Below are 49740 nucleotides of genomic sequence, written 5' to 3' on the forward strand. Positions count from 1 at the left end.
CCGTTGCCGGGGGTGCCCTCGGGTTTCGTTTTGCCGGTGGGGGGGGCCCGCCCGGCTTTCGCGCCCGGCCCCCCCCCGGGCGCCGCCGAGCCCCGTGGGGCCCGGCCACCCGCCGGGCCCGAGGCGCCCACCACCTCTCCAGACCTCACCGAAGGACACCGCCATGGGCAGGGCCTACCAGCTCGAAGCCTGCGACCCCACCGTCACCTACTTCCTCGACCACTTCACCCACGACCGCATCCTCCGCGCCATGGACCGGTTCGGCATGATCCAGGACCTCCACGACCACCTGCTCGACCTCGCGCTCAACGCCCAGGGCAACGCCCAGGGCAACGCCCAGGCCCGAGCCGGCGGCCACCCGCCCGCGCACCCGCAGGACGCCGTCGAGGCGATGCTCCGCGGTGTCCTGACGGCCAGCATCCCCAACCCGGCCGGCATCCCCCGGTACAAGCTCGCCACGGGCGAAGGCTGGCTGGTCACCCCGGCCGAGATCACCGCCGCCCTCGCCGCCCACCAGCGCGCCTCCCGCGAAGACCGGGCCGCCGCGAGCAGCCTCATCGACGACTGGGCGCCGTGGATCGAGTTCCTTCACGTCGCCGGTGACCGCGCGGGAATCCGCAGCAACTGACCTGTCAGGCCGGGCCGCCCGCGGCGGTCGGCCCGGCCTCCCGAAACCTCGCAGGAGTCATCCATGGGCTTCGAGCTCAACATCGAGCCGGTCGACGACCACGCCGACACCCTGTCCCCCTGGTACTACACCACTACCCTGGGAATGGCCGCCATCCGTACCACCATGCGCGGGCTCGGCATGCTCACCGTCCCGCAGTCGCCGACCTTCCCTGAACTCTCCACCTTCGGCCTCACGGTCGCCGACCTCCCCGCTCCAGGGCAGGTCGTACCCGGCAAGGAAGCCAACCTCGCAGCAGCACAGGCCGCACTTGCAGAAGTGCGTGCCGCGACTGAAGGGCCCATCGTTCGAGGCATCCCGCACTACAAGTTGAACAGCAACATGGAACGTTGGCTGATCGTCCCCGCCGAGATCACCGCAGCCCTTGCCGTCTACGACGCCCGGCCCGCCAGCGAACGCGAAGACCTCGAAGCCTGCTTCGACGACTGGCGCCGCTGGATCCCCTTCCTGCGCCGCGCAGCCCAGCATCGCGGCGTCCGCGTCTACTGAGCACCCTGCAACCGTCCCGGAGTCCCCGTCATGACACTGCACTTCCGTATCGTCCAGCGCGCCGGCGAACCCGACGGCCCAGAGCACCGGTACGAGACCACCGCCCTCGGGCTTAACTCCCTGCGCGGCACCATGCGCAGGTTCGGGATGCTCACCGACTACCAGCCGCTGTTGTGGCCGGACCTCGACGGGCCGCAGCCCCACCGCCTCCTCCAGGAGGCCCCGGACAGCACCGACCCTGACCCCGGCGGCATCCCCGACAGCAAGCTGACCTGTCCCGGCCTCTGGCACATCAGCACCGCCGAGATCACCGCAGCCCTCGCCATGTACGACTCCTTGTTCGCCCTCCCGGCCCGGCTCGCTGTCGAAGACCCCGAAGACGGATACCCCGGGTGGGTGCGCTGGATCGCCTTCCTGCGCCTCGCCGCCGACCACGACGGAATCACCCGCCGGACCTGAGCACCTTCAACCCCTCAACTTGTATGGGCTCTCATTCATGAGTCCGACATCACCTCTTGGACTTCCACATGACCACCCCCGACCTCACCCCGCCTCCACCCGAGATATCCCACGCCGCCAACCACTGGCATCTCGCGATCAAGCCCTGCCCCGGGCGCCCCAGCGACGACCTCCCCGGCCCAACCTGCCCGCCCGCCCGACCCGTGGCCGACGACCCCGAGAACTGAGAGGAGCCCCCGTGTCCATCACCTTCACCGACTTCCTGTGCGGCGCCGGCGGCTCCTCGACGGGCTTGGCCGAAGCCGGACTTGAGCTCAAGTTGGGCGTCAACCACTGGAACCTGGCGCTGGCCACCCACGCCGCCAACCACAGCCGGGCCGACCACCTGTGCATCGACGTGTCCGGCATGCCGATGCGCTACCTGCCCAGAACCGACATGCTGTGGGCATCGGTGATCTGCACCGAGATCAGCCCCGCCGGCGGTCGCCGCCGAGAGACCCCGCAGCTCGACCTCCTCGACGGCGACGACGAGTTCAAGGTCCTGCCCGACGCCGCGTTCGAGAAGACCCGCGTCACAGCGTGGTGCGTCGTGCGGGCCGCCGAGGTCCACCGCTACCGGGCCATCGTGGTGGAGAACGTGCTCGAATTCGCCACCGACTGGGTCCTGTTCACGGCATGGATCGACGCGATGAAGGCGCTCGGCTACAACTACCAGATCACGTCGGTGAGTTCGGCGCACATTGGAGACGCCGACAACCTTCGGGCCCCGCAGTGGCGCGACCGCATCTACATCACGTTCACCCGCAAGGGCATGCGCAAGCCCAACCTCACCCCGTCCCCGGCCGCGTGGTGCTTCGAGTGCGGCGAGCAGGTCAACGCCGTCCAGGCCTGGCGAGACCCGAAGATCACGATCGGGAAATACGGCAAGCAGTACGACTACCGCTGCCCCAACACGCGCTGCCGCCACGCCCTCGTCGAACCGTGGGTGCGTCCGGCCAGCGCAGCCATCGACTGGACCGACCTTGGCCAGCGCATCGGCTCCCGCAGCAGGAAGCTCGCCGACACCACGATGCAGCGCATCGAAGCGGGGCGCGCGAAGTACCCGTACGAGCCGTACTCGATCACCCTCACCCACGGCAAGGACGGCGGAGACCGCGCCTACGCGGTCACGGAACGGCCGATGCCGACCCGCAGCACCAAGCAGGGCGAAGCACTGATCGTGCCGGTCGGCGGCAGCTGGAACACCGAGCCGTACCCGGCGGAGCAGCCGCTGCGGACCCGCACCACCCGCGAGTCCGAAGCCCTCATCACCGCTCCGTACATCGTGGAGTTCCGCAACCACTCCTCCACTTCCTCGGTGCACGCCCCGATCTCCACGGTCAGCGCGCAGGGCAACCACCACGGCCTCGTCATGCCGGGAGGCCGCGTCGACCCCCGCGACCGCAACACCCTGGTGGTCCCGTACCGCAAGGCCACCGCCAAGCACGCCGGCTACCCGCTCCACACCCTTTCCACCCGGGACTCGGCGGCGGTCGTCGTCACCGCGGAGAGCATCGAGGACTGCTGGTTCAGGATGCTGAAGCCCAAGGAGCAGCTGGCCGGGCAGCGGTTCCCCGGCGGCTACATCGTGCTGGGCACCGGCGCCGAACAGACGATGCAGGCCGGCAACGCCGTGTCGGTGAACGTCGCCCACTGGATCGGCCGCCAGCTGCTGGAAGTCCTGTGACCGACCCCCGGCCGCGGTGGCGCCTTCGCCTGGATCCGCCACCGCGCCGCGCACTCGTCCTCGTGCAGGCCCCCGACCCGGAATGCCGCCACTGCGAAGGCGCCGGCGGCTGGGACGGCGGCCCGCTCCACGGCCGCTACGTCACCTGCGTCTGCCACGACCCGAGCCGCCGCCTCACCCTGCTGCGCCTCCACCGGCGCCCCGCAGACCGCCCCTGAACTCCTGCCCGGCCGCCCCGCCCCCCTTCCGGGGCGGCCGGGCAGGGCGCCCACCGACAAGGACCACCAAGCCCGTGTTCACCGCCCTGCCCGACACCGACCTGTTCACCCCCGCGTGCTACCGCGACCCCCTCTTCAGCCCCGCCGAAGGCGGCTGGGCGAACAAGGACGACCTGATCGAGAAGTGCACGCCGGTCATGCCCAAGTGCGTGCCCTGCCCTCACCGGGCCATGTGCATCCGCCAGACCCGCCCCCACTCCAGCAAGTTCGACGGCGTCGCCGGCGGCCGCCTGTGGCTCGGCGGCGAAGTCATCGGCACCGTCGACGGCGTCGACGACCTCGACCTGCCCCTGCCCGGCAAGCCCCGCGACATCTGCGGCACCATCGACGGCCACGAGCGGCACCGCATCGTCGGGGAGCAGCCGTGCGAGCCCTGCCGGGCAGCCGTCGACTCCCCGCCGCAGGTCGAGCCGGAGACCGACCCGGCGCAGGAACAGCTGCTCCTCACGATCGCGGCCTGACCTGTGCCGCGATCCTCCCGTCCCCGATCCCCTGGCAGCGGCCGAACGGCCCGAAGGGGAGGGCCCGATGGCGACCAGCGGCCGCAGAGGGCGCACGGCCGAAGCCCGCCCACGCCGCGGCCAGGCCCGGCACCACCTCCAGCAAGTAGCACCGCGGCCCGGGATGGGGCCGGTCGCGGTCCAGCAGTCACCAGCAAGGAAGTACGAACCGGATGAACACCACCGACACCGCGAGCACGCCCACGGGGCCCATCCCTCTGGTCATCGGCCTCGATCTGTCCCTCACCTCCACCGGCATCGCCGGCGTCGACTGGGCCGACGCCCTGCGGCCCAGGAGCCTGCGCGGCCACCCCCGACTGGACTGGCACAAGCGGGAGATCACCGACCGGGTCCGGCTCGCGGACCTCGTCGTCATCGAAGGCGCGGCCTACGGGCACGGCGCGCAGGCCGGACACCACGAACTCGCCGGGCTGTGGTGGATGGTGACCCAGGCCCTGTGGGAGCGCGGAATCCCCTACGCCCAGGTCCCGCCGGCCTCGCTGAAGATCTACGCGTGCGGGGTCGCCAACCCCGCCAAGGACCACCCCAAGACGGTGCGCGCCAGGGTGGCAAAGGGCATGGTCCGCGACGCCGTCGCCGCCAGGTACGGCCTGGAGTGCGAGGGTCCGGGCCGGTACGACAAGGCGGACGCCAGCATCCTCGCCCACATGGGCCGCGACTGGCTCGGCCACCCCGTCGTCGCCCTGCCCGAACAGCACCGCCGCGCTCTCGCAGGCGTCGCGTGGCCACAGATGCACCGGCCGACGGCGAACAAATCAACTGGTTTGGCGTAGAGGGGAATTGCTGGGAAAAAACCCGCCCCGGAGTGGACCCCCACAAAGGAGTGAGTATAGAATATAAACACAAGGTTGGAGAAAGGACCCCGATGAGCCTGCACCGCGAGAACGTCACCTGGCAGCGAGAAGACGGCACCTGGAGCATCGGCTTCTACAAGTTCACCGAGCCGTGGAAGTACGGCGGCGACCCCGACGACTACGACCACGAGTGGGACGTCGAGTACGACCGCAACGCCTTCTGGTACCTGTCGACCGGCCACCCCACCAGCGAAGCCGCCGAGAACGAATACACCAAGACCGAGCCCAACCCTGGCGGCACGACGATCGTGCGCTGGGAGCGCCCCGAAAACCGCGAGGAGATCGCCCGCCTCGACGCCATCGCAGCCGAGCACCCCGCCCGGCTGGCAGTCGAGGCCCGCGCACGAGAGGCCGAGTTCGCGGCGATCATCGCCCAGTGGAAGTAGCGGCGCCCCGCCCCGGCCGGCACCCCGCCCACGACCAATCCGCTCACCACCCCGGGAGAGAAGCCCATGACCACCGCCGTCGAACCCGCGGACCTTCACGACCTCGCAGCACTCGGCCAACTGCACGAATGGATCAGCCGCCACCACGATCTCGCACCCGCCGAGGCCGCCGAAGCCGCAGCCATCGTCACCGACACCCTGGCTGGCACCTGGCGACAGGTCGGCGAACTCGGCGAGACCTTCGCCGAGTGGCTGAGCGCCACCAGCCCCGCCCTCGTGCAACTCCTCGCCGACACCACCGCCCAAGCCCTGCGGGACCCATGGACCGGCTCCCACCAGCTGCGCATCGCCCGCCTGGCCCTCGCCGACCTTGCCACTGACCGCCGCCTCCACCACAACTGACCGCCCAGGGCAGCTCCCGGCCAGGAGCTGCCCGAACCGAGGAAGACCATGACCACCACCCTGCAGCCCGCACTCTCCACTCTCCTTGCCGCCGACAACCGCCGCCCCCTGGCCGCGCTGCTGGTCCAGGACTACGGCCTCACCCCGCTGGGCGCCGCCTACGCCGCCGCCGTCACCGAGAGCGCCACCCACGGCGCCTGGGAGGCCGTCGGCGGCGGAGTCCCATACGCCGAATGGCTGGCAAGCCTGCCGGCCCCGATCCTCGTCGCGGCCCTGCACCTGGCGGCCGCCGCCTGCCACACCGACACCGCGCGACATGGGACCGAGGCTGGCGCGGCCGTCCTCAACTCTCTCGCCGACCACCTCGATCACTGACCCGGAGACCTCATGGACGACCGATTCGCCGTTCGTATCGCAACCGACGGAGCCACGTTCCCTGTCGGCATCTACCGCCGCTGGGCGATCCCGCCGCAGGCCCGTGCGATCCGTCTCGGCCCCCTCCTTGTCCACGCGGCCCCACAGGCGCACGACCGGACCGTCAACCGCTTCGCCAGGCACCTCTGGAGCGAGATCGCCGGAGGCGGCACCGCTCCCGTGTTCCGCGGGCCGGTCTGGGCCACCCCCCACCCGAATGCCGGCGCCCCGCTGACCCGCAACCCGTGGCACCTCGACCACGTGATCAAGGACATCCTCCGATCGACGCCCAAGACCAGGCGCCGCCGCTGGGACCTGAGCGTGGCCACCGTGCCCGGCGGCCGCCCCGACGGCTTCAGCGGCCACGGCATCGCCTGCAACACCGGCTCGGGCCGTCGCGCGGTCGCCCTGTGCGACGCCGGTACCGGGGGCCTCGCCGGGGGGTACGCTCGACGGCACGCCGCAGCCCTCGCGGCGCAAGCCGTGAGGACGGGCGACCCGCTCAGGGCCCTCCGGCGGCAACTCGATGCCGTCCGCGCGGAGCCGTACTCCTGGGGCGGCTCGCTGTCCGGCGTCATCGTCGCGACCTGGCGCGCACAGGACGCCTTCCTCCAACTGGCCTGGTCCGGCGGCATCGCGGCCTACTGCCTGCGCACTCCCGGCGACGCGTTCGGGGTGCCCGTCCGCGAGGACCACGGAACCGGCCCGGTGGGGCCGCTGACCTACCGGGAGGTCTCGATGCGTACCGTCAGCTGGCTGGCGCTGGCCACGCCCGGGGCCAACCTGCACGCGACGATCAACCGGGGGCACCTGTACGAGTCCCTGGACTACGGAGACGACCCGAAGGACGCCGCCGGGCGACTTGCCCGCGCCACGACCTCCCCGGGCGCGGAGGGAACCGTGCTGGTCGTCGACCTCCATCACGTCTACAGGAAGTCGGCGGCATAGGGGGGGAGTTGGGAAGTGTCGGTGTGGACACCGACACTGAATGAGTATAGAATTTAAACATGGGCGAGGGGGGATCCCCTCGAACCTGAGGAGACGCACATGAACTACAGCCAGCTCGCCGAGATGACCGCGAAGCGCATTCACAACCCGGGCATCAACGCCCGCCCCGTCCTCAACTCCGTGTACGTGGACGTCACCCCGGACGACGACCGCACCGTGAAGATCCAGTTCGGCCCGGGCGCCGGCCGCGGCGAGACCCGCGTCGAGATCATCCTCCTGGACGAGCGGAAGGCCGCCCTCGACACCGTCGGCGACGCCTTCGACACCAACTGGGCCGCCACCAAGGCCTACGACGCGCTGTTCGCCGCGATCGAGGTCTGGTACCCGGCCGCCGCCTGATCCGTCCTCGCCACGGGGGCCGCCGCCCGGCGGCCCCCGGCCCCACCCACACCAACACCCGGAGAGACCGTGCTTCTTCGCCTCGTGATCGCCGCCGCCCTCGTCGCACCGGCCCCGGCCGCAGCCCAGCCCACCGGATGGCGCGTCGCCATCCACGTCCACGGCCCCACGATGAGCATCGCCCGGATCATGCCCGAACCCCTGTGCGCGAGCACCAGCAACCACCTGACCGAGACCCTGCTCGAAGCCGGCTACGAGTCCTACGGCGTACTCGCCCAGAGCGGCACCGACGCGGCCAACCGGATCCGCCAGCTCTACGACACCCACGCGGAACCCGCACCGGGCGAGTACCCGCCCGCGGCCGACTGCTGAAGCGGATCCGGAGCCGAAACCCGGCCGAACCCGAAACGACGAAGGAAGACCGACATGCCCACAAGCAACGCACCGCTCACCCCCAAGCCGCACGAGCACACCGAGAGCCAGGCCAACGCCGTACTCGTCAACCCGGCCGGCGAGACCACGCCGGTGCACCTGCCGACCGGCCTCGGCGCCCGGCACGCCGCGGCCTCGCAGCACCTCGGAGGCGAAGCCGACTACACCGGCTACACCGCGACGTGCCCGCACGGCACGCCCGTCCTCTCCGCCGCCGTCGCGAAGGACGGCGACACCCTGCCGGTGAACCTGCCCGCGAGCCTCGCCCTGGACCTGCTCCGGGACGAACCCGCGCTGCTCACCCTGAACGGCCCGGTCCTCTTCCTCGGGCCCCCCGACGCCGACGGGCAGTACACCAACCTCACGGACAAGCAGGTCCAAGGCCTCGAACGGCTGCTGGCCGTGGTGCGGAGCGACCTCCGAACCCCGGTCGGGCCGTGAAGATCCGCATCGACCTGCACATCTCCCTCGACGCCGAACGCTGGGCCGCCGAAACCGGCTCGGATCCGTGGGACGCCGCACGGGACGCCTGCTGGTACGTGTCCGACGCCGGAGACTGCATCCCGCACCTCGGAGAGGACGGCTGCCCGGCGTTCATGCGTGCCGTGCCCGGCTGGACCGAGGAACAGGACCTCCTCGGCGCGGTCGAGATCCGCGCGATGTGGCTGCTGGAGTGCCCGGCAGACGACTGGATCGCCTGGCGGGAAGACCCCGGCCCGTACGGCACCGCCTACACGGTCACGCCCGGGAAGGCACGGGAGGACCTGGCCCGCACCGTCGTCGAAGGCCTCGCCAGCATGGCCCAGTTCGCCGACTCCCAGGCCGTCATGACCCTCACCCGCCCGTGGCACCAGATCTACGACACCCACTGGCGCACACACCCGGAGCAGCGGCCGGAGCGCCGACACCACACCCGCTGGTAGAGACCCCGGAAAGGGCCCGACCCTGTGCTGACCGCCCACGAGTCCATCACCTGCGCCCACTGCACGTTCATCGTCGAACCCGGAGGCCTCGTCGGCCTGGTCTTCGACGACCTGTGCTGCGAGGACTGCGTACACGCCCACGAGTGGGCCACCAACGGGCTCTGAGCCCACCAGACCAAGGAGACTTCAACCATGCCCAACAGCACCTTCGCGTTCGCCGTCGACCCCGACGGCGAGCAGGACGAGATCCCCAACCCGCCGGATTCCAGCGGCCAGTGGGAGATCCTCATCCGGAACCTCGGCACGGGCTACTCGTCGCTGCCGATCGGCCGCTACACCGTGCACTGCCGAAACCGGGAGGCGGAGGAGGAGGCCAACCGGTACGGCCAGCAGATGTGGTCCGCAATCGCGGGCGGGGGACGAGCCCCGTTCTTCCGGGGCTCGGTCCTCGTCACCGGCCGCTGGCGCCCCGACGGCACCTACATGGACCTGGCTCGGGCCGACGTCGACCGCCTGTCCAAGGCCGCGAACTCCACGCTGTGGGTACGCCCCGCAGGCCCCTCGATCGGCGGGGCGCAGCTGCGGGGCCAGCGGGACAAGCAGTGTGACGCTCTCGCCGTGCACCGTGACCGGAACACCGGGGTGTGGGCGTTCGTGGTCTGCGACGGCGTCGGGGACACCGACGACACGGCCGCGTTCGCCCGGTACGCCGCCCCGCGGCTGGCGTACCTCGCCTCGGAGCTGGGCTCCCCGGGCGACGCGATCCGGCGGGTGCGGGACGAACTGCCGGACTGGTACCTGCGAACCGGAGTCGCGGACGGGACCACCTCCACCGCGGCGCTGGCGACCTGGCACCCCGACTGGGACGAGGTGCGCATCGCGTGGGCGGGCGACTCCCGGGTCTGGGCGCTCAGCCCGTCGGGGCGCAGCGAACTGGTGACCGAGGACCACAACCTGGCCGCCGTGAAGCGGCGCCTCGGCAAGCCGGTGGGCCGGTGGGGCCACAACCAGCTGCTGGCGGAGGTCGGCTACGGAGACATCGAGGAGCGGACCGTGCGCCGGGACCTCGTCGATGCGCTGGTGCTGTGCACGGACGGCGCCTACCACCCGCTGGAGAAGAGCGGCGCCACGCGAGCGGCCATCGACCGGTACTCCTACGTGACCCTCGACCGCTCCCTGGTCAAGTCGGCCGCCGGAGACCTGGTCGCGGACGCGGTGGAGCAGGCCGTCACCGACGCCCGTATGAGTAGTGGCGGGGAGCGGGCCGACAACGCCACGACGCTCGTTGCGGCCCTTCCAGAGCTCTGACCTACGGAAATGTAGCACTGTCCACCCATTGAGAACTTCCCGGCAAGGTGGACCCTCATCATGAATGAGTATAGAATTTAAACATGAAGGGAGGGGGAGAGGCCCCCACCCGCCAGGGAGGGAACCACCGTGAACGCGCTCACCGCCGCCGCCGAAGAGGCCCGCCACTACGCCAGCCTCGCCCGCTCCCGCGCCGCCCGCGCCGAGCAGGACATCCACCGCCTCACCCTCTCCGCCGCCGCCCTCGCCCTCGACGCGGTCGCCCGACTCCTGGCCCGCCCCGACCGCGAGGACGCCGTCCTCGACACCCTCGCCCTCGCCGAGAACTACGCCACCAGCCGCGACGCCGGCCCCGGCGCCCTCCCGCGGGACTTCTCCCTCACCGTCCTCGACTACCTCACCGCCTGACCAACCCACCCGGCCCGGGGTAGCGGCCCCGGGCCAATCATCGATCGGAGAACACCATGACCCTCCTCGGAAGCATCGACTCCATGGGCTACCTCGGCACCGTCACGATGCGGGGCCCCGAGCACCACGAAGCCGCCATCCTTGACGCCATCACCTCGGCCGACTCCTTCAGTCTCCGGGCCGCCAACAAGGCATTCACCATGGTCGAGCACTCGATCACCATCGGCTGGACCGTCCGGCCCGACGCCTTCCGGGATCTGACCTTCACCCAGTTCCACGAGCTCGTCTGGAACCGCTACTACGCCGACCTGTACCGGGACTGCCTCGCGCTGGACGCCGACGCCGACCGCATCGCCGAGGTCGCCTCGGGAATCGCCGTCGCCCTGGTCGACGACCCGCAGCTCAACCCCTGACCACCCGGCCCGGCCGCCCCCGCGGCGGCCGGGCCCCGCCCACCCCTCCTCACCAGCCCCGAAAGGCCACACCGCCATGCCCGCCAGCAACACCCGAACCAGCCACAGCACCCTTGCCGAGGAACTCTGCTTCGTCCCCGAGCAGCACCTGACCGAGGTGGTGCGGACGATCGTGGGCCACGAAGTGTGCCTCGAACTCGTCATGGCCACCGGCGCGCTCCTCCAGCTGGCGACCACGGTCTCCTGGGCCCGCCGCCCCGACAATCTGCTCGCCCTCAGCATCGCCCAGTACCACGACCTCGTCGCCCACTTCCACTACCCCGACCTGTTTCACACCGCGCTGCACCACGCCGGAGACCTCCGCGACGTCGACCACATCGCCGACCTCGTCGGCGCCGAACTCGCCGACAACCCCCACCTTCACCACTGACCGGCACCACCGACGGAGCACACGATGACCGAGCCCGAACCCACCGTGGCCAGCACCCTGACCGACACCGTGCTCTCCCTCGCCGGCCTGGGCGCAATGCAGGCGGCCGTGCTGGGGGAGTCGCCCCGCCTCGACGTGATCGTCCACCGCGACGCCCTGACCGCCCGCACCGTGATCCACGGCTACCTCGACGGGAGCCTCGTGGCCCGCGCCGAGTCCCATTTCAACCCCGCCGAGCCGCGCCTGCACCTGCACGCCGTCGACTCTGGCTCGCCCAGCAGCAACCGCTCCCACGCCTGGGCGCAGACCGCCCAGGACACCCCAGGAGCCCCGGACTCCGTCGCGAACCACCTGGCCGCGCTGGTCGGCAGGTACCACCCCCGCGGACAGGGCTGCGCAGACTGTGGCGACTTCGCTCACCTGCCGGACGCGCCGAAGTGGACCGTCGTCCTCGATGGCGACATGCAGATCGACCAGGTCCGAAAAGGTGTCCTGAGCCGCCGCGAAGCCAACGCCCTCGGCCTCACCGGGCGCACCTACTTCGTCGTGACCGCCCGCTCCCTGCCCTCGGCCCACGACCGGGCCCTCGCCGTCCTCGACGACTTCCTGGAAGAAGGAGGCGACATCGCCGACCACATCCTGGTCGACGCCGAGGCCACTGAGGGGAGGGACAGCCGATGACCGGCACCGAGGAGGCCCTGCGCGCGGCGAGCACCCGGCTGGGCCTGACCCCGCAGGTCGAACGCGCCACCCGAGACGCCCTGAACGCCGTCCTCAGCAGCGGCTACGACCACCGGCCGCAGGAGGAGTCGGACCTGAGCCCGGAGCAGTACAGGGCGCAACTCGCCGATGAGGCCGTCGTGGCCGTCTACACCTACACCGCGCTGCACCTGTCCGGCCAGTACGGGCGCGCCGCCGCCCACCTGCTCCACGCCCTGAACCGTTCTACGCCGAGAAGAGCCGGGGCCCAGAGCCCCACCCATCCCCCGTCCCTCCCCAGCACGGGCAGCGACCGGACACCCGACGACACCCGGCCCGCCGCCCTCGACCAGGCCACCCGGCTCCACCTCAGGGACCTCGCGGGAATGGCCATCGCCCGGCAGGCCACATGGCGGCTCGCCGTGATCAGCGGCGACGAGCAGCGCGTCGCCGCAGCCCGCGGCAAGGCCCGGCCGGCCATCCGGCGCCTGTTCGACGCCCAGCTCGACGCCCGCCTCATCACCGCCGAACAGCACAAGCAGCGGGTCCGGGCCCTGGAGACCGACGACGGCGCCCTCGACCTGGAGTGGTGAACACCCCTCGCGCCGTCCAGGCGGAGCCCGGATCTCCCGCCGGATAGGCCCGGCGCGGGAAGGCTCCGCCGACTGAACCCCTCCCCAGCACATCCACGCGGCCCGGCCGGTCGCAGCCCACCGGCCTGGCCTTTCCATGCCCAAAAACAGAGGACAAACCGTTATGAAGCGGTCTCAGCAGCTCGACCTGTTCGCCCAGCCCGACGACGAGGAGCCCCGCCCGGCCCAGGCGCAGCCGCGGCTGCGCATCGCGGCTGCGCCCGCCGCCGACCGGCGAACCGCCCCCGCGCACCCGGCCCCCGTGGCCATCCCCGGCCTGGAAGCCGCCCCGCCGGCGCCCCCGTCCGCGCCGAAGCCGAAGCTCCGGACCTTCCCGGTGTCGTCCGGCGTCCGAGCGCACGAGGCGGCGCAGCGCATAGCCGAGGCCGCTGCCCGCGCCTGGCACAGCCACCACGGCGGAAGTCGGATGGAGATCCCCGTCGGCGTGGTCGCGGCCCTCGCCCTGTGGCCCCTCAAGGGCCCGGACGCCCCGAAGCAGGCCGACTGGATGCTCGGCCTGAGCCCCACCGACCTCGTCCGGCTGCTCCGCGAATGCTGGGCCCACTGGTGGATGCGCCGCCCCGACCTCGTCCACCGGGCCGCACCGATCGCCTCCTGGACGGAAGAGGCCCTGAGCAAGCACGAACTCGCCTGCGTACGCGCCGTCGCCCACGCCGCGATCACGAGCGGCCTGCTCACCGTCACCGGCTCCAGCGACCCCTACGACCTCGCCGAGTGCGACCTGATGTCCTGGATGGTCACCACGCTGCGCAGCAAGGGCTCCAGGGAGGGGCTGGGGGAGCACCACACCCCGCCGGAGCTCTGCGAGCTCATGGCCCGCATGCAGCTCGGCGACTGCTCCGACATCCAGCCCGGGTACAGCCTCTGCGACCCCGTGGGAGGCACCGGCGGGATGATCCGCGCCGCAGCCCAGGTCCTGCGGGAGCACCGGATCGACCCGGCCACCTGTCGCTGGCACCTGAACGACATCGACCCGATCGCCGCAGCCGGCGAGGCCGTCAACATGATCCTCTGGGGGCTCGGCCCGAACACCACCGTCTGGCGCGGGGACGTGCTCGCCGAGGGCGACACCGAGCGCCTTGCCCTGGAGGAGAAGGCCGCGCTCTTCAGGCACCGGGACAACCTGCTTGGCGGTGCGACGATGATCGCCGCCGTCGGCAGAGCAGAGGCGATGCTCGCCGGAGTCGCGGCGGACAAGGCGGCCTGACCATGGGAAAGAGGAGTGGATACCCAATGTGAATGAGTATAAAATATAAACATGAAAGAGGGGGTCCGCGGAGGGGCTCGCTCGCGACAGGAATCCAAACTTGAATCCGGCCGGGCCGGATTGGCGCGCCGATAATGCCGCCCCAATTGAGTATAAAACCTAAACACTGCGGGTTGGGTTCACCCCACCCGCGAAGGGACCACACCCCGTGCTTCTCACCGCCACCACCCTCACCACCACCTTCCAGGACCTCGCGACCCGCCTCGACGGCTACACCCCCAGCCCACGCCCCGGTGACGACCCCGACATCCAACGCCTCACCAACCACGAAGGCCGAAGCATCGGCGCCCGAATCCGACTCGACGGCGTGACCCTCCAGCTCTGGGTCACCGCCCCCGGCCGCCGCCCCAAGGAGCCCCAGCCCACCCGGCGCGGCGCCCTCCCCCCCGGCAGCAGCTACCACACCGTCATGCACCTCCACGGCCTCGACGGCGACCCGGCCGAGCTCATCCACACCACGCTCCTCCGCGACCTGCTGCCCACCTTCGACAACGCGCCCCTCTACGTCGGCCACCACCCCTGGGAAACCACCACCACCACCAACCAGCCGGACACCCCGGCACCGACCGAATCCGACCCGCACAGCCCCACGCCCCCCGACACCACCGACCCGGCCGCCCCTGCGCCGACGACCCCGGACACGAGCGAGACCGACACCCCCACCGACCCCACACCCGCACAGCCCTCCCACACCCCCAAGCCGAACGCCAAGGCCCCCCGCAAGCGCGCGGCCACCGCGCCCCGAACCCCGGCCGACAAGCCGACCCGAGCCCGCAAGACCGCCACCAAGGCCGCCGGCACCAAACCCACCGCCACCCGCAAGGCAACGACCAAGGTCACCGCCGAGAAGAAGACGACCACCCGCACCAGCACGCCCCGCACCCGCAAGACCAGCACCGCATCCACCAGCCAGAACTAACCCGCCCCCGGGAACCGGCCGCAGCCCACTGACCCGCCAACGCCACCCGCGAACCACCCCACCACCCGAACCACACCCACCCCGGGGGAGCACCCCCCACCTCCCCCGGGGCCAGCCAAGGAACCCATCGTGAACACCCTGCGCGAACTGATCACCACCGGCCTCCACCAGCACGGCATCACCACCACCTGCGACGGTCACGCCTCCTCCGACACCTCCTGGGTCGCCATCCCCCTCCCCGACAACACCGTCATCTGGACCACCGACAACCACGCCACCGTTGAACGCGACGCCGCCGGGATCGGCGGCCTCCACGCCATCCACTACCTCGGCGACCCGAACAACGCCCTCCCCCAGGAGCAGGTCACCCTCGTCGACCGTAGACTCGACCGCCGCAACAACCTGGCCAAGGCCGTCACCGAACTCGTCGACACCATCGCCACCTACGTCACCAACTGGCCCCACAGCCCGGCCGCCCGCCACCCCGAACGCCGGATCGGCGCCTACGGCGTCATGGACCTCCCCGCCCGCCTCCTGCGCCGCGGCGACGTCATCGTGCACACCGCCACCGGCCACGAGTCCGTCGTCACCAGCATCCGGCACCGAGGCCGGGGCGAATACCGACGTACCACCCGCACCGTCACCCCGCCCACCCGCGGCTCCATGACCAGCCTGCCCGACACCTGGTGGAAGTTCCCCACCACCCTGTCCCACAGCGGCAGCACCATCGTGCCCGTCATCGCCCACCGCCACGTCGACCCCAACACCCTCCCCCAAATCCCCTACCCCCAGGCGCCCGCCGCCTTCACCGACGGCGACCACGTCGTCCACGACAAGGTCATCTGGGAACGCACCAACGGCACCTGGACCAACCACACCCACACCCGCAACACCACGCCCGTCGGCGACGAAACGATCCTGCGCCTGTTCACCGAAGACGCCCGCCTCCGCCAAGGCATCCCCACCCACCAGCCCGCCGCCTGACCCCAAGGGACCCACCGATGCTCAACAAGAGCACCACCTCGCCGCCCTGATCGGCGACACCCAAGGCACCCTCCAGCACCACCCCGCACAGAGCCCCGACACACCGGACCCCTGATCGCACGCCGGGCCGGCACCCCACCGGCCCGGTCCCACCCCCAGACCAGCACCGGCCGCCACCCCACGAAGGGAACCCGCCGTGGAGATCGACCTCACCGAACTCCCCCTCGACCTCGTCACGGTCGTCATCGCCCGCACCCGCCGCGAACTCGAACAAGCAGCCCCCGCCATCCCCGAAGCGCACGCCCGCCACGCCACCCGCATCCACCACCGCAACTACGGCAACGGCTGGGCCTACGTCCGCTGGGCCAACCTCCGCCACAACGGCCACATCATCAACAACGCCCGCCACGTTCTCACCGCCGACCCCACCCACCGCTGGTGGTCCCTACCCATCCACCCCCGCAGCCCGTACCACCTCTTCGACCCCACCACCGGCCGCCCCGTCAACGGCTCCGCCCGCCCCTACCCCCACCCCGTCACCACCGACAACACCGACCCCCTCCACCTCTGCCCGCACTGTGGTTCACGCGGACAACTCCCCGTCCGCTGCACCCCCGACGACCCCGACCGCCACCACGAACAACACCGCCACCCCCACGGCCGCCCATGGAAGTACACCCCCTGCCCCACCAACTGCACCCCCATCACCGACCAGCAGCGCCTCTTCACCCCACCCGCCACCCCGGCAAACCGCCCGGAAAGGTGACCACCCACCGTGCCCAACCTTGACGACCTCCACAGACGACTCGCAGCACCGTTCAACCCCAGCACCGACCACCCGACCACCGCCGGACAAGCCCTCTGGAACGCCCTCACGACCGCCGGCCACACCCCCGCCCTCCCCGCCCTCAGCGGCGGCCGCACGATCACCCTCGACCTGCCCGACAACAGCAGCATCCAGATCACCGAGAACATCACCTGCACCATCACCCACGCACCCGCCCACCACTGGGGCTGGAGCGCACTCCACATCGACCCCGACAACCCCGCTGACTCCCAGACCATCTACGAAGGCACCCAAGACCTCGGCCTCGGCGTAGACACCGAAGCCTGCGCAGCGACCATCACCGCCTGGATCACCGCACACACCGCCACCGGCGCCACAAGCCGGCACAACGCCCACCTCGCGCTCCCCGCCTCCACCCCCCGCAACGCGCGCCGAAGCACCTGGCAGCTCGGCTACGGAGCCCCCGGATTCCGCGGCACCCGCCCCGCCACCCCGGCCAGCCGCCACACCGCCACCCGCCTCGACCGCTGGCAGAACGACAAACTCCAGCGGCGCGGCGCCTGCCTCGCCTGCACCTGGGAAGGACCGATCCGCCAGCACCACAATGACGCCGTCGAAGACGCACTCGACCACGCCCACCCCGGCTGGCGAGACCTGCCCGCCCTGCCCCAAGGCGCTACCAGGAAGAGCGGCGCCCAACTCCGTGCCCACCGAGACGCCGTCTACCCGCCCGGCTGGTTCGATCAGGGAGGCCCCTACAAGGTCCTCACCGCCACCGCCAACGATCGGCACGAAGCAGGCAAAGCCCCCGGCGGCGGCTACCTTGTCAAGGTCCACCAGCCTAGGCGCACCGAAGACGCCTCGCAGCAGCTCGGTCTGCTCTGAACCTGAACGCGAAAGCACTCGAAATGACCGACACCCCTGAACTTGAAACCTTCCGCACAGCTCTCCGAGAGGAACTAGTGCTCTTGTGGGGAGACCTTCTGGCGGCCACAGACCAGGCCATCAACGGCACATGGTCAATACGGTGTGACGCGCTTGTGGCGCGCATCACGAAGATCACCATGCTCATCGGCCCAGCCGACTGGAGGGAGGTGCCCATGACGATCGTGGAGAACGGTCTCTACGAGCAGATCCACACCACCATGGGCGTCAGCGCCCCGGTCGACCATAAAGCCCTCGCCCGAACCAGAGCTGGCGCTGATGAACTCAACCGACGGGCGGAACTCTCCAGGCGGCAACGCGGCCTCTAGCAACCAGGCCGCCCAACGCGCGTTCCATCCGTCCCATCGGGCCCGCTCGCCGGCAGCCCACCACGCCCAGCACTCACCCGCGGAGCCCCGTGTACGACATGTTCCCCGGCGAAGAAGCCACCGCTAGCGAACTCGCCATCGCCCTCCGCCATCTCAAGCGTGCCACCCCGCCACGCACCGTCCACCTCACCAACCTCGTCGAAGTCACCGCTCACTGGACACTTCACAACCCTGACCTCGCCACCGCCCATGCGGCCTTCGCCACCGCCAGGGCCGCCTACTGGCCGTACAACGACACAGACGAAGCCTGGGCGGCCCTCGCGACCGCAGCAGTCGCCCTCGCCGAACGCCTCGACCAGTTCGGCGACACGCAGCTCGAACAGTGCGACCACAGCCTCAAGGACGGCACCGCTTGCCCCGGGATCCTCGACCTCAAGGGGACCTGCCGCTACGCCAGCCATCATGAAGGCGATCCCAAATAGCCTGTCACGCTCGGTAGTGTTCGCCCCGTTGCTCGTTAGGCCTTCCGGGCGGATGAGCAGTCGGATATTCTCGCCGAATCGAATATCTGACGGGACTTCGCATGCCGTTGGATATGTGAGATGGAAGTGCTCTGCCTCGGTAAGGCTCTCCCTTGGGCCAGGTTTCCGGCGAGGGAGTTGTTGCAGGTCAGCCGCTCGGCTGCCTATGCCCACCCTTCTTGCCGGAGGGCCGTTGGGGATCCTGTGGGGAATGAGCGGCAGCGAAGGCGAGTGAAAGTCAGTGAAGGCCGGAGACGGTCTGAGGGGCCAAAGGGCTCCTGACCTGGGAAGACAGGGAAGAGCAGTGAAGCGCGGCGAAAGCCGATCAAACTGCGAATGGGACTCATAATCCCTTGGTCGTGGGTTCGAGTCCCACCCGCCCCACCTTCTCGATGTGCGACGAGTGTCGTACGACCCTTCGCGGGCGGGCCGCCGAGCCGGCGCCCGCCGCCTTCCCACCGCCTGCGACGTCGCAGAGTCTAGGCCGCGGCCACCCCCTTCCCCGTGTGGCGCGCCGGAATTCACCCGCCCGTGGGCATCGGGCCGGGCCGTCCCCGACGGTCGTGCGCCGCCGCTCGGCGGCCGTTCCTCCCCCGTTCCCGTCGCCGCTGGGCGGCCGTCCGTTCCCCTGTGCCCGTCGCCGGTCCCTGGCGCGGTGCGGCAAAAAAGTGATATCACTTTGACATCGGATGCGGATGCTCGCAGAAGGAGTCGCTCCCATGACCACACCGCCTTTCGCCGTCGAGGACGGCCCCGCGCTGGACCTCCCGGTCCCCAGGATCACCGAACGGGTCATCACCGGGGCGGCCGGCCTGCCGGTGCTCGGCGGCGCACTGTTCGGCCTGCTCGCCGGGGTCGGCTCGGTCATCGCCGGCGCGGCCCAACTGTCCTCGAAGACCAGCGGGTTGGGCATCGCCCTGGTGATCGCCGGGCCGCTGCTGCTGCTCGGCTCACTGCTGACGACGTTCGGGCTGACGGTGGTCTCGCCCGGTCAGGCCCGGGTGGTCCAGCTGCTCGGGCGCTACCGGGGCACCATCCGCGCCGAGGGCCTGACCTGGCTGAACCCGTTCACCAACCGCCGGCACATATCGCTGCGGATCCGCAACCACGAGACCGAGACCACCAAGGTCAACGACGCGGACGGCAACCCGATCGAGATCGCCGCCGTGGTGGTCTGGCAGGTCGAGGACACCGCGATGGCGCTCTTCGAGGTGGACGACTACGCCGACTTCGTCGCCATCCAGACCGAGACGGCCGTGCGGCACATCGCCACCAGCTACCCGTACGACGCCCACCACGAGGGCCAGTTGTCGCTGCGCGACGGTGCGGACGAGATCGCCCGCAAGCTCTCCGCCGAGATCTCCGCCCGGGTCGCCGCGGCCGGGGTGCGGGTCGTCGAGTCCCGGATCACCAGGCTCGCGTACGCTCCGGAGGTCGCCCAGGTGATGCTCCAGCGTCAGCAGGCCGGGGCCGTGGTGGCGGCGCGCAGGCTGATCGTCGAGGGCGCCGTCGGTATGGTCGAGGAGGCGCTGGAACGGCTCGCCGAACGCGATGTCGTGGAGCTGGACGAGGAGCGCAAGGCCGCCATGGTGAGCAACCTCCTGGTGGTGCTCTGCGGCGACCGCGGCACCCAGCCCGTCGTGAACACGGGCTCCCTCTACCAGTAAGGCGAGGCCTTGGCGACGGAACGGAAGAAGCTCCTGTTGCGACTGGACCCTTCAGTTCACGACGCGCTCGCCCGATGGGCCGCGGACGACCTGCGCAGCACCAACGCGCAGATCGAGTTCCTGCTCCGCCGCGCCCTCACCGACGCGGGGCGGATGCCCGGCGGCGCGGCCCGGCTTCCCCGGCGCGGACGCCCGCCCAAGGAGGGCCCGGAGAGCGGCGGTCCCGGCGGGGACTGACCGCGGCGGCCCGGGCCACCCACAGATCCTCCAGATCCTGGGAGAACGAGATGGACCTGCCTGCCAACCTGCCCGAGAAGCTGTACCTGCTCGCCCACGACCCGCGGCGCGGGCGGACCACCCAGCACTCCTCGCTCAACCTGCTGCTGCAGGCGGCGGCGCTGACCGAGCTGTTGCGCCGGGGCCTGCTGTACGAGGAGGGCCGCAAGGCCGTCGCCCGGGTCCGCGGCGGCGCCGCCGAGGACGGCCTCGACCCGTACAGTGCCGACCTGTTGGGCCGGATCAGGGCCACCCGGCCGCACAGCTGGAGCTCGTGGGTCGGCCGCGCCAGGAGCACCGGGCGCGACCAGCCGATCCGCCGGGTCCGGGACGGCCTGGCGGAATCCGGCCGGATCACCCTCCGGCCGCACCGGGTGGCCGGCCTGTTCCCGGTGACCCTGGTCACCGTGCGCGACCCCGGGGTCCGCAAGGCGCTGGAGGCCCGCGTCACCGGGGCGCTGACGGGCCCGTTCAGCCGGGTCGACCCGGCCGACGCGGCGCTGACCGCCCTGGTGGCGGCGGGGAAGCTCCGTACGGTGCTCGGCTCCAGGGAGCGCCGGGAGCACCGCGGCCGGATCGCGAAGCTGGCCCCGGCGGCCGGCCCGGTCCCGCGCGCGCTCGGTACCGCCCTGGCCTGGCGGACGGCGGGCCACGCGGCGGAGAGCGCGGCCCTGGGCTGACGGACCGTCCACGGGGGTGACGGTCCGTCCGCGGGGCCGCGGGGCCCGGTCGCCCGTCCGGCGGCCGGGCTCCCGGCCGTCCGGGCCCGTAAGCTGGCCGGATGCTCGAACCCGCCCTGCTGCCGACCCCGCTGGTGGACTGCGCCGACGAGGCCTTCGCCCGGGCCGGGGTGGAGCTGCGGCTGAAGCGGGACGACCTGCTGCACCCGACCGTCCCCGGCAACAAGTGGCGCAAGCTGGCGCCCAACCTGGCCGCCGCCGTGGAGCAGGGCCACACCCGGCTGCTGACCTTCGGCGGCGCCTACTCGACCCACCTGCGGGCCGTCGCGGCCGCCGCCGGGGCGCTCGGGCTGGAGAGCGTCGGGCTGGTGCGCGGCGAGGAACTGGCCGACCGGCCGCGCAACTGGTCGCTGCGGGCCGCCGAGGCGGCCGGGATGCGGCTGGAGTTCCTGAGCCGGGCCGAGTACCGGGAGGCCACCGGCCGGGCCGAGGGGGAGCACGGCACGGACGCGCCGCTCCGTCGCTGGGGCCGCTGCCTGGTGCTCCCGGAGGGCGGCTCCAATGCCCTGGCCGCCGTCGGTGCGGCCGCGATCCCGGCCGAACTGCCCGGTCTCGGCGAGCGGGACGTGGTCTGCTGCCCGGTCGGCACCGGCGGCACCCTGGCCGGTATCGCGGCCGGTCTGCCGGCGGGCGCGCGGGCGCTCGGGGTGGCCGTGCTGCGCGGCGGCGAGGGCTACCTGGAGGCGGAGGTCACCCGGCTGCACCGGGCCGCCTACGGGCGCGGGTTCGGCAACTGGCGGATCGACCACGGGCACCACGGCGGCGGCTACGGCAGGGTCCCGGCCGAGCTGGCCGACTTCGCCGAGCGGTTCGAGCGCCGCCACGGGATCGCGCTGGAGCGCCGTTACGTCGCCAAGCTGCTCGCCGCGCTGGCGGACCTGGCGGGGGCGGGCGCCTTCCCCCGCGGCACCCGCCTCACCGCCGTCGTCACCGGGTTGCCGGACCCGCAGTAGCGGTCGGTCTGCCCACGGTCCACGGTCCACGGTCCACGGCCCACGGCCCACGGTCCACGGCCGGCAGTCGGCCGGTCAGCCGAAGGTCAGGTTGGCGCACGGGTCGGTGTCGGCGTTGCGGGTGTTCTCCGCTATGCCGGTGGGGATGCCACCCGGGACGCCGCTCGGGGCGGTGCCCGGGGTGGCTCCCGCCGCGGCACCGGCCGGGGCACCGGGCTCCGGGCTCGGGGCGGTCACCGGGTCGATCCGGGGGCCGGCCGCGCGGAAGTCGGCGCCGAGGGTGACGGTGATCGCCTCCGAGCCGGGCTCCTCGACCGCCTTGGCGCCGGGGAAGAGCGCCACGACCTGGTCGGCGGTGGCCTTCAGCGCGGGGTCGTAGGAGACCTGGGTGGCCTGCTGGCCGGGGGTGTTCTGGCCGAGCGCGACGTTCCGGAAGCCGCGGGCCTTGAGCGTCTCGGCGCCGGAGCCGGCCAGGCCGGGCGTGCCGACCCCGTTGACCACGGTGATCGGCGCCGCGCTCTGCTCCGGGGTGAGCGGGGTGAGCGGGGTGCCGGGGGCGGTGCCCGGGTCGGCGCCGGGGGAGGAGGTCACCTGGCCCGTCCCGGAGGTGCTCTGCCCGTCCAGGGTGCGGTCCTCGCGCAGCAGCTTCCAGAGGGCGTCGGCGTCCGGCTGCACCAGCCGTATTCGGTCGCCGGCGAAGCGCCAGGGCGCGGTGACGAAGGAGACGTCGGAGAGCTTGATGTCCTGGATCGAACGGGCGAAGTCCACCAGCTTCATCGCGGTGCCCAGCCCCTCGTCCACGGTGAGCGACTTGGTGGCCGCGTCGGCCAGCGGCAGCAGGGTGGGCAGTGAGAAGCCCTGGCCCTGGACCTTCTTGATCATCGAGGAGAGGAAGGCCTGCTGACGCTTCATCCGACCGATGTCGGAGTTGTCGCCGATCCCGTGGCGCGTCCGCAGGTAGTCCACCGCGGACTGTCCGGAGAGCTTCTGGAGGCCCTTCTTGAGGTGTATGCCGTACTGGTTGACGTCGTTGGGCACGCAGGCCTCCACGCCGCCCACGGCGTCGGACATCGCGGCCGCGCCCTTGAAGTCGACCACGACGGTGTGGTCGATCCGCAGCCCGGTGAGCTTCTCCACGGTGTTCTGGGTGCAGGCCGGGTTGCCCTTCTCGGCGAGGCCCACGGTGAAGGCGGAGTTGAACATCTGGTCGGTCTTCGGCGTCGTCCAGGTGCCGTTCGGCAGCTTGCAGGACGGGATGGTGACCAGGGTGTCGCGGGGGATCGAGACGCCGACGGCGTGCTTGTGGTCGGCGTAGACGTGCACCAGGATCGCGGTGTCCGAGTGGCCGACGCCCTCGTCGCCGCCGCCCAGCGAGTCGTTGCCCTCGTCGCGGGTGTCCGAGCCGAGCAGCAGCACGTTGACCGGGACGGAGGCGCCCGGGCTGGCCGGGACGGGTGCCGGCGGGCGCTCGGTGGCGACGCCGCCGGAGTCGAAGGTGGTGATGTTGTTGTCCAGCCGGTGGTAGAACCAGGCTCCGGCGCCCACGACCGACAGCACCAGTACGGCGGCCAGGCCGATGGCGGTCCGCAGGTAGCGGCGCCGACGCGTGCTGCTGCTCATCCTCCGTGCCCCCCGTCTTCAGGTCTCTCGCGTTCGATGTTCGAACGTTAGACGTTCCGGGAGGCTGTTCGGTTACCCCCCTGGGGCCTGCGGAAGGCCCCCGGGTCCTGTGATGCTGGTCACGCGCCGGGGCCGGAGGCGCCCGCGAGCATCCGCCGGAGCAGGTCGCGCAGCGCCGTCCGCTCGTCCGGGCCGAGCGCGGCCAGTGGCTCGCGGGCGAAGTTCAGCGACTCGCGCAGTTCCTCGGAGGCGGCCGAGCCGGTGCCGGTGGCGGCGACCAGCTTGACCCGGCGGTCGTGCCGGTCGGCCTCACGGGTCACGAAGCCGCGGGATTCGAGCCGGTCGACGATGCCGGTGATGTTGGAGGGCTCGCAGCTGAGCGTCTGGGCGATCTGGCGCATCGGCATCGGGCCGCGCCGCAGCAGCGCGAGCACCTTGGCCTGGGCGCCGGTGAGCGAGCGGGCGGCGGCGGCCTCCTCGTACTCGCGGTGGAACAGTGCGACCAGGTTGGCCATCAGGTCGACGACCTCGCGGGTGATCTCGTCGGGCTGCGGCGCGGCGTCCTGGATCGACTGGGTGTCCATGGTCGACAGTCTACCTGAAAAGTTGACAACATGAACCTTTCATGCCCATCGTTACTTCAGTTGCTCAACCTTTCAGGTGTCGAAACCGCACCTGAACCACACCTGAACCCGCAGCCGAACCGCAAGGAGCGCCCCCGATGGCAGAGCAGGCCGCCGCCCCCGCGACCGCCCGTGAATGGCACCTCGCCGCCCGCCCGCAGGGCTGGCCGGTGCCGACCGACTTCGCCCTGGTCGAGGCCCCGGTCCGGGCCCCCGGCCCGGGCGAGATCCTGGTCCGCAACGCCTACCTCTCGGTGGACCCGTACATGAGGGGCCGGATGAACGACGTGAAGTCGTACGTCCCGCCGTTCCAGCTGGGCCGGGCCATGGACGGCGGTGCGGTCGGCTACGTCGTCGCCTCCGGGGCCGAGGGCTTCGCCCCGGGCGACGCGGTGCTGCACGGGCTCGGCTGGCGCGAGTACGCGACCCTGGACGCCGGGCGCGCGGTCAAGGTCGACCCGGCCGCCGCCCCGCTCTCCGCCTACCTCGGCGTGCTCGGCATGCCCGGCCTGACCGCCTACGCCGGCCTGCTCGCCGTCGGCGCCCTGAAGGAGGGCGACAAGGTCTTCGTCTCCGGCGCGGCCGGCGCGGTCGGCTCGCTGGTCGGCCAGATCGCCAGGCTCAAGGGCGCCTCGCTGGTGGTCGGTTCGGCCGGCTCGGCGCAGAAGGTGGCCAGGCTGGTGGAGGAGTACGGCTTCGACGCGGCCTTCAACTACAAGGACGCCCCGGTCGCCGAGCAGCTCGCCGAGGCCGCCCCGGACGGCATCGACCTCTACTTCGACAACGTCGGCGGCGACCACCTGGAGGCCGCGATCGGCGCGCTGAACGTGCACGGCCGCGCGGTGCTCTGCGGTGCCATCGCCCAGTACAACGACACCGCCGCACCCGCCGCCCCGCGCAACCTCGCGCTCGCCATCGGCAAGCGGCTGCGCCTGGAGGGCATGCTGGTGGGCGACCACGCCGGGCTCCAGCCGCAGTTCGTCGCGGAGGTGGCCGGCTGGCTGAAGTCCGGTGAACTGCGCACCGAGGAGACCGTGGTGGACGGTTTCGAGAACGCCGCCGAGGCCTTCCTCGATCTGCTGCGCGGCGTCAACACCGGCAAGATGGTCGTCCGCCTGGACGGCTGACGCTCCGTCAGGTCACCGACCGCCCCGTCGCCCGCACCGGGCGGCGGGGCGGTCGGGCATCGGCGGTGCGCGCTCGGGCGCGGGCGTCGCGGCCGCACTACCGCATTCCGGCCGGATCCGAAAGTGCGTCATCCATCCTGTGGCGCCGCGCGGTACGGTGGTCCCGCCGGCGATGGGGCCGTTCGGGGGAGAGATCCGGCCGAGGGGTGGACCTCGTTGAGGATTCGACTAGCATTGAGCGAAAGCCTGTCCGTTTTGCTCAATTTAGTAGCTTAATGTCGGCTAACGTGAGTAACTGCGGATCAACTGCAGGCACGAGGCAGCTGGGGAAGGCGACCCTCGTCCACAGCCTGGAGGTCCCGGTGACGACACGTGGAGTTCTGTACATCCACTCCGCGCCCCGCGCGCTGTGCCCGCACGTCGAGTGGGCCGTCGCGGGGGTGCTCGGTGTGCGGGTGAGCCTGGACTGGATCCGCCAGCCGGCCGCACCCGGGCATTGGCGTGCCGAGCTCTCCTGGCAGGGGGAGCCCGGTACGGCTTCGAAGCTCGCCTCCGCGCTGCGCGGCTGGCAGCTGATGCGGTACGAGGTGACCAGCGAGCCCTGCGCCACGGCGGAGGGGGAGCGGTACAGCAGCACGCCCTCGCTCGGCATCTTCCACGCCGTCACGGGCATCCACGGCGACATCCTGATCCCCGAGGACCGGTTGCGCGCCGTCCTGCTGCGCGCCCGCAGCGAGGGGGCCGATCTGGAGGCCGAGATCGCCCGGCTGCTCGGCAAGCCCTGGGACGACGAGCTGGAGCCGTTCCGGTACGCGGGCGAGGGCGCGCCGGTGCGCTGGCTGCACCAGGTGGTCTGAGGCCGCCCCGCACGGACCGGGCAGGCACGACGAAGGGGCCGGCGCTCAAGGAGAGCGCCGGCCCCTTCGTCACGGGCGTCAGCGGGTGCGGAAGGCCAGCACCACGTTGTGGCCGCCGAAGCCGAACGAGTTGTTCAGCGCGGCGATCCGGCCCTCGGGCAGCTTGCGGGCCTCGTCACGGACGATGTCGGCGTCCACGTCGTCGTCCAGCTCGTCCACGTTGATGGTCGGCGGGGCGATCCGGTGGTACAGGGCCAGCACGGTGGCGACGGTCTCGATGCCGCCGGCGCCGCCCAGCAGGTGGCCGGTCATCGACTTGGTGGCCGAGACCGCGATGTGGTCGAGGTCGTCGCCCAGCTCCTTGCGCAGCGCCTTCAGCTCGGCGGTGTCGCCCTGCGGGGTCGAGGTGGCGTGCGCGTTGACGTGCACGATCTCGGCCTTGTCCAGCTCGTTGCGCTCGAACAGGTCGGCCAGCGCGCGGGCCACGCCGGCGCCGGTCGGCTCGGGCTGGGCGATGTGGTGGGCGTCCGAGGACAGGCCCTGGCCCACGGCCTCGCAGTAGATCCGGGCGCCGCGCGCCTCGGCGTGCTCGACCGACTCCAGCACGACCACGCCGGCACCCTCGCCCAGCACGAAGCCGTCGCGGGCCTTGTCGTAGGGGCGGGACGCGCGCTGGGGGTCGTCGTTCTTCTTCGACATCGCCATCATGTTGGCGAACGCGGCGATCGGCAGCGGGTGGATCGCCGCCTCGGTGCCGCCGGCCACCACGACGTCGGCGCGGCCGGTACGGATCATCTCGATCGCGTAGCCGATCGCCTCGGCGCCGGAGGCACAGGCGGAGACGGGGGTGTGCACGCCCGCGCGAGCGCCGACCTCCAGACCGACGTTGGCCGCCGGGGAGTTGGGCATCAGCATCGGGACGGTGTGCGGGGAGACCTTGCGGGCGCCCTTCTCCTTCAGCACGTCGTACTGGTCGAGGAGCGTGGTCACGCCGCCGATGCCGGAGGCGATCACGGCGCCCAGGCGCTCGGGGGCGAGCTTGGAGGACTCGTCGGTGGCGGGGGTCTCGTAGCCGGCGTCGGCCCAGGCCTCGCGGGCGGCGATCAGCGCGAACTGGGCCGAGCGGTCCAGCTTGCGGGCCAGCGGGCGGGGCAGGATCTCGCCCGGCTCGACGGCGGTCCTCGCCGCGATCTTCACCGGCAGGTCCTCGGCCCACTCCTCGGTCAGGGCCGCCACGCCGGACCGACCGGCGACCAGGTTCTCCCAGGTGCTGGCGGCGTCGGCGCCCAGCGGCGTGAAGGCGCCGATACCCGTGACGACCACGGTGCGGTTTTCAGCGGTCACTGGTTTCTTCTTCTCTCACGTGTGCGGGGGGTCGGCGGCGTGCCGAGGAAGGGCCCGGCCGGGCGCCCCGTGTGGGGGCGTCCCGGCCGGCGGGGTCGGCCAGGCTCGATGAGCCCGGCCGACCGGTCAGCCTTCGCCGGCGTACGGGACGCCGGACGGGCTGGCCGAGTCGAACTGGTCGATCGATCAGGCGTTGAGGATGTAGTTCACCGCGTCGCCGACGGTCTTCAGGTTCTTGACCTCGTCGTCCGGGATCTTGACGTCGAAGCGCTCCTCGGCGGCCACGACGACCTCGACCATGGACAGCGAGTCGACGTCCAGGTCGTCGGTGAAGGACTTGTCGAGCTGGACGTCCTCGGTCGGGATGCCGGCGATCTCGTTGACGATCTCGGCGAGACCTTCCAGGACCTCTTCCTGGGTAGCCATACTGGCTGCTCCTCTACGGTGTTGAGCGTGTCCGGCCGGCGGCCGGACACAGGCTTGTGAATTGGGCGAATGCGCCTAGGGGAGAGTAACGACTGCTGCGGCGTACACGAGACCCGCCCCGAACCCGATGATCAGGGCCAGGTCCCCGCTGTGGGCCTCACCGCTCTCCAGCATGCGTTCCATCGCCAGCGGGATGGAGGCCGCGGAAGTGTTGCCGGTCTCGGCGATGTCGCGGGCGACGGGTACCGACTCCGGCAGCTTGAGCGCCTTGATCATGGCATCCGTGATCCGCATGTTGGCCTGGTGGGGGATGAACGCGCCGAGCTGGTCGGCGGTGATCCCGGCGGCGTCCAGCGCCTGCTGGGCCACCTTGGCCATCTCCCAGACCGCCCAGCGGAAGACCGGCTGGCCGTCCATCCTCAGGGCCGGCCACTTGGTCTCCTCGCCCGCGCCGTTGATCGCGTCGGACTTGGCGAAGGCGGTGTCCCAGGCCTGGGTCTGGGTGATGAGGTCGGCCTGCGAGCCGTCCGAGCCCCAGATCAGCTTGCCGATGCCGGGGGTGTCCGACGGGCCGACGATCGCGGCGCCGGCGCCGTCACCGAAGATGAAGGCGGTGGAGCGGTCCGACTGGTCGGTCAGGTCGCTGAGCCGCTCGACGCCGATGACCAGCACGTAGTCGGCGTTGCCGCCGCGGATCATGCCGTCGGCCAGGCCAAGGCCGTAGCCGAAGCCGGCACAGGCGGCCGAGATGTCGAAGGCCGGGGCGTTGCCGCAGCCGAGCCGCTCGGAGATCTCGGTGGCGATCGCGGGGGTCTGCTTGAGGTGCGAGACGGTCGAGACGATCACGCCGCCGATCTGCTCGGCGGAGATCCCGGCCTGGGCGATGGCCTTGCCGGCCGCCTGGACCGACATCTCGGCGACGGACTCCTCCGGGCCGGCCCAGCGGCGCTCGGCGATCCCGCTGCGGGTGCGGATCCACTCGTCCGAGGAGTCGATCCACTCCAGGACCTCGGAGTTGGGGATCACCCGGACCGGGCGGTAGCCGCCGACGCCGAGGATGCGCGAGTACTGCGCGCCGCTCACCGGACGGATCTGGGGCTTGGTCATGCCTGGGTCTCCTGCTCCTGACCGCCGTGCTCCGCAACGAGCTCGCGGGCCTTGTCCAGATCGGCGGGGGTCTTGAGGGCGAGCGTGGCCACACCCTTGAGGTTGCGCTTGAGCAGCCCCGTGAGGGTGCCGGCGGGGGACAGCTCGATCACGGCCGTCGCACCCAGCTGCCCGAGGGTCTCCATGCAGAGGTCCCAGCGGACGGGGTTGGAGACCTGCGAGACCAGGCGCGCGAGCACCTCGGCACCGGTGTCCACGACCGCGCCGTCCCTGTTGGAGACGTAGCGGACCAGCGGGTCGGCCGCGGTCAGCGTCGGGGCCAGCTGGGCCAGCCGCTCGACGCCCGGGGCCATGTGCTCGGTGTGGAAGGCGCCGGCCACCTTGAGGGCGATCAGCTTGGCGCGGGCCGGCGGGTCCGCCTTCAGCGCCTCCAGCTGGTCCAGCGTGCCGGCGGCGACGATCTGGCCGCCGCCGTTGTTGTTGGCCGCGGTCAGACCGTGCTCGGCCAGCTTCGCCGCGACCTCCTCCGGCTCGCCGCCGAGCACGGCGAGCATGCCGGTCTCGGTGACGGCGGCGGCCTCGGCCATGGCCCGGCCGCGCTCACGCACGAAGGTCAGCGCGTCGTGGGCGCCGAGCACCCCGGCGCCGGCGGCGGCGGTGATCTCACCGACGCTGTGACCGGCCACGGCGCCGACCAGCTTGCGGGCGGCGTCCTCGTCCGGGAACAGCTCCCGGGCGGTCACCAGACCTGCCGCGACCAGCAGCGGCTGGGCGACGGCGGTGTCCTTGATCTCCTCGGCGGACGCCTCGGTACCGGCGTGCACCAGGTCGAGCCCGGCGACCTCCGACCAGCCGCGCAGGCGGTCGGCGACGCCGTCGAGCTCCAGCCAGGGGCTGAGGAAACCGGGGGACTGAGCACCCTGTCCAGGGGCGACGATTACGAGCACGGTTCAACCCTCTCTCGCCAGGCGCCCAGGGGCGGGTAGGCGACGGTAACGAAGAAAACCATCCCTGATTGTGCGGTTCCTACACTCCGGCTCAGCCGGGCTCCCCGACGGCGCCCAACCGGCCGAGGGCCAGTGCGATCCGCAGGGTGAACGCCGAACGTACGTCGGAGGGGGCGTACCCCGTGACGTCAGTCACACGTCGCAGCCGGTAGCGCACCGTGTTGGGGTGGACAAAGAGCATCCGGGCCGCGCCCTCCAGCGAGGAGGCCTGCTCCAGGTAGACGCTCAGGGTCTCCAGCAGGGCGGACCCGGCCTCGTCCAGCGGTGTGTAGATCTCCTCCACCAGCTGACGGCGCGCGGCCTGGTCGCCGGCCAGCGCCCGCTCGGGCAGCAGGTCGTCGGCCAGCACCGGGCGGGGGGCGTCCGGCCAGGCGGCGCAGGCCCGCAGGCCGGCCGCGGCGGCGTGGGCCGAGCGGGTCGCGGAGAGCAGGTCGGGCACGGTCGGGCCGACCACCACCGGGCCCGGCGCGAACTGGCCGATCAGCGCCCGGGCCGCGTGCACCGGCTCCTTCTCGCCGCCGACCACGACCACCAGGCGCTTGCCCAGCACCCCGGTCAGCACGTTCAGCTTGGCGTACCGGGCGGCCCGGCGGATCGCCTCGACCACCAGCTCGCTGTCGCCGTCCGGCGCGCTGCCCATCACCACCCGGACCTGGCTGGGCTGGCCCCAGCCGAGTGCGGCGGCGCGGGAGAGCACGCCCTCGTCGGCGTCGCCGGACAGCAGCGAGTTGACCACCAGTGCCTCCAGCCGGGCGTCCCAGGCGCCGCGTGCCTCGGCGGCCTGGGCGTACACCTGGGCGGTCGCGAAGGCGATCTCCCGGGCGTAGACCAGCACCGACTCGCGCATGTCCGCCTCGTCGCCGGGGGCGGCCACCTCCTCGATGGCCTCCTCCATCACCTCGATCGTGGTGCGGATCAGCTCGACGGTCTGGCGCAGGGTGATCGCCCTGGTCAGTTCGCGCGGAGCGGTGCCGAAGACGTCGGTGGAGATCGCCTGGGCGGTGTCGGGGTGGCGGTACCACTCGGTGAAGGCGGCGATGCCGGCCTGGGCCACCAGGCCGATCCAGGAGCGGTGCTCCGGCGGCATCCGCCGGTACCAGCCGAGCTGGTCGTCCATCCGCGAGATCGCGGCGGTGGCCAGCTTGCCGGAGGACTTCTCCAGCCGCTTGAGCGTCGCCGCCCGGCGCTCGGCGCGTTCGGCGGCGTTTCTGCGCTCCTGGGCGGTCAGGCGGGGCGCCGCACGGCCGGGGCGGTCACGGGCCGACCGGGGGGCCGGGCCCTTTCCGGCGGGGTCGGGTGCGGGGCTGGGACTGGGTTCGCTCTTGGAGTTCGCGGAGGCGGCTGGCACAAGGACAAGACTGCCTCACGCGAGTGACTGCTCGTGCACACCCCCCCGGCACGGTGGCGCGGTGGCAGGAGTCACACCGCGGGCCCAGCCACTACGGTGGGGGCGTGACCGAAGCCCCCGACCGCCCCCGTGCCGACCTGCGCCGCACCGCCGAGCGCTACCGCTCCGTCCCGGCCGAGGGCGTCGAGACCAGGCACGCGTTCTCCTTCTCCGGCCACTACGACCCGAAGAACACCCACTTCGGGGCGCTGCTCGCGTGCAACGAGGAACTCCTCGCCCCCGGCGCCGGATTCGAGGAGCACAAGCACCGCGACACCGAGATCCTCACCTGGGTGCTGGAGGGCGCGCTCGCCCACCGCGATTCTTACGGCCACAGCGGGGTGGTCCGACCCGGGATGGTCCAGCACCTCAGCGCCGGTTCCGGGGTCAGCCACACCGAGCGCAACGTCGGCGGCGCCACCGGGCCGGTCCGCTTCGTCCAGATGTGGCTCCAGCCGGACGAGTTCGACGCGCCCCCCGCCTACGGCCTGCGCAAGGTGGAACCGGCGGACGGCGGGTTGACGCTGCTCGCCTCCGGGCTGGAGCGCGACGCCGGGACGGACGCCCTGCGGCTGCGCCGCGGCGACGCCGCGCTCTGGCTGGCCACCGCCGGGCCGTGGCAGCCGCTGCCGCTACTGCCCGGGGCGCCCTGGCGGTACGCCCACCTGACCGCCGGCTCGCTGGGCTACCGGACCGTCCCGGGGCCCAAGGGCGGCGGCCGCTCGATGGTTCCGGGCGACAGTGTGCGGATCACCGGCGAGGCCTTCGCCGACCCGGCGGCGGGGGAGACCGGCGCCGAACTCCTGCTCTGGGAGATGCACTCGCCGGTCTCCTACGGTTAGCGGCTCAGCGCTTCGGGAGTTCTTCGAGCACCGCGTCGGAGAAGGCCGGCCAGGCCTCGACCGCCCACGGCCCGAAGTCCCGGTCGGTGAGCGCGACGCAGGCGGCGCCGGCCCGCGGGTCGACCCACAGGAAGGTGCCGGACTGGCCGAAGTGCCCGAAGGTTCCGGGGGAGTTGGCGGCGCCGGTCCAGTGCGGGCTCTTGCCGTCGCGGATCTCGAAGCCGAGGCCCCAGTCGTTCGGGCGCTGGTGGCCGTAGCCGGGCAGCACGCCGCCGGCGCCGGGGAAGGCGACCTCGCGGGTGGCCTGCCGGAGCGTGGACGGGTCCAGCAGCTTGGGTGCCTGCAGCTCGGCGGCGAACCGGGCGAGGTCGGCGACGGTGGACAGGCCGCCGGCGCCGGCCGGGGACTTGTGCGCGGTGTTGATCAGGGTGTCCGTCATGCCCAGCGGCTCGAACACCGCCTCGGCGGCGTAGCGGGAGAACTCGATCCCGGCGGCCTCGGACAGCGTCCGGGCCAGCACGTCGAAGCCCGCGTTGGAGTAGAGCCGGCGGTTGCCGGGCTCGGCGAACACCCGGTGCTCGTCGAAGCCCAGTCCGGAGGTGTGCGCGAGCAGGTGGCGGACGGTCGAGCCGGCCGGACCGGCCGGGTCGTCCAGCTCGAACACGCCCTCCTCGACGGCGACCAGCGCCGCGTACGAGGTGAGCAGCTTGGTCACCGAGGCGAGCGGGAACAGGTGCTGCTGCGGCCCGTGCGCGCCCAGGACCGCGCCGTCCGCCCCCCGGACCACCGCCGCCGCGGCATGGGGCACCGGCCAGTTCTCGATCATCCGCAAGCTCTCCATGGGATCCGACTGTAGTCGCCGGGAAATTCCGCGGAGAAGGTGGTGGTGGAGCCACCCGGGTGTCGGGCTTGCTTGGAGTGCACTCCAACTCGGTAGCGTCGTTCACGTCGTACAGGACAGGGGGAAAACGAGCGATGGCCGCACCCGCACGCATCGAGATCGACCTGCGCAGCTGCTCCGAGGTGTTCAGCCGCCCCGTCGGGGATCCGGACCCGAGGCCGAGGCACACCATCAGCGAGGTCGCCGCGGCGAGCGGGCTGACCACCCACACCCTGCGCTGGTACGAGCGGATCGGTCTGCTGGACCCGGTCGACCGGGCGGCGGGCGGCCAGCGCCGCTACTCCGACGCCGATCTGCACCGGCTGGCCTTCCTGGGCCGGCTGCGGCTGACCGGCATGTCGGTGGCGGACATGCTCAAGTACGTGGACATGGCCCGCCAGGGCGAGCAGACCTACGGGGAGCGGCGGCTGCTCCTGGAGGCCCAGCGCGAGGAGGTCCGACAGCGGATCGTGGACCTCCGGGCCACCCTCGCCGTCCTCGACTACAAGATCGATCTCTATGCCGGGAAGGTCGCCGGTGGCGCCGGAATCCCGGCCAAGTGCCAGAACATCCATGGAGAGGAAGAGCAGAGCGCATGACTCAGACCGTCCTTCCCGCCGTCGAACTCGGCACCGGCGGCCCGCTGGTGGGCGTCCAGGGCCTCGGCTGCATGGGCATGAGCGAGTTCTACGGCCCCACCGACACCGGCGAGGCGCTCGCCACCCTGGACGCCGCGCTGGCGACCGGTGTCACCCTCTTCGACACCGCCGACATGTACGGCTCCGGCCGCAACGAGGAGCTGATCGGCCCCTTCGTCCGGGCCAACCGGGACCAGGTGGTGCTCGCCACCAAGTTCTCCATCGTGCGCTCCGAGGAGGACGGCGCGGTCCGCGGCATCAGCAACGACCCGGCGTACATCCGGACCGCGGTGGACGCCTCGCTGCGCCGCCTCGGCACGGACGTGATCGACCTGTACTACATGCACCGCCGCGACCCGGCCGTGCCGCTGGCCGACTCGGTCGGTGCCATGGCCGAGCTGGTGCGGGCCGGCAAGGTGCGCCACCTCGGCCTGTCCGAGGTGACCGGGGCGGAGCTGCGCGAGGCGCACGCGATCCACCCGATCGCCGCGCTCCAGTCCGAGTGGTCGGTGTTCGCCCGCGACGTCGAGCGCACGGCGGTCCCGGCCGCGGCGGAGCTGGGCGTCGCCTTCGTGCCGTACTCGCCGCTCGGGCGGGGCTTCCTGACCGGCGCCTTCCAGGACGCCAAGGAGCTCTCGGCGGACGACTACCGCCGTTCCCACCCGCGCTACACCGGCGACAACGCGGCCGCCAACGGCGAACTGCTGGACCCGCTGCGGAAGATCGCGGCGGCCCGCGGCGTGACGCTCGCCCAGGTCGCACTGGCCTGGGTGCACCAGCGGGCCGAGGTGCACGGGCTGGCCGTCGTGCCGATCCCGGGCACCCGCAGGCGCGGCCGGCTCGCCGAGAACACCGCGGCGGCGACGCTGCGGCTGACCGCCGAGGAGCTGGCGCTGCTGGAGCCGGTGGCCGGCCGGGTGGCGGGGAACCGCTACGCGGACATGAGCTCCACCTCGGCGGCGCGCGAGTAGCGGGACCGGCGGCCCGGGGGGTGCCGGTGCGGGCCCCCCGGGCCGCCGGGCCGGTGCCGGGTTGATACCGGACCGCCCATCCAGGCGGCCAGCCGGGTGTGCACGTCGGCGTCCTCGGCGACCGGCCGGACGGCGGCGAACGGGACCCCCGGCACCCGCTGTTCGGCCGGCAGCACGAACTCGGCGACGGCCAGCGCGGTCCGCGCCAGGTCGTCGTCCAGGGCGAAGCCGTTGCCGAGGCTCCCGGCGATGTCCCCGGAGTGGGTCACCAGCTCCATCAGGTAGCCGGCCACCGCCGCCGCGCCGGGCACCTCGCCCCAGGGGGCGACGGTCGGGCGGCCGAGCTTGGCGTCGTCCGCCCAGGCGGCGGTGACCCGGGCGCGGGCCCGGCCCAGCGCGGCCGGCCAGCCCTCGTCCGAGGGGTCCTCGACGGCGGCCACGACGTCCTCGGCGCGGCCGCCCTCGCCCATGTACGCGAACCGGTGGATGCCGCCGACCACGTGGTTCAGCAGCTGACGCAGGGTGAACTCGGTACAGGGGGTGGGCCGGTCGAGGTCGGCCGGGGTGATCGTGGCGAACAGCTTCTCCAGCTGGTCGAGGGCGGTCAGGTACTGCGGGCGGGCATCCTGGACGGCGGTCATCGGCGCTCAACTCCCTGGTGTCGGGTGGTCTTTCGGGCTCGGAACGCAATTTCCCAGTAAAACCTGACAACTGCCGTCAGGATTACTGGGATTCTTGGGGCATGAAGGCCGACCGCCTGCTCTCGATCCTGCTGCTGCTCCAGACCCGCGGCCGGGTGTCCGCCACCGAACTCGCCGAGCGGCTGGAGGTGTCCGTCCGCACCATCTACCGCGACGTCGAGTCGCTCTCCGCCGCCGGGGTGCCGGTGTTCACCGAGCGCGGGCGGCACGGCGGCATCGGCCTGCTGCCCGGCTACCGCACCGACGTCACGGGCCTGACCGCGGACGAGGCCAGGGCGCTGTTCGTGCTCTCCGCCCAGGGCGCGCACAGCGACCTCGGGCTGGACGGGGCGCTCGGTTCGGCGCTGCGCAAGGTGATGGCGGCGCTGCCGGCCCCGCACCGGCCGGCCGCCGAGCGGATCAGCGAGCGGATCCTGGTCGACCCGGCCCGCTGGATGCAGACCCCCGGCGCGGTCGGCCCCGCCGCCGGGCCGGACCTCGGCGAGCTGCAGTACGCCGTCTTCGCCGACCGGCGGCTGCGGCTGCGCTACCGGCACGGCGGCACGCCCGCGCCGGTGGAGTACACCGTCGACCCGTACGGGCTGGTGAGCAAGGCGGCGGTCTGGTACCTGGTGGCCGATCTGCACGGCGAGCCGAGGCTGTTCCGGGCCGACCGGGTGCTGGCCGCCGACACCACCGAGGAGACGGTGCGGCGCCGGGCCGGGGTCGGGCTCGGTGACGTTTGGGCGGTGCTGCGCGAGCAGGTGGAGCGGCTGCCGAAGGACCTGCCGGTGCGGGTGCGGGTCCGGCGCGGACGGCTGGACATGTTCCTGCGCATCCACGGCGGCCGGGTCACCGCGCCGCCGCCGGAGGCGGGCGCCGGGCCGCCCGAGGAGTGGGCCGAGGTGGCGATGGCCTTCCCGGCCCCGGCGGCCGTCCGGTCGCTGCTGGCCTTCGGCGCGGACGTCGAGGTGCTGGTCCCGCCGGCCGCCCGGCGCGAGCTGGCCAGGGCGGCGGCGGACGCCCTGCGGCTGTACCAGGACCAGCCGTCCTGAGCCCCCGGGGGCGGGCCTCAGGAGCCGGGGTTGGCCCGGACCACGTCCTGGTAGCGGCCGAGCGAGATCGCCGCGAAGTTGCGCAGGCTGTCGGTGCCCTCGGTGAAGTAGCCGTTGTGGCCGGCCGCGCGGGCCGAGGAGATCTGCTCGGAGCCGAAGCCGCTCGCCGCCGGGTCGGCACCGTGGCCGAGTCCGCCGACCTCCAGGAACGGCACGTTGCCGATCCAGTCGCTGGGGTTGCGGGTGGCCCAGACGTGCACGCCGGCGCCCAGTTCGGTGGTGCTCTGCACGCCCATGCCGGGGCTGCCGAAGACCACCAGGTCGGTGATGCCGGAGGTGTCGGACGGTGAGGACGCCGCGCGCGGGATCTCCGGGGCGGCGGTGCCGCAGACCACCGAGCCGTACGAGTGGCAGAGCAGCGACGGCGGCGCATCCGGCCGGGTGGTCTCCTTCAGCCCGGAGAGCAACCGCTCCAGCCGGGGGGCGGCGACGTCGGCGAGCCGGGAGGTGGCGGCGTCCGGGCCGAGGCCGGAGGGGGTGACGTAGCCGGTCCAGGAGATCACGGCGGTCCGGGTGTTCGGCGCCTGGCGCCGTTCCTCGGCGTAGAGGGCGCGGGCCATGCCGGCCGGGGAGCGCAGCGGCTCGGCGGCCTGGTCGTGGTGGCCGAGGTCGGCGTCCGAGCCGGGGACGAGCACGGAGATCCGCTCGGCGTCGGCGAGGTCGCCCCACACCTCACTGACCAGGCCGCGGCCGCGCGGGTCGAAGGCCAGGACCTGCCGGTCGGGGGCGAGCAGGTGCTCGACGTCGTTGGCGCGGGAGACGGCCAGCGCGCGGGTGTCGGAGTCCAGTTCGCGGTCGGCGGCGCGGGCCAGGGCCCGGTCGCGCTCGGCGGCCAGGGCGATCCTGTTGGCGCGGTAGCGCAGGTCCAGCGGGGCGCCGTCGTAGTTGCCGACGACCAGCGGGTACTGCTGGATCAGCCGGTCCAGTTCGGTGGGCGCGAGTGAGGCGAAGAACGCCGCGGCGGCGGCCGGGGTGGTGGTGGCCGGGTCGGGCAGGGAGTGGCCGAAGGAGTGGTCCTGGACCCAGGCGGCGCTGCCGGCCGGAGGCGTGGAGATCGCCAGCTGTTCGGAGGAGACCGCGGCCGCGGCGGCGGCGCCTCCGGCGTCGGCGAGCACCGCGCAGCCGGCGAACGCCCCGATCAGTACCCGCTTCCAGCGCCGACGGTTGCGCACCGCACCAACTCCCTTGGGGCCCGTCACCGTTTCGCGGGCGGTGCCCGGAGGGTGCGATAGCTCTGCTGACTTCCCTGCGCAAGCCTAGGGGGCCCGAAGGGAGGACGGGAACGCCTAAACTGTGGGATGGATCACATGAACCCGGGGTGTCCGCGCTACGTCTCCCAGTGGTTCGGACGGTGGCCCGTGCGGCCGTTCGACAGGGCCCCGTTCAGGCGTCGAACTCGCGTACCAGGCGCTTCGGCGCCGTCCGCCGCCAGGCCTCGGTGACGAGGTCGTGCAGCTCGTCCCGGTCCACCAGGTCCAGCCGGACGCTCACCCAGCCGTGCCGTCCGACGTACGGGGCGGAGGAGAACACCTCGGGTTCGGCGGCGAGCAGTTCGGCCTGGTCCTCGGGGGAGGCCTTGACGGTGACCCGGTCCCCGTCGGGCGCGCCCATCGCGAAGATCCGGCCGCGGACCCGCAGCGTCTCGATGTCCCAGGTCGGCTCCTGGGCGGCTTCCGGCAGGGCCAGCGCCATCGTGCGGAACTCGTCGAACGTCACCATGGCGGCAGGGTAGGGCAGGACACCGACAGCGCGCCGCAGGGGCGCGGACCGATCGGCCCGCGCCCCTGCGGCACGCCGTGCTCCGCCGCCCGGAGCGGCCCGCACCCGGTGGGCCGTCACACCACGCCCAGCGCGTACGCCGCGAAGAGCGCCGCCGCGGCGCCGGCCACCGCCTTGCCGCCCCGGGAGAAGGCCGTCCACGGGCCGTCGAACCGGCGGGTGAACCATCCGAGCGCCACCAGCACGGCGGCGAACAGCGGCAGCAGCGCCAGCCTGGCGGCCACCCAGCCGAGCGAGTCCGGCGCGGTGGTCAGCCCCGGGACGGCGCCCAGGCCGGCCGCGCCCGGCACGGCGACCGCGAGCATCGCGCTCTGGTGCCAGCAGAAGATGGTCATCGCCGACAGGTTGACCACCACGACCGGCAGCCAGAGCAGCGGACGCCGTGTCAGCAGCCGGCCCAGCCGCTCCCGCAGCAGCACCGCGGCGCCGCACTGGAACGCCGCCAGGGCGAGCACCAGCAGGGACGGCGGGTGCGAGTTGGTGCGCTCGGCCCCGGGCACGCCGACCATGCTGGCCGGGTAGTGGAAGACCAGCAGCAGCGCGGCGAACAGCGCGCCGCCGCCGAGCAGCAGCAACCGGGCCGCCGGGCGGCCGAGCCGGCCCTGCGCCCAGAGCACGCCCAGCTGGTAGCCGAACAGCCAGCCCGGCAGGATGTTCAGCAGCGCGACCCAGGACGGCACCGCCCCGGCCCACGGCCCGTAGCGCAGCAGGTCGACGGCGGCGACCGAGGCCACCAGCAGGCCCGCCGACCAGCCGCCCAGCCGGCGCCCGGCGGCCACGCAGAGCGGGGTGAGCGCGGTCAGCCCCAGGTAGACCCCGATGTACCAGAGCGGCTGCACCACCAGGGTGGCACCGGTGCGCAGGGTGTCCGCGGGGACGCCGAGCGCGGGCAGCAGCGGGATCAGCGCCGCCCAGACGGCCGTCACCCCGAGCACCGGGCGCAGCAGCCGGACGGTACGGGCCCGCAGCCAGCCGCCGTACGTCACGCCCCTGGCCCGGGCCCGCTCCAGTGAGCGGACCGAGGAGTGGCCGCCGACCAGGAAGAACACCCCGAGCATCTGGAGCACCCAGCTGAGCGGGGCGAAGAAGCCGAGGGTGGAGAGCGGGCTGGTGTTGTGCAGGGCGCCGTCGGGGGAGCGGGTGAGGCCGCCGAGCATCCAGTGGCCGACCGGTACGGCGAGCAGGGCGAGGGCGCGCAGCCCGTCCAGGGCGCGGTCGCGGTGGGCCGGGGTCTTCGCGTCGACCCGCGCGGCGGCGCGGCGCAGCGCGGTGAGCGGCCGGGGCGTGCGGGGCCGGGGGGTGCGGGGCTCCGCGGTGCGGGGCCGGGGGGCGAGGGTGCTGGCCATGGTGGTGCTCCTTCCGGTGCGGGCGGTCAGGCGCGGCCGAGCGCGACGGCGGCGTAGGCGGCGAGGGAGGCGGTGCCGGGGGCGAAGTAGCCGTCGTGGCCGCGGGATCCGGTGGCGGGCAGCGGGCGGGCGCCGAAGCCGGGGGCGGTCGGGTCGGCGCCGTGGCCGAGGCCGAACAGCCGGACGTTGGGCACGTCGCCGATCCAGTCGGAGTCGTTGCGGGCGGTGGCCCAGAGCGGGACGCCCGGGTCGAGGTCGGCGGCCGAGCCGATGCCCATGCCGGGCGAGCCGAGCACCACCACGCCGGAGGCCTGCGCGGGGGTGGGGCGGGCCAGGCCGCAGACGACCGAGCCGTAGCTGTGGCAGAACACGGTGGGCGGGGCCTGCGGGCGGGTGGTGACGGCGAGTCCGTCGAGCAGCCGGGTGAGGCGGGGGGCGCCGGCCCGGGCCAGGTCCTCGGTGGCGGCGTCCGGGCCGAGGCCGAGCGGGGTGGTGTAGCCGGCCCAGGCGATCACGGCGGTCCGCCCGTCGGTGGCGTCCAGGAGCGCGCGGGCCATGCCGGCGGGGGTGCCGTACGGGCCGGACGTGCGGTCGAAGCGGAGCAGGTCGATGTCCGAGCCGGGGACGATCACGGCGGTGCGGCGGGCGGTGGCGAGGTCGCCGTACACCTCGGCGACCTGGCCGCGGCCGCGCGGGTCGAAGGCGAGGATCCGCCGGCCGCCGTCCAGCAGGGCGCGGTAGCGCTCGGCGCGGGTGCGGGCGGCCTCGTGGTCCTGCGGGGTGAGGGCGGGGTCGGTGGCCCGGGCGAGTTCGCGGGTGCGCTCGGCGGTCAGGGCCAGGGCGTTGGCCCGGTAGCGGAGGGCGACCGGGGCGCCGTCCAGGTTGCCGACCACCAGCGGGTGCCGGACGGCCAGGGCGTCCTGCGCGGCCGGGGTCAGCTCGGCGAAGAACGCGGCGATGCCGGCCGGGGTGGTGGTGGCCGGGTCGGGCAGCCGCCGGCCGAGCGAGGAGTCGGCCGTCCAGGCGGCGCTGCCGGGCGGCGGGCCGGTGACCGGGGTCTGGGTGTCGGCGGCCCAGCCGCCCGCGCCGAGTACGACCGCCAGCGCCACCGCGGTGGCGGCGATCGCCCGTCCGGCCCGAAACCTGCGCATGTCCTTGCCCTCCCTCGTCCGTTCGGCCGCCGAATCCGTTCGGCGTCCGATGGGGAGGAAGGTAGGAACGCGACGGCCCCGCGGACGTCACACCGCGGGGCCAACTCCCGGGTGCTACCCGGGTATCAGAGGGGTCAGCCGCTACTGACCCGGGGTCACCAGGCCGGACTCGTAGGCCAGGACGACCGCCTGGGCGCGGTCGCGCAGGCCGAGCTTGGCGAGGATGCGCCCGATGTGCGTCTTGACGGTCTGCTCGGCGAGCACCAGCTTGGCGGCTATCTCCTGGTTGGACAGGCCGCGGGCGATCAGCTCCAGCACTTCGGTCTCGCGCGGGGTCAGGCCGTTGAGCCGCACCTTGGGGTCGTGGCGCTTGGCCGGGCGGGTGCGGGCGAAGTCCTCGATCAGCCGGCGGGTCACCGAGGGGGCGAGGAGCGCCTCGCCGGCCGCGACCACCCGGACCGCGGCGATCAGGTCGGCCGGCGGGGCGTCCTTGAGCAGGAAGCCGCTGGCCCCGGCGCGCAGCGCCTCGTACACGTAGTCGTCCACGTCGAAGGTGGTCAGCATCAGCACCTTGGGCCGGTGGGCGCCCGGCACGGCCGGGTCGAGCAGCCGCCGGGCCGCCTCCAGGCCGTCCATGACGGGCATCCGGACGTCCATCAGCACCAGGTCCGGGTGGGTGCGGCCGTTGACCTCCAGGGCCTGGGCGCCGTCCGCCGCGTCCCCCACCACGTCGATGTCGCTCTGGGCGTTGAGCAGGGCCGCGAAGCCCGCGCGCACCATGGCCTGGTCGTCGACGATGATCACGCGGATGGTCATGCGGTGGTCTCCCGGGGGGTGTCTGGACGGTCGAGGGGCAGGACGGCGGCCACCTTGAAGCCGCCGTCCGGCAGCGGGCCGGTGTCCAGCCTGCCATCGACCAGCCGGACGCGTTCACGCATTCCGACCAGCCCCTGCCCGGTGCCCTCGGCCGAGGCCTCCAGCGACTCGGTGTGCTCCGGTGGGGGCGCGTTGACCACCGTCACCAGCAGCGCCGGGCCGTCCGCGGTCAGCGACACCCAGGTCCGCGCGCCGGGGGCGTGCCGCACCACGTTGGCCAGCGCCTCCTGCACGATCCGGTACGTGGACAGGCCGACGGCCTGCGGCACCAGGTCCACCAGGTCCGGCTCCACCGTCAGCTCGGCCGGCACCCCGGCCCGGCCCACCGTCTCGACCAGCTGGGCGAGTTGGCCGACCCCGGGCTGCGGTGCCTTCTCCCCGCCGGACTCCTCGCTGCGCAGCACGCCGAGCAGTCGGCGCATCTCGGCCAGCGACTCGCGGGCGGTGCCGGCTATCGCGGTGAACTCCTCGGCGGCCTCGTCCGGCACCCCGGTGATCCGGTACGGCGCGCTGGCCGCCTGCACCGCGATGACCGACATGTGGTGCGCCACCACGTCGTGCAACTCCCGTGCGATCCGGGCGCGTTCCTCCAGCAGGGTGCGGCGTTCGCGTTCGGCCTCGCTGATGTGCTCCTGCTCGGTGAGCAGCCGGCGGGCCACGGCGCGGTCCCGGACGGCCCAGCCGAGCAGCAGCGCGGCGCCGCTGAGTGCGATCAGCAGCACGGTGGTGCCGTCGCCGGAGCGGGGCAGGCCGAGGGTGGTGGTGAGCGCGGTGAGCAGGACGGTGGCCACCCAGACCGAGACCACGGTGGCCCGGCTCTCCCGCAGCGCGAGCGCGAGCAGCAGGAAGACGTAGGCGATGATCATCGGGGCCGTCCACGGCCAACTGCCCATCAGCTGGTGGTGGCGGGCGGTGATACTGGCGGTGGCGACCATGGCGGCGGCGCTGATCCACCAGGCGGTCAGCGGCCGGGTGACGGCGAGGAACAGCGGCGTGGTCTGGGCGATGGTGAGCGCGGCGGCCACCGGCAGCACCAGGTCGTAGAAACTGACCAGGTTGGCGATCCCGGTGGGGATCAGCGAGCCCTGCAGGGCGATCACGACGATGTACGGCAGTCGGCGCACCCAGCGCCGCCGGGAGTCGCCGAGCAGCGGGGTCTCGTCCTCGCTCGGGGTGGTCAGGTGGTGCCGCAGGGCGCGCAGTTGGCGCAGTGCGAACGCGCGGGCGTCGGCTTTGGTGGGCGTTTTCATCGTGGGCCAGCCTAGGAGGGCGGGCCGTGCGGGTCGTCGCACTGGAGCGCGAACTTCCGCGGGGCTACCGGGGTACCGGGTGATACCCCGGTATGACCCGGGTGCGGCGCCGGGTGCTACGCGGGGCTGCGCCAGTGGCCGGCCAGGGCCGGGCCGAGCTGGTCGAAGTAGCGCTCGATCACCGCGACCATGCCCTCGGGGCCGGCCGGTGCGTGCTCGGCGCTCCAGGACAGGTGGGCCGCGCGCAGCAGGCTGCCGAAGACGGCGGCGAGCACGGCGGGGCGCAGGTCCTCGGCCGGGTCCAGGCCCTCGCGTTCGGCGAGCACCTGGACCACCAGGCGCTCCTGTTCGGTGACCCGGCGCAGGTGGGCGGCGAGCAGCGGGGGCGTCTCCTCGATCATCCGCATGAGCTCCAGGGCGCTGTGGATCGAACCGGGGCCGGCGGACTCCTCGCTGCCGAGGTCGCGCCAGGCCTTGACGATCGCGGCGCGCAGGGCCTGGAGCGGGGCCTCCTCGGCCGGGCGGTGGCGCAGGCACTCGATGAAGTAGTCCTCGGCCACGGCCATCACGGCGAGCGCGACCTCGTCCTTGTTGGCGAAGTAGCGGAAGAAGGTGCGCTGGGAGACGTCGACGGCGGAGGCGATCTCGTCGACGGTCGTGTGGGCGAAGCCCTGCCTGAGGAAGAGCAGGTGGGCGGCCTGGATCAGGGCGTAGCGGGTCTGCTGCTTCTTGCGCTCGCGCAGGCCCGGCGCGCGTTCGGGGCCCGCCGGGGTGCCGGTGGTGCGGGGGGTGTGAGCGGCCATGGCGGGGGCCTTCCGGAGCGCTGGGGTGTGGCGGGTGGGACCACAACTTTAGCGCTCTGACAAATGGCAGTGATGGTCAGAAGTCACTGTTTGCCGAATGTCAGAGGCTGACATAATCTGCCGGGGTGGCGCCCGTCGGGCCGGGGCACCTGTGGGGACGGGTGGGCCGGGGCGCCACGCCCATGTCCCGCACCGAGCCACGCCCCCGGAGGGCCCAGATGAGTCAGTCCGTCGTGAAGAACTCCGAGGCGGACGCGCCGCCGAACCCACCGTCGGGGGGCGGTCTCAAGGGACACCCCTGGCTGACCCTGCTGACCGTCGCGGTCGGCGTCATGATGGTCGCGCTGGACGGCACGATCGTCGCCATCGCCAACCCGGTGATCCAGGAGAAGCTGCACGCGGCGCCCTCCGAGATCCAGTGGGTCACCAGTGGCTACCTGCTGGCCCTGGCGGTCTTCCTGATCACCGCCGGCAAGATCGGTGACCGCTTCGGCCACAAGTCCACCTTCCTGGTCGGCGCGGCGGGCTTCGCCGTCACCTCGGCCGCGATCGGCTTCGCCGGCAACATCCAGACCGTGATCGCCTTCCGGGTGCTCCAGGGCCTGTTCGGCGCGCTGCTCCAGCCGGCCGCGCTGGGCCTGCTGCGCGGGGCCTTCCCGGCCGAGAAGCTCAACATGGCGATCGGCATCTGGGGCGGCGTGATCGGCGCCTCCACCGCGGCCGGACCGATCGTCGGCGGCCTGCTGGTCGAGCACGTCAACTGGGAATCGGTGTTCTTCATCAACATCCCGGTCGGCCTGGTCGCGCTGGCGCTGGGCGTGTGGATCCTCAAGGACGTCCGGGCCGAGAACGCCGCCAAGTCCTTCGACCTGCCCGGCATCGCGCTGCTCTCGGTGGGCATGTTCGCGCTGGTCTTCGGCATCATCAAGGCCCCCGAGTGGGGCTGGGGCGACGGGCGGACACTGCTGTTCCTGATCGGCGCGGTGGTCCTGATGGTGCTGTTCGCGCTCTGGCAGGGCAAGGCCCGCGAGCCGCTGATCCCGCTCGGCCTGTTCCGCTCGGTGCCGCTGTCGGCGGGCGTCCTGCTGATGGTGCTGATGGCCTTCGCGTTCTTCGGTGCGATCTTCTTCGTGACCTTCTACCTCCAGAACGTGCACGGGATGAAGCCGGTCGAGGCCGGCGTCCACCTGCTGCCGATGACCGGCATGATGATCATCGGCTCGCCGCTGGCCGGCCTGGCGATCGGCAAGCTGGGCCCGCGCATCCCGATCGTGGCCGGCATGCTGATCACCACCACCGCGATGTTCGGCATGTCCACCCTGGACACCGGCTCCGGCAACGGCGTGATGTCGCTCTGGTTCGTCCTGATGGGCCTGGGCATCAGCCCGGTCATGGTCGGCGCCACCGAGGTGATCGTCGGCAACGCCCCGCTGGAGCTGTCCGGCGTGGCCGGCGGCCTCCAGCAGGCCGCGATGCAGGTCGGCGGCAGCCTCGGCACCGCGGTGCTGGGCGCGCTGATGGCCGCCAAGGTCGGCGACGTCCTGCCGGGCAACTGGGCCAAGGCCGGTCTGCCGCCGGTGGAGGGCGAGGCGGGCGAGGGCCTCAAGCAGGCCGCCCAGCTGGGCATCGCCCCGCCGGCCCCGGCCGGCACCCCGCAGCAGGCGGTGGACGCGATGGCCGGCGCCGTCCACGAGTCCTTCGTCAGCGGCATGTCGCTGGCCTTCGCGGTGGCCGCCGTGGTGGCCTTCGGCGCCGCCGTGCTCGGCCTGCTCACCCGCCGCGGCGCCACCGACGCGGGCCCGGCCGTGCACATCTGACCGGCCCCGCCGCGCCACGGCCCCGGACTCGTCGGAGTCCGGGGCCGTCGTGCTGTTCCGGGGACCGAACGGAGGGCCGCGCCACGGCGAACGCCGAAGGGCCGGACCCCCGACGGGAGTCCGGCCCCTCAGTGCCTACGGGCTGATCAGGCCTCGCCGCCGGCGGCACCCGGGTCGGCCGCGGCCACGTCCAGCAGCTGGTAGCGGTCGATCGCGTCCTTCAGCGCCGAGCGGTCGATCTTGCCCTGCTTGGCGAGCTCGGTGAGCACCCCCAGGACGACCGACTGCGCGTCGATGTGGAAGAAGCGACGGGCCGCGCCACGGGTGTCGGCGAAGCCGAAGCCGTCGGCGCCCAGCGACTGGTACTGACCCGGCACCCAGCGGGCGATCTGGTCCGGCACCGCGCGCATCCAGTCGGACACCGCGACGACCGGGCCCTCGGCGCCCTGGAGCTTCTGGGTGACGTACGGCACGCGCTGCTGCTCCTCGGGGTGCAGCAGGTTGAACTCCTCGGCCTCCACCGCGTCGCGGCGCAGCTCGTTCCAGGAGGTCGCGGACCAGACGTCGGCCTTGACGTTCCACTCCTCGGCGAGGATGCGCTGGGCCTCCAGGGCCCACGGCACGGCCACGCCGGAGGCGAGGATCTGGGCAGGGATCTGGCCGGCGGTGCCCGGCGCGTACTTGTGCAGACCCTTGAGGATGCCCTCGACGTCCACGTTCTCGGGCTCGGCCGGCATCTTGATCGGCTCGTTGTAGACGGTCATGTAGTAGAACACGTCCTCGCCGTGCGGGTGCTCGGCGCTGGAGCCGTACATCCGCCGCAGACCGTCCTGGACGATGTGCGCGATCTCGAAGCCGTACGCCGGGTCGTACGCGACGACACCCGGGTTGGTCGAGGCCAGCAGGTGCGAGTGGCCGTCGGCGTGCTGCAGGCCCTCACCGGTCAGCGTGGTGCGGCCGGCGGTGGCGCCGATCACGAAGCCGCGGGCCAGCTGGTCGGCCATCTGCCAGAACTGGTCGCCGGTGCGCTGGAACCCGAACATCGAGTAGAAGACGTACACCGGGATCAGCGGCTCGCCGTGGGTGGCGTAGGACGAGCCGGCGGCGATCAGCGAGGCGGTGCAGCCCGCCTCGGAGATGCCGTCGTGCAGCATCTGGCCGGTCGGCGACTCCTTGTAGGCGAGGAGGAGGTCCCGGTCGACCGACTCGTAGGTCTGGCCGAGCGGGTTGTAGATCTTCGCCGACGGGAAGAGCGAGTCCATGCCGAAGGTGCGGTACTCGTCCGGCGCGATCGGCACGAAGCGGTTGCCGATGCCCTTGTCCCGCATGAGGTCCTTGAGCACCCGGACGAACGCCATGGTGGTGGCGATGGTCTGGTTGCCGGAACCCTTCTTGACCGCCTTGTACGCGTCGTCGCCGGGCAGCTCCAGCTTCCGCGGGCGGACCTTGCGGGTCGGCACGTAGCCGCCCAGCTCCTCCCGGCGGTCGTGCATGTACTGGATCTCCTCCGAGTCGCGACCCGGGTGGTAGTAGGGCGGGTAGCCCTCCTCCAGCTGCTTGTCGGTGATCGGCAGGTGCAGCCGGTCGCGGAAGCGCTTCAGGTCCTCGACCGTCAGCTTCTTCATCTGGTGGGTGGCGTTGCGGCCCTCGAAGTTGGGGCCCAGCGTCCAGCCCTTGACCGTCTGGGCGAGGATGACCGTCGGCTGGCCCTTGTGCTCGCGGGCCGCCTTGAACGCCGCGTAGATCTTCTTGTGGTCGTGGCCGCCGCGACCCAGGTGCTGGATCTGCTGGTCGGTCATGTTCTCGACCATGGCGCGCAGGCGCAGGTCGCCGCCGAAGAAGTGCTCGCGGATGTACTGGCCGGTCTCGGTGGCGTAGGTCTGGAACTGGCCGTCCACCGTGGTGTTCAGCTTGTTGACCAGGACGCCGTCGCGGTCCTGCGCGAGCAGCGGGTCCCAGCTGCGGTCCCAGACCAGCTTGATCACGTTCCAGCCGGCGCCCCGGAACTGGGACTCCAGCTCCTGGATGATCTTGCCGTTGCCGCGGACCGGGCCGTCCAGGCGCTGCAGGTTGCAGTTGACCACGAAGGTCAGGTTGTCCAGGCCCTCGCGGGCGGCCAGCGACAGCTGGCCGAGCGACTCGGGCTCGTCCATCTCGCCGTCGCCGAGGAAGGCGTAGACCTGCGAGTCGGAGGTGTCCTTGATCCCGCGGTGCTCCAGGTAGCGGTTCATCCGGGCCTGGTAGATCGCGCCGAGCGGGCCGAGGCCCATCGAGACGGTCGGGAACTCCCAGAAGTCCGGCATCAGCCGCGGGTGCGGGTAGCTGGAGAGGCCGTACGGGGCCTTCGACTTCTCCTGGCGGAACGCGTCGAGCTGCTGCTCGGTGAGCCGGTCCAGCAGGAAGGCGCGGGCGTAGATGCCGGGGGAGGCGTGGCCCTGGAAGAAGACCTGGTCGCCGGACTCGCCCTCGCCGTCCTTGCCGCGGAAGAAGTAGTTGAAGCCGACGTCGTACAGAGACGCGGAGGAGGCGAAGGTGGCGATGTGGCCACCGACGCCGATGCCCGGGCGCTGCGCCCGGGAGACCATGACGGCCGCGTTCCACCGGGTCGCGTTGAGGATCTTCCGCTCGATCTCCTCGTTGCCGGGGAAGAACGGTTCGTCCTTGGTCGCGATGGTGTTGACGTAGTCCGTGCTGCGCATCTCGGGCACGGCGACACGCTTCTCGCGGGCGCGCTCGATCAGCCGCAGCATCAGGTAACGGGCACGCTCACGCCCCCGCTCGTCGATGGCCGCATCGAGCGACTCCAGCCATTCCGCGGTCTCCTCGGGATCGAAGTCCGGGACCTGACTCGGAAGGCCGCCAATGATGATCGGGTTGCGATCGGATCCGGAAGCCACGCTGTTCCTTCACTGTCGGTCGAAACTGAGGTGTGTCGCGCCGCCTCCATCGTGCTACCGCGCTCGGAGATCCGTCATCTCTACCGATCGGTAACCGGTCCGCCCGGCGGGCGGCCCGGTCTGGCGGCGTGCGGTGCGGGCGTCTTCGTCCGCTCCGCACACCCCCGGGTGTTACGAAAAGAGGTGGTCCGACCTGGTGTCCCGTCCGCCCGATGGCGGGCGGCCGGGGTGAGGGCCAACAGGAGACTCTACGCCCGCGCACGCGCGGACCCGAATGCCGTTCGCATCTCGGGCGTGCGTACGGCCTGTGGGCCGGGACCACCCGAAGCATCCTTGGACCATGCAGAAAAGGGCAAATCGGTGTGATTCCCGCCACCTCGCGCGGCGTGTCCCCCTGCGACACGTCAACCTTTGGAGGGGATCGGGGGTCGGGTACTTGCGCGAACCGCCGCGCCCGTGTGGACTACGGCCACAGCCTCGGCATGGATGCCGGGCCGAATACTGGAGGTTATTCCCGTGAGCGCGACCGCGGACCCCGCGGACAAGTCCAACCCGGCGACCCGTCTCGGCTTCGAAGAGGGCCAGATCATCCAGGAGCTGGGGTACGACGACGACACTGACCAGGAGCTCCGCGAGGGAATCGAGGAGCTCATCGGGACGGATCTCGTCGACGAGGACTACGACGACGTCGCCGACGCCGTTCTGCTGTGGCACCGCGACGACGACGGGGACCTCACCGACGCCCTCGTCGACGCGCTGGAGTACCTCGCTGAAGGCGGCCTGATCTGGCTGATGACGCCCAAGACCGGGCGGGACGGCCACATCGAGGCCTCCGACATCAGCGACGCGGCCAAGACCGCGGGCCTCTCCCAGACCAGCTCGATCAACATCGTCAAGGACTGGGCGGCCACCAGGCTCGCGACCAAGTCCACGGCGAAGGGCGCCAAGCGCTGAGTGGTCTCTGAAGCACATCGGGCGGGCCCCGCCGGAGGAATCCCTC

The 49740-nt window shown here is 72.3% G+C and carries 59 protein-coding genes; 42 read left to right on the forward strand and 17 right to left on the reverse strand.

Annotated elements, in window-relative coordinates:
- Nucleotides 1-163: 163 nt before the first annotated feature.
- From ACWGKU_RS05070 to ACWGKU_RS05235, 34 genes are all read left to right on the forward strand, one after another.
- Nucleotides 164-628, forward strand: a complete 465-nt coding sequence (locus tag ACWGKU_RS05070; protein WP_452177074.1) for a hypothetical protein — start codon at nt 164-166, stop codon at nt 626-628.
- Nucleotides 629-691: 63 nt separating this feature from the next.
- The gene (locus ACWGKU_RS05075; RefSeq protein WP_452177073.1) at nt 692-1177 is read left to right on the forward strand and encodes a hypothetical protein; all 486 of its coding nucleotides are present in this window, start codon (nt 692-694) and stop codon (nt 1175-1177) included.
- A gap of 30 nt (nt 1178-1207) precedes the next feature.
- A complete protein-coding gene (locus ACWGKU_RS05080; RefSeq protein WP_452177072.1) occupies nt 1208-1636 on the forward strand; it encodes a hypothetical protein in 429 nt (142 codons plus the stop codon).
- 68 nt (nt 1637-1704) lie between these two features.
- The gene (locus ACWGKU_RS05085) at nt 1705-1863 is read left to right on the forward strand and encodes a hypothetical protein (RefSeq protein WP_452177071.1); all 159 of its coding nucleotides are present in this window, start codon (nt 1705-1707) and stop codon (nt 1861-1863) included.
- An 11-nt stretch (nt 1864-1874) separates the two neighbouring features.
- On the forward strand, nt 1875-3362 hold the full coding sequence (locus ACWGKU_RS05090) for a DNA cytosine methyltransferase (RefSeq protein WP_452177070.1): 1488 nt from the start codon (nt 1875-1877) through the stop codon (nt 3360-3362).
- A gap of 62 nt (nt 3363-3424) precedes the next feature.
- Entirely contained in the window at nt 3425-3580 is a 156-nt protein-coding gene (locus ACWGKU_RS05095) for a hypothetical protein (protein ID WP_452177069.1), read from the forward strand.
- A gap of 74 nt (nt 3581-3654) precedes the next feature.
- Nucleotides 3655-4101, forward strand: coding sequence for a hypothetical protein (locus ACWGKU_RS05100; RefSeq protein WP_452177068.1), 447 nt, complete (start codon nt 3655-3657; stop codon nt 4099-4101).
- A 212-nt stretch (nt 4102-4313) separates the two neighbouring features.
- A complete protein-coding gene (locus ACWGKU_RS05105; RefSeq protein WP_452177067.1) occupies nt 4314-4934 on the forward strand; it encodes a hypothetical protein in 621 nt (206 codons plus the stop codon).
- Between the two features lie 92 nt (nt 4935-5026).
- Nucleotides 5027-5401: a hypothetical protein gene (locus ACWGKU_RS05110; RefSeq protein WP_452177066.1), complete on the forward strand. Its 375-nt coding sequence runs from the start codon at nt 5027-5029 to the stop codon at nt 5399-5401.
- Nucleotides 5402-5467: 66 nt separating this feature from the next.
- A complete protein-coding gene (locus ACWGKU_RS05115; protein WP_452177065.1) occupies nt 5468-5803 on the forward strand; it encodes a hypothetical protein in 336 nt (111 codons plus the stop codon).
- Between the two features lie 48 nt (nt 5804-5851).
- Nucleotides 5852-6178 carry a hypothetical protein gene (locus ACWGKU_RS05120; RefSeq protein WP_452177064.1) on the forward strand — a complete coding sequence of 109 codons (327 nt, stop codon included), beginning with the start codon at nt 5852-5854 and terminating at the stop codon, nt 6176-6178.
- Nucleotides 6179-6190: 12 nt separating this feature from the next.
- Nucleotides 6191-7165: a hypothetical protein gene (locus tag ACWGKU_RS05125; protein ID WP_452177063.1), complete on the forward strand. Its 975-nt coding sequence runs from the start codon at nt 6191-6193 to the stop codon at nt 7163-7165.
- A gap of 99 nt (nt 7166-7264) precedes the next feature.
- Nucleotides 7265-7564, forward strand: a complete 300-nt coding sequence (locus ACWGKU_RS05130; protein ID WP_452177062.1) for a hypothetical protein — start codon at nt 7265-7267, stop codon at nt 7562-7564.
- Nucleotides 7565-7633: 69 nt separating this feature from the next.
- Nucleotides 7634-7936 carry a hypothetical protein gene (locus ACWGKU_RS05135; protein ID WP_452177061.1) on the forward strand — a complete coding sequence of 101 codons (303 nt, stop codon included), beginning with the start codon at nt 7634-7636 and terminating at the stop codon, nt 7934-7936.
- Nucleotides 7937-7990: 54 nt separating this feature from the next.
- Complete coding sequence (locus tag ACWGKU_RS05140) at nt 7991-8437, forward strand: hypothetical protein (protein ID WP_452177060.1); 447 nt, start codon at nt 7991-7993, stop codon at nt 8435-8437.
- On the forward strand, nt 8434-8919 hold the full coding sequence (locus ACWGKU_RS05145) for a hypothetical protein (RefSeq protein ID WP_452177059.1): 486 nt from the start codon (nt 8434-8436) through the stop codon (nt 8917-8919). The genes ACWGKU_RS05140 and ACWGKU_RS05145 overlap by 4 nt, the downstream gene beginning before the upstream one ends.
- Nucleotides 8920-8943: 24 nt before the next feature.
- A complete protein-coding gene (locus ACWGKU_RS05150; RefSeq protein ID WP_452177058.1) occupies nt 8944-9084 on the forward strand; it encodes a hypothetical protein in 141 nt (46 codons plus the stop codon).
- A 27-nt stretch (nt 9085-9111) separates the two neighbouring features.
- Nucleotides 9112-10227, forward strand: a complete 1116-nt coding sequence (locus ACWGKU_RS05155; protein ID WP_452177057.1) for a SpoIIE family protein phosphatase — start codon at nt 9112-9114, stop codon at nt 10225-10227.
- Nucleotides 10228-10356: 129 nt separating this feature from the next.
- Nucleotides 10357-10635 (forward strand): hypothetical protein, encoded by a 279-nt coding sequence (locus tag ACWGKU_RS05160; RefSeq protein WP_452177056.1) that lies wholly within the window; start codon nt 10357-10359, stop codon nt 10633-10635.
- 56 nt (nt 10636-10691) lie between these two features.
- Nucleotides 10692-11048, forward strand: a complete 357-nt coding sequence (locus tag ACWGKU_RS05165) for a hypothetical protein (protein ID WP_452177055.1) — start codon at nt 10692-10694, stop codon at nt 11046-11048.
- A gap of 76 nt (nt 11049-11124) precedes the next feature.
- Nucleotides 11125-11478, forward strand: a complete 354-nt coding sequence (locus ACWGKU_RS05170; protein WP_452177054.1) for a hypothetical protein — start codon at nt 11125-11127, stop codon at nt 11476-11478.
- 24 nt (nt 11479-11502) lie between these two features.
- Nucleotides 11503-12159: a hypothetical protein gene (locus tag ACWGKU_RS05175; protein ID WP_452177053.1), complete on the forward strand. Its 657-nt coding sequence runs from the start codon at nt 11503-11505 to the stop codon at nt 12157-12159.
- On the forward strand, nt 12156-12770 hold the full coding sequence (locus tag ACWGKU_RS05180) for a hypothetical protein (RefSeq protein WP_452177052.1): 615 nt from the start codon (nt 12156-12158) through the stop codon (nt 12768-12770). Before ACWGKU_RS05175 ends, ACWGKU_RS05180 begins: the two co-directional genes overlap by 4 nt.
- A gap of 163 nt (nt 12771-12933) precedes the next feature.
- Nucleotides 12934-14037: an N-6 DNA methylase gene (locus ACWGKU_RS05185; RefSeq protein ID WP_452177051.1), complete on the forward strand. Its 1104-nt coding sequence runs from the start codon at nt 12934-12936 to the stop codon at nt 14035-14037.
- A gap of 208 nt (nt 14038-14245) precedes the next feature.
- Nucleotides 14246-15016: a hypothetical protein gene (locus ACWGKU_RS05190; RefSeq protein ID WP_452177050.1), complete on the forward strand. Its 771-nt coding sequence runs from the start codon at nt 14246-14248 to the stop codon at nt 15014-15016.
- Between the two features lie 129 nt (nt 15017-15145).
- Nucleotides 15146-16000: a hypothetical protein gene (locus ACWGKU_RS05195; RefSeq protein ID WP_452177049.1), complete on the forward strand. Its 855-nt coding sequence runs from the start codon at nt 15146-15148 to the stop codon at nt 15998-16000.
- A 196-nt stretch (nt 16001-16196) separates the two neighbouring features.
- Nucleotides 16197-16766 (forward strand): hypothetical protein, encoded by a 570-nt coding sequence (locus ACWGKU_RS05200; RefSeq protein ID WP_452177048.1) that lies wholly within the window; start codon nt 16197-16199, stop codon nt 16764-16766.
- 9 nt (nt 16767-16775) lie between these two features.
- Nucleotides 16776-17672, forward strand: a complete 897-nt coding sequence (locus ACWGKU_RS05205) for a DUF6349 family protein (protein ID WP_452177047.1) — start codon at nt 16776-16778, stop codon at nt 17670-17672.
- Between the two features lie 23 nt (nt 17673-17695).
- A complete protein-coding gene (locus ACWGKU_RS05210; protein WP_452177045.1) occupies nt 17696-18040 on the forward strand; it encodes a hypothetical protein in 345 nt (114 codons plus the stop codon).
- 89 nt (nt 18041-18129) lie between these two features.
- Nucleotides 18130-18522 carry a hypothetical protein gene (locus ACWGKU_RS05215; protein ID WP_452177044.1) on the forward strand — a complete coding sequence of 131 codons (393 nt, stop codon included), beginning with the start codon at nt 18130-18132 and terminating at the stop codon, nt 18520-18522.
- Nucleotides 18523-19280: 758 nt separating this feature from the next.
- Complete coding sequence (locus ACWGKU_RS05220) at nt 19281-20228, forward strand: SPFH domain-containing protein (RefSeq protein ID WP_380542394.1); 948 nt, start codon at nt 19281-19283, stop codon at nt 20226-20228.
- A 9-nt stretch (nt 20229-20237) separates the two neighbouring features.
- Entirely contained in the window at nt 20238-20465 is a 228-nt protein-coding gene (locus tag ACWGKU_RS05225) for a hypothetical protein (protein ID WP_380542397.1), read from the forward strand.
- A gap of 50 nt (nt 20466-20515) precedes the next feature.
- The gene (locus ACWGKU_RS05230) at nt 20516-21184 is read left to right on the forward strand and encodes a GOLPH3/VPS74 family protein (RefSeq protein ID WP_452177043.1); all 669 of its coding nucleotides are present in this window, start codon (nt 20516-20518) and stop codon (nt 21182-21184) included.
- Between the two features lie 101 nt (nt 21185-21285).
- Nucleotides 21286-22197: a 1-aminocyclopropane-1-carboxylate deaminase/D-cysteine desulfhydrase gene (locus ACWGKU_RS05235; protein ID WP_401051122.1), complete on the forward strand. Its 912-nt coding sequence runs from the start codon at nt 21286-21288 to the stop codon at nt 22195-22197.
- Between the two features lie 75 nt (nt 22198-22272).
- Here ACWGKU_RS05235 and ACWGKU_RS05240 read toward each other — a convergent pair whose 3' ends face one another.
- Together ACWGKU_RS05240 and ACWGKU_RS05245 are read right to left on the reverse strand one after the other, a co-directional pair.
- On the reverse strand, nt 22273-23817 hold the full coding sequence (locus ACWGKU_RS05240; protein ID WP_452177042.1) for an LCP family protein: 1545 nt from the start codon (nt 23815-23817) through the stop codon (nt 22273-22275).
- Between the two features lie 119 nt (nt 23818-23936).
- The gene (locus tag ACWGKU_RS05245) at nt 23937-24401 is read right to left on the reverse strand and encodes a MarR family winged helix-turn-helix transcriptional regulator (protein ID WP_359915259.1); all 465 of its coding nucleotides are present in this window, start codon (nt 24399-24401) and stop codon (nt 23937-23939) included.
- 137 nt (nt 24402-24538) lie between these two features.
- Here ACWGKU_RS05245 and ACWGKU_RS05250 point away from each other — a divergent pair, with 137 nt between their 5' ends.
- Nucleotides 24539-25567 (forward strand): NADP-dependent oxidoreductase, encoded by a 1029-nt coding sequence (locus ACWGKU_RS05250; RefSeq protein ID WP_452177041.1) that lies wholly within the window; start codon nt 24539-24541, stop codon nt 25565-25567.
- A gap of 362 nt (nt 25568-25929) precedes the next feature.
- Complete coding sequence (locus ACWGKU_RS05255) at nt 25930-26424, forward strand: DUF3145 domain-containing protein (RefSeq protein WP_188296478.1); 495 nt, start codon at nt 25930-25932, stop codon at nt 26422-26424.
- 78 nt (nt 26425-26502) lie between these two features.
- Here ACWGKU_RS05255 and fabF read toward each other — a convergent pair whose 3' ends face one another.
- The 5 genes from fabF to ACWGKU_RS05280 all read right to left on the reverse strand — a co-directional run bounded on the left by fabF (nt 26503) and on the right by ACWGKU_RS05280 (nt 31536).
- Nucleotides 26503-27768 (reverse strand): beta-ketoacyl-ACP synthase II, encoded by a 1266-nt coding sequence (gene fabF / locus ACWGKU_RS05260; RefSeq protein WP_359913086.1) that lies wholly within the window; start codon nt 27766-27768, stop codon nt 26503-26505.
- Nucleotides 27769-27954: 186 nt separating this feature from the next.
- Nucleotides 27955-28194, reverse strand: coding sequence for an acyl carrier protein (locus tag ACWGKU_RS05265; RefSeq protein WP_224283099.1), 240 nt, complete (start codon nt 28192-28194; stop codon nt 27955-27957).
- A gap of 75 nt (nt 28195-28269) precedes the next feature.
- A complete protein-coding gene (locus tag ACWGKU_RS05270) occupies nt 28270-29301 on the reverse strand; it encodes a beta-ketoacyl-ACP synthase III (RefSeq protein WP_359913083.1) in 1032 nt (343 codons plus the stop codon).
- A complete protein-coding gene (locus ACWGKU_RS05275) occupies nt 29298-30248 on the reverse strand; it encodes an ACP S-malonyltransferase (protein ID WP_380630654.1) in 951 nt (316 codons plus the stop codon). Before ACWGKU_RS05275 ends, ACWGKU_RS05270 begins: the two co-directional genes overlap by 4 nt.
- A gap of 91 nt (nt 30249-30339) precedes the next feature.
- Complete coding sequence (locus tag ACWGKU_RS05280) at nt 30340-31536, reverse strand: PucR family transcriptional regulator (protein ID WP_359913095.1); 1197 nt, start codon at nt 31534-31536, stop codon at nt 30340-30342.
- A 224-nt stretch (nt 31537-31760) separates the two neighbouring features.
- On the opposite strand from ACWGKU_RS05280, the gene ACWGKU_RS05285 reads away from it, so the two are divergent.
- The gene (locus ACWGKU_RS05285; RefSeq protein ID WP_452177040.1) at nt 31761-32537 is read left to right on the forward strand and encodes a pirin family protein; all 777 of its coding nucleotides are present in this window, start codon (nt 31761-31763) and stop codon (nt 32535-32537) included.
- Between the two features lie 4 nt (nt 32538-32541).
- Here the strand turns inward: ACWGKU_RS05285 and ACWGKU_RS05290 are convergent, their stop codons facing one another.
- Nucleotides 32542-33378 carry a serine hydrolase domain-containing protein gene (locus ACWGKU_RS05290; protein ID WP_452177039.1) on the reverse strand — a complete coding sequence of 279 codons (837 nt, stop codon included), beginning with the start codon at nt 33376-33378 and terminating at the stop codon, nt 32542-32544.
- A gap of 134 nt (nt 33379-33512) precedes the next feature.
- On the opposite strand from ACWGKU_RS05290, the gene ACWGKU_RS05295 reads away from it, so the two are divergent.
- The gene (locus tag ACWGKU_RS05295; protein WP_452177038.1) at nt 33513-34016 is read left to right on the forward strand and encodes a MerR family transcriptional regulator; all 504 of its coding nucleotides are present in this window, start codon (nt 33513-33515) and stop codon (nt 34014-34016) included.
- Nucleotides 34013-35026: an aldo/keto reductase gene (locus ACWGKU_RS05300; protein WP_452177037.1), complete on the forward strand. Its 1014-nt coding sequence runs from the start codon at nt 34013-34015 to the stop codon at nt 35024-35026. Before ACWGKU_RS05295 ends, ACWGKU_RS05300 begins: the two co-directional genes overlap by 4 nt.
- Here the strand turns inward: ACWGKU_RS05300 and ACWGKU_RS05305 are convergent.
- The gene (locus tag ACWGKU_RS05305) at nt 34987-35667 is read right to left on the reverse strand and encodes a TIGR03086 family metal-binding protein (RefSeq protein ID WP_452191346.1); all 681 of its coding nucleotides are present in this window, start codon (nt 35665-35667) and stop codon (nt 34987-34989) included. The genes ACWGKU_RS05300 and ACWGKU_RS05305 overlap by 40 nt on opposite strands.
- Before the next feature lie 101 nt (nt 35668-35768).
- On the opposite strand from ACWGKU_RS05305, the gene ACWGKU_RS05310 reads away from it, so the two are divergent.
- Nucleotides 35769-36761, forward strand: a complete 993-nt coding sequence (locus tag ACWGKU_RS05310) for a helix-turn-helix transcriptional regulator (protein WP_401055964.1) — start codon at nt 35769-35771, stop codon at nt 36759-36761.
- Nucleotides 36762-36778: 17 nt separating this feature from the next.
- Here ACWGKU_RS05310 and ACWGKU_RS05315 read toward each other — a convergent pair whose 3' ends face one another.
- The 7 genes from ACWGKU_RS05315 to ACWGKU_RS05345 all read right to left on the reverse strand — a co-directional run bounded on the left by ACWGKU_RS05315 (nt 36779) and on the right by ACWGKU_RS05345 (nt 44026).
- Nucleotides 36779-37993, reverse strand: a complete 1215-nt coding sequence (locus tag ACWGKU_RS05315; protein ID WP_452180678.1) for an alpha/beta hydrolase — start codon at nt 37991-37993, stop codon at nt 36779-36781.
- A gap of 211 nt (nt 37994-38204) precedes the next feature.
- Complete coding sequence (locus tag ACWGKU_RS05320) at nt 38205-38540, reverse strand: MmcQ/YjbR family DNA-binding protein (RefSeq protein ID WP_380358825.1); 336 nt, start codon at nt 38538-38540, stop codon at nt 38205-38207.
- A gap of 116 nt (nt 38541-38656) precedes the next feature.
- A complete protein-coding gene (locus ACWGKU_RS05325; protein WP_452180677.1) occupies nt 38657-39946 on the reverse strand; it encodes an acyltransferase family protein in 1290 nt (429 codons plus the stop codon).
- 26 nt (nt 39947-39972) lie between these two features.
- Nucleotides 39973-41097 (reverse strand): alpha/beta hydrolase, encoded by a 1125-nt coding sequence (locus ACWGKU_RS05330; protein ID WP_452180676.1) that lies wholly within the window; start codon nt 41095-41097, stop codon nt 39973-39975.
- A gap of 141 nt (nt 41098-41238) precedes the next feature.
- The gene (locus ACWGKU_RS05335) at nt 41239-41913 is read right to left on the reverse strand and encodes a response regulator transcription factor (protein WP_359913052.1); all 675 of its coding nucleotides are present in this window, start codon (nt 41911-41913) and stop codon (nt 41239-41241) included.
- A complete protein-coding gene (locus ACWGKU_RS05340; RefSeq protein WP_401055547.1) occupies nt 41910-43223 on the reverse strand; it encodes a sensor histidine kinase in 1314 nt (437 codons plus the stop codon). The genes ACWGKU_RS05335 and ACWGKU_RS05340 overlap by 4 nt, the downstream gene beginning before the upstream one ends.
- A gap of 116 nt (nt 43224-43339) precedes the next feature.
- Nucleotides 43340-44026, reverse strand: a complete 687-nt coding sequence (locus tag ACWGKU_RS05345) for a TetR/AcrR family transcriptional regulator (RefSeq protein WP_452180675.1) — start codon at nt 44024-44026, stop codon at nt 43340-43342.
- A 218-nt stretch (nt 44027-44244) separates the two neighbouring features.
- Between ACWGKU_RS05345 and ACWGKU_RS05350 the strand changes: the two genes are divergently transcribed.
- Complete coding sequence (locus ACWGKU_RS05350) at nt 44245-45843, forward strand: MFS transporter (protein ID WP_452180674.1); 1599 nt, start codon at nt 44245-44247, stop codon at nt 45841-45843.
- Nucleotides 45844-45989: 146 nt separating this feature from the next.
- Here ACWGKU_RS05350 and aceE read toward each other — a convergent pair whose 3' ends face one another.
- Nucleotides 45990-48740 (reverse strand): pyruvate dehydrogenase (acetyl-transferring), homodimeric type, encoded by a 2751-nt coding sequence (gene aceE, locus ACWGKU_RS05355; RefSeq protein WP_359913040.1) that lies wholly within the window; start codon nt 48738-48740, stop codon nt 45990-45992.
- 516 nt (nt 48741-49256) lie between these two features.
- Between aceE and ACWGKU_RS05360 the strand changes: the two genes are divergently transcribed.
- Nucleotides 49257-49694 (forward strand): DUF3052 domain-containing protein, encoded by a 438-nt coding sequence (locus tag ACWGKU_RS05360; protein WP_359913037.1) that lies wholly within the window; start codon nt 49257-49259, stop codon nt 49692-49694.
- Nucleotides 49695-49740: the final 46 nt, after the last annotated feature.

The organism is Kitasatospora sp. NPDC054768 (assembly GCF_053612025.1).

Bases quoted from the DNA above. Each gene is read 5' to 3' on its own strand.
- ACWGKU_RS05070 (WP_452177074.1), top strand. From the start codon at position 164: ATGGGCAGGGCCTACCAGCTCGAAGCCTGCGACCCCACCGTCACCTAC.
- ACWGKU_RS05075 (WP_452177073.1), top strand. From the start codon at position 692: ATGGGCTTCGAGCTCAACATCGAGCCGGTCGACGACCACGCCGACACC.
- ACWGKU_RS05080 (WP_452177072.1), top strand. From the start codon at position 1,208: ATGACACTGCACTTCCGTATCGTCCAGCGCGCCGGCGAACCCGACGGC.
- ACWGKU_RS05085 (WP_452177071.1), top strand. From the start codon at position 1,705: ATGACCACCCCCGACCTCACCCCGCCTCCACCCGAGATATCCCACGCC.
- ACWGKU_RS05105 (WP_452177067.1), top strand. From the start codon at position 4,314: ATGAACACCACCGACACCGCGAGCACGCCCACGGGGCCCATCCCTCTG.
- ACWGKU_RS05110 (WP_452177066.1), top strand. From the start codon at position 5,027: ATGAGCCTGCACCGCGAGAACGTCACCTGGCAGCGAGAAGACGGCACC.
- ACWGKU_RS05115 (WP_452177065.1), top strand. From the start codon at position 5,468: ATGACCACCGCCGTCGAACCCGCGGACCTTCACGACCTCGCAGCACTC.
- ACWGKU_RS05120 (WP_452177064.1), top strand. From the start codon at position 5,852: ATGACCACCACCCTGCAGCCCGCACTCTCCACTCTCCTTGCCGCCGAC.
- ACWGKU_RS05125 (WP_452177063.1), top strand. From the start codon at position 6,191: ATGGACGACCGATTCGCCGTTCGTATCGCAACCGACGGAGCCACGTTC.
- ACWGKU_RS05130 (WP_452177062.1), top strand. From the start codon at position 7,265: ATGAACTACAGCCAGCTCGCCGAGATGACCGCGAAGCGCATTCACAAC.
- ACWGKU_RS05140 (WP_452177060.1), top strand. From the start codon at position 7,991: ATGCCCACAAGCAACGCACCGCTCACCCCCAAGCCGCACGAGCACACC.
- ACWGKU_RS05155 (WP_452177057.1), top strand. From the start codon at position 9,112: ATGCCCAACAGCACCTTCGCGTTCGCCGTCGACCCCGACGGCGAGCAG.
- ACWGKU_RS05165 (WP_452177055.1), top strand. From the start codon at position 10,692: ATGACCCTCCTCGGAAGCATCGACTCCATGGGCTACCTCGGCACCGTC.
- ACWGKU_RS05170 (WP_452177054.1), top strand. From the start codon at position 11,125: ATGCCCGCCAGCAACACCCGAACCAGCCACAGCACCCTTGCCGAGGAA.
- ACWGKU_RS05175 (WP_452177053.1), top strand. From the start codon at position 11,503: ATGACCGAGCCCGAACCCACCGTGGCCAGCACCCTGACCGACACCGTG.
- ACWGKU_RS05180 (WP_452177052.1), top strand. From the start codon at position 12,156: ATGACCGGCACCGAGGAGGCCCTGCGCGCGGCGAGCACCCGGCTGGGC.
- ACWGKU_RS05185 (WP_452177051.1), top strand. From the start codon at position 12,934: ATGAAGCGGTCTCAGCAGCTCGACCTGTTCGCCCAGCCCGACGACGAG.
- ACWGKU_RS05210 (WP_452177045.1), top strand. From the start codon at position 17,696: ATGACCGACACCCCTGAACTTGAAACCTTCCGCACAGCTCTCCGAGAG.
- ACWGKU_RS05220 (WP_380542394.1), top strand. From the start codon at position 19,281: ATGACCACACCGCCTTTCGCCGTCGAGGACGGCCCCGCGCTGGACCTC.
- ACWGKU_RS05230 (WP_452177043.1), top strand. From the start codon at position 20,516: ATGGACCTGCCTGCCAACCTGCCCGAGAAGCTGTACCTGCTCGCCCAC.
- ACWGKU_RS05235 (WP_401051122.1), top strand. From the start codon at position 21,286: ATGCTCGAACCCGCCCTGCTGCCGACCCCGCTGGTGGACTGCGCCGAC.
- ACWGKU_RS05240 (WP_452177042.1), bottom strand. From the start codon at position 23,817: ATGAGCAGCAGCACGCGTCGGCGCCGCTACCTGCGGACCGCCATCGGC.
- ACWGKU_RS05245 (WP_359915259.1), bottom strand. From the start codon at position 24,401: ATGGACACCCAGTCGATCCAGGACGCCGCGCCGCAGCCCGACGAGATC.
- ACWGKU_RS05250 (WP_452177041.1), top strand. From the start codon at position 24,539: ATGGCAGAGCAGGCCGCCGCCCCCGCGACCGCCCGTGAATGGCACCTC.
- ACWGKU_RS05265 (WP_224283099.1), bottom strand. From the start codon at position 28,194: ATGGCTACCCAGGAAGAGGTCCTGGAAGGTCTCGCCGAGATCGTCAAC.
- ACWGKU_RS05270 (WP_359913083.1), bottom strand. From the start codon at position 29,301: ATGACCAAGCCCCAGATCCGTCCGGTGAGCGGCGCGCAGTACTCGCGC.
- ACWGKU_RS05290 (WP_452177039.1), bottom strand. From the start codon at position 33,378: ATGGAGAGCTTGCGGATGATCGAGAACTGGCCGGTGCCCCATGCCGCG.
- ACWGKU_RS05295 (WP_452177038.1), top strand. From the start codon at position 33,513: ATGGCCGCACCCGCACGCATCGAGATCGACCTGCGCAGCTGCTCCGAG.
- ACWGKU_RS05300 (WP_452177037.1), top strand. From the start codon at position 34,013: ATGACTCAGACCGTCCTTCCCGCCGTCGAACTCGGCACCGGCGGCCCG.
- ACWGKU_RS05305 (WP_452191346.1), bottom strand. From the start codon at position 35,667: ATGACCGCCGTCCAGGATGCCCGCCCGCAGTACCTGACCGCCCTCGAC.
- ACWGKU_RS05310 (WP_401055964.1), top strand. From the start codon at position 35,769: ATGAAGGCCGACCGCCTGCTCTCGATCCTGCTGCTGCTCCAGACCCGC.
- ACWGKU_RS05320 (WP_380358825.1), bottom strand. From the start codon at position 38,540: ATGGTGACGTTCGACGAGTTCCGCACGATGGCGCTGGCCCTGCCGGAA.
- ACWGKU_RS05325 (WP_452180677.1), bottom strand. From the start codon at position 39,946: ATGGCCAGCACCCTCGCCCCCCGGCCCCGCACCGCGGAGCCCCGCACC.
- ACWGKU_RS05330 (WP_452180676.1), bottom strand. From the start codon at position 41,097: ATGCGCAGGTTTCGGGCCGGACGGGCGATCGCCGCCACCGCGGTGGCG.
- ACWGKU_RS05335 (WP_359913052.1), bottom strand. From the start codon at position 41,913: ATGACCATCCGCGTGATCATCGTCGACGACCAGGCCATGGTGCGCGCG.
- ACWGKU_RS05340 (WP_401055547.1), bottom strand. From the start codon at position 43,223: ATGAAAACGCCCACCAAAGCCGACGCCCGCGCGTTCGCACTGCGCCAA.
- ACWGKU_RS05345 (WP_452180675.1), bottom strand. From the start codon at position 44,026: ATGGCCGCTCACACCCCCCGCACCACCGGCACCCCGGCGGGCCCCGAA.
- ACWGKU_RS05350 (WP_452180674.1), top strand. From the start codon at position 44,245: ATGAGTCAGTCCGTCGTGAAGAACTCCGAGGCGGACGCGCCGCCGAAC.